This is a genomic window from Leucobacter faecis (assembly GCF_054456635.2).
Genome location: NZ_JBTJEP020000003.1, coordinates 115,344 through 171,721, shown reverse-complemented (window position 1 = coordinate 171,721; position 56,378 = coordinate 115,344). Strand labels below are relative to the sequence as shown.

Below are 56,378 nucleotides of genomic sequence, written 5' to 3'. Positions count from 1 at the left end.
CCGAGAAGCACGTCAGGCCCTGCTCGAAGACCAGTTTCTGCCCAACTGGCTACTCGCGCGCTTTCGCGACCGTGCGCATGAGTATGACCGCGACAACAGGTTCTGCGCCGAAGACATCGAAGATCTTCGCTCGCAGGGCTACCTCACGTGCCTCGTGCCAGCCGAGTTTGGTGGCCCAGAGCTCAGTTTGGCCGAGGTATCTCGCTTGCAGCAGCGACTCGCGACCGCCGCCCCCGCGACGGCGCTCGCCGTCAACATGCACCTGATGTGCACGGGCGTGGTGCGCGTGATGCGTGAGCGCGGTGATCGCTCGCTCGATTATGTACTCGAAGAAGCGATGGCGGGCGAAATCTTTGCGTTTGGAATCAGTGAACCCGCAAACGATTGGGTGCTGCAGGGCGCACGCACGCGCGCCGATCCCCAGGGCGACGGCGGGTATCTCTTCACGGGCACGAAAATTTTCACGTCGCTGTCGCCGGTGTGGACCAGGCTCATCGTGCACGGACTTGATGCGTCTGACCCGAGTAACGAGCAGCTCGTCTACGGTTTCGTCGAGCGGCCCGCGCGTGCGCTGCGACCGGCCCCCGAGGGCGTCCGCGGCCTGTACGAGATCAGCACACACGACGACACGGTCGTGGTTGGTGACGAGTGGGACGTGCTTGGTATGCGGGCCTCGCACAGCCGCACCACTCGGCTGAACGGGGCGCTCGTGCGACGCGAGCGCGTCGCACGCACGTTGGCGCCCGGGCGCACGCCCGACCTGCTCGTGTTTGCGATTACGAGCTGTTTTCAGCTGCTCGTTGGCTCGGTATATGCGGGTGTTGCCTGGCGGGCGCTCGAGCTCGGGGCCGAGGGGCTGCACCTGCGGCGCTCGGAGAGGGCCGGCACGTCGCTTGCCGAGAACCCCGAGTCACGCACCCGGTTGGCAGACGCGCACCGTGCATACCTGGCGGTTCCCGCCCAATTGGAGGTGTGTGCACGTGACCTCGACGAGCTAAGCGATCACGGTGCCCGCTGGCCGCTGCTGCTGGTCGCGGCGCGTATCGCCGCGGGCGAGGCGGCCAGGCAGTGTGCCGAGGTCGGGCTGATGTGCACGGGAGGATCCGGATTCGGCAATCGCAACGAGATGAGCCGCGTTTACCGCGACGCGACCGCGAGCCTGTTTCACCCGCCGAGCGCTGACTCGGTACGGCCGATGTTTGCCGCTGCCCTGCTCGATGAAGGTTGAGGGGAAAGGGACCGAGGACGCCATTGTCAACGGTCACCCACGACCATAGCGGGCTGCCACGCAGAAAGCTAGGCTTGCTAGATCCGCCCCGATGCTGCTAGCTGCGGCGTGAGCCAGGCAGCGTTGCGAGCGTGCCGAGTAGAGAATTCGGTACAAGCGTCTCGTTGGCGCTGCCCGCGCGCACGATGTCGGCGATGCGGTGGCCGACCTCGGACGTGTTCATTCCCATGCCCGGGCCCGCCAGTGCTTCCATACCGCCGATGACCTCGACGGTGGCGGCCTCGACGGCACGCGCTGCCTCGCCCTCGCCCAGGTGGCCGAGCATCAGCGCGAGCGACAGGATCGCGCCTGCAGGGTTCGCGGCTCCCGTGCCCGCGATGTCGGGCGCCGAGCCGTGAATCGCCTCGAACATGCTGGGAGCGGAACCATCGAGATTCAGGTTGGCGCTCGTCGCGACACCGAGGCCGCCCTGGATCACGGCGCCGAGGTCGGTAATGATGTCACCGAACAGGTTGTCGGTGACGACCACGTCGAATTGCTCGGGCGTGAGTGGCAGGTGGAAGCACATGGCGTCGACGTGCACGTAGTCGGTCTCGACTTCGGGGTAGCGGGCGCCGACCTCGGCAACGACCTGCTGCCACAGCTGACCCGCCGCGACGAGAATGTTCGTCTTGTGACACAGTGTCAGTTTCTTGCGGCGGCCGACCGCGAGCCGAAAAGCGAAGTCGACGACGCGCTCGATGCCGGCGTAGGTATTGAGCGACTCCTGCATAGCGACAGCGTTCGTGGTGCCGCCGTGCACGGTCGAGCCGCGGCCAACGTAGGCGCCCTCGGTGTTCTCGCGCACGATCACGATCTCACAGCGCTCGGGGGTAAGCCCGGCGATCGGGGAGGGGACGCCCGGGTAAAGCCGAACGGGGCGCACGTTCGCGGCCTGGGCAAAGCGCTGACGCATCTCGAGAATGAAGCCGCGCTCGAGGATGCCCGGAGTGACGCGGGGGTCACCCATTGACCCGAAGAGTACGGCGTCGGCGCCACGCAGGTCAGCCTCGACTGCGTCAAACAGCTCGCCGGTAGCGAGGTAGTGGTTGGCACCCGCGGCCACCTCGTTGCGGGTGGTCGTGAACCCGAACTGAGCCTCGGCCGCGTCGAGAACGTCGAGCGCACCCTGAATGACCTCGGGGCCGATCCCGTCGCCCGGGAGAACTGCGATGGTGTAGGTGGTGCTCATTGGGCGAATCCTTTCGCAGGCGCAAGGGGGCGCGGATTGGTCGAGACTGTTGGAAAATTTCCCTGTGGTCATCTATGTTAGATGGTAAGACCACTCAGTGGGGAGAATCACACCATGTCACACGCGCACCGTCTACTCGCGCCCCTGCTCGCACCCGCGCGCTCGCTCCCGATTGGTGACGCCTGGCGCACCCTCGAAGCGACGAGCGATATCCTGTTCCCGTTTGACGGCAGCGTCGTCGCACAGGCTCCCGTGTCGAGCGCAGATGACTCCCGCGACGCCATGGAAGCGGCCGAGGCCGTGCGCAAAGAAGTCGCCGCCCTCACCGCTGCTGAGCGCCGATCGATCATCGTCGCGATCCACGACCGCGTGCGCGAGGAGGCCCAGCGTCTCGAAGATCTGCTCGTGCTCGAAACCGGTAAGCCCCGCGCAGACTGCCGCGTCGAGGTGAACCGCACGATCGTGACACTCCAGGCCACGGCAGAGGAGGTCTCGCACGTGCACGGCGAGACCGTGCCGCTTGACGTGCAAGAGCAGGGACGCGGCATGATCGGCTACTATACGCGCAAGCCCGTGGGCGTCGTCGTTGGTATCGCAGGCTTCAACTACCCCATGCTGCTCGCGACGCACAAGCTCGCGCCCGCGCTCGCCGCGGGCTGCCCGGTCATCATTAAGCCCGCGCCCAACACCCCGCTCGCGACTCTCGAACTCGTCGCGATCACCCGCGAGGCGCTCGAATCCCACGGTGTCTCGGCGGCGGCGGTGCAGCTCGTCAATGGTGGACCTGAGGTCGGCGAGGTGCTCGTACGCGACCCGCGCGCCCAGGTTGTGTCGTTCACCGGATCCGCCAAGATCGGCCATCTCATCGCCCAGCAGGCGGCCCCCCGCAAGGCCGTGCTCGAGCTCGGCTCGAACACCGGCTTCATCGTCGCGGCCGATGCCCACCTCGAAGCCGCGGTCGACGCTGTGCTGCGCGGCGGCTTCTATGCCAACGGACAAGCCTGCATCTCGGTGCAGCGCGTCGTGCTCGAACGCTCCATCGCCGAGGCCTTCACTGCACGCCTCGTCGAACGCATCGCCGAGATCGTCGTCGGCGATCCGCGCAACATCGAAACCAACGTCGCGCCCGTGATCAATGAGGCCTCTGGGATCCGGATCCGCGCCATGATCGACCGCGCCCTGGCCGCGGGCGCCACACTGCTTACCGAGGGGCCGGGAGAAGGCGAACCCGCCAACATGCGCCCCGTGGTGCTGGGGGACGTACCCGCTGACGTCGACGTGTGGTGCGAGGAGATCTTCGGCCCCGTGGTGTGCCTCACCGTAGTCGATTCGGTGGACGAAGCGATCGACCTCGTGAATAACTCACGCTACGGCCTGCAGGCCGCGATCTACACGGCGTCGCTTGAGGCCGCGTTCGACGCGATCGACCGGCTCGAAGTGGGCGGCGTCGTGGTCAACGAGATTCCCGGTTTCCGCTCCGACATCATGCCTTACGGCGGCGTGAAGGATTCGGGTATCGGCCGCGAGGGCCCCCGCTTCGCGATCGAGGAGTTCACGGTGACGCGCATGGCGATGATCCGGCCCCGCGCCCGCGGTTAACGCGCCTGGCCTCTGTCATCCTGCGCGAGCTTGCGAGTCGCAGGATCCACCCCTTTCCCAGTATCTCTAGGAGACCCGCATGAACGCCGTAGCACCCATCGACTACACCCAGCTCTTTCGCCTCGACAACCGCACCGTCGTGGTGATCGGTGCTGGCAGCGGTATTGGCCGCGAGTCGGCCCAGGCTCTCGCGGCCCAGGGCGCGCACGTGGTTATCGCCGACTACTCGCTCGCTGCCGCCGAGGCGACGACCGCGCTCATTCAGGGCACCGGTGGATCGGCCGAAGCATACGAGATGAACGTGCTTGACGACGCGGCCATCGACGATGCGGTGGAGCGCTTTGGACACGCCTCGTCGCTCGTGTTCACGGCGGCAACCAACGTGCGCAAACGCATGGAGGACTACACGCTGGACGAGTTTGACCGCGTCGTGAACCTCAACCTGCGGGCGTCGTTCCAGCTGATCCGCAAGTTTGGCGCCTGCTTCGCGGCCAACGGCGGTGGATCGATCATTGGCTTCGCGTCGATTCGCGCGCAGGTCGTTGAGCCAGGCCAGGGCGTCTACGCGGCGACCAAGGCGGGCCTCGTGCAGCTCGCGAAAACCGGTGCGGCCGAGTACGGTGCCGCGGGGGTGCGCGTCAACGTTGTCGCCCCGGGCGTCGTGGAGACCCCGCTGACCGCGCAGATCACTGCGAACCCCGAGTGGTACGGGGCCTACGCATCGAAGAGTGCGCTAGGCCGCTGGTCGCGCCCCGATGAGCTCGCGGGTGCCGTCGTGTTCCTCGCGTCAGACGCGTCGACTTTTGTGACGGGCACCACGCTCACCGTCGATGGCGGTTGGACCGCCATCGACGGCCGTTTCACGCCGCCCGCGAGCTAGCGCGACAGCGCAGAAGGGGGTTCAGGCAGACGCGCTTGACCCCCCTCTGCGTTCGAAGACCTACGGCAGGTGCGACCAATCGACGGTCGCCTCAGCGCCGCGCACCGTCTCAAACCAGGCGGCCACGCGTAGCAGCGTGTCGTCGGTGCCAATGCGCGATGCGATCTGCAACCCGATCGTGCGGCCGTCGCTCTGAATCCCGGCGCCTACAGACACCGCGGGTTGTCCCGACATGTTGTAGGGCACGGTGAACGAGATGTGTCCCATCGTCACGAGGGGGTCGGTGAGCGGCATCGGATCCTCGGCGGCGAACGCGGCGACGGGGGTCACCGGCGATAGTACGAGGTCGAACGGGTCAGTCGCAGCGCGGGTGAGGCGCGCCATCTCGTCCATCATCGAGCGGCCGCGCACGGTCTCGGCCGCCGTGAAACCGGCCCCGGCTCCGCACCATTCGGCAATGAACGGCAGCACGACCGCTCGCTCCGTCTCGCTGAGTAGTTCGTAGTCCGCCCACGAGCGGCTGCGCCAGTAGTTGACGATGCCGTCGAGCACCTCGGGCCCAATAAACTGTGCGAGCGGCACGACCTGGGCCCCGGCCTCGGCGAAGAGGGCCGCCGCGCGCTCGATCGCGGCGCGGGTCTCGGTCTCAACTGCAATGCCGGATCCGGCATCGAGCTGAACAGCCACCCGCATGCCCGCGGGCGACAGCGGCTCGGTCGACCAGTTCATCTCGGTGTAGGGTCGCGTGAGATAGTCACGCGCGTCGGGCTGCGCGATGATCGACATCAGCCTGATTGCGTCGGCCGCGGTGCGGGTCAGCGGGCCCGCAGCGCGACCGGTGTAGGGCACGTCGAGGGGCACGAGCCCTTCGCTTGGTTTCAGTGCGGTGAGCCCCTGCCAAGACCCGGGGAGCCGGATTGACCCGCCGATGTCGGTGCCAATGTGAAACGGGCCGTAACCCGCGGCCGCCGCGGTGCCTGCGCCGGCGCTCGAACCGCCCGAGGTGTGAGCAGGGTTGAGGCCGCCGCGAGTGATGCCATGCAGACTCGAGACGCCCGACGAGAGCATGCCCCAGTCGGGCATTGTGGTCGATCCGATGATGATCGCACCAGCCTCAACCAGCCGGTCAGTTGTGGGGGCGTTGCGCTCCGATACCGGAGGATTGGGGATTGCGGTACCCGAGGGCTTTGGACACCCCGCCCGGGCGATGTTTTCCTTCACAGTGACGGGCACCCCGTCGACCTCGCTCAGCTGGGTGCCCGCCGCCCAACGCTGGGTAGAGGCCGCTGCGTCGGCACGTACCTGCGCTGCGTCAAACAGGTAGAGGGCGTTGAGCTCGTGCTCTCGCGCCTCGATGCGGGCGATGACGTCCTCGGCGACCGCGCTCGGCGAGAACGTGCCAGCCGCGTACCCGGCCGCGAGCGCGGCGGCGTCGAGGTCTGCGAGGCGGGGCGGGGCGGCGGTGGTCATGTGCGCTTCTTTCTACTGAGGTCTACCTTGAATACTTGTCATTCTGCGGAGGCTTATCCCTGGTCATTCTGCGCGAGCCTGCGAATCGCAGAATCCAAGTGGTGAGCGTGGATCCTGCAAGTCGCAAGCTCCCGCAGGATGACGGGGGTGTTAGGCCCGGGCAGGCCTAGAACGCGGTCGCGAGCTCCTGGCGCAGCGTTAGCGACGAGTCGATGAGGCGCTTCGTGTATGGGTGCTGTGGGGTGCGGTACACCGTCTCGGTGTAGCCCGCCTCCACGATCTCGCCCGACTGCATGACGACCACCTGGTCGCACAGGTGTCGCACGACGTTGAGGTCGTGCGACACGAACACGAGCGTGAGCCCGTACTCGTCCACCAAATCGGCGAGCAGGTTGAGCACCTGAGCGCGCACCGACACGTCGAGCGCGCTCACGGGCTCATCGGCGACGACAACGCGGGGGCGGCAGATGAGCGCGCGGGCGATCGAGATGCGCTGGCGCTGGCCGCCCGAGAACTGGTGCGGAAACCGCGTCGCGGCCGACGGCTCGAGGCCCACGGCGACGAGCATCTCGGCGACCATGCGCTTGCGATCGGCGGTCGTCTCGTTGCGACCGCGCACCAGCAGCGGCTCCGAGATGATCTGCTCGACCGTCATGCGCGGATCGAGCGAGCCCATCGGATCCTGGAACACGATCTGCAGGTTCTGGCGCAGCTCGCGCAGCTGGGCTTCCTTCGCCCCCGCGACCTCGTTACCCGCGACGACCGCGCTGCCCGAGGTGGGCTGGTCGAGTCCCGCAAGAATGCGCAGCAGCGTCGACTTGCCCGAGCCAGACTCGCCCACGACGCCCAGGCGCCCGCCCTCGGGTACCTCGAACGAGATGCCCTTGAGGGCGTGTACCTTGGGCGCCGGTTTGAACATGCTCGTCTTGCCGCGCGAGTACGTGCGCACGAGGTCGGTCACGCGCATCACGGGGGCGGTAGAGTTCCCGGTCGCTGAGCTGGCCGGGGTGGCGCTGGCGTCGGCAGGGCCGGTCTCAGCGGCACGTGCCAGACCCGGATCCTGGCCCGTAGCGTGCTGAGCGTCCAAAGCCGCCTGCGCCTCGCCCGCGGTGGGCGGCACGTAGTCCTGGGCCGTCGCGACGGTGAACAATCGCCCGTCTCGATCGGTCGCGTCGAGGTCGGATGCCGCGAGGAGACCCCGAGTGTAGGCGTGCTGGGGCCGGGTAAAGACTTCCTCGGTCGTGCCCTCCTCGACGATCACACCCTGGTTCATGACGAGCACGCGGGTGCACATGTTCGCGACGACCGCGAGGTCGTGAGTGATGAACAGCAGCCCCGTGCCGCGCTCGCGTACGAGCTCGAGGATCAGATCGAGCACCTGGCGTTGCACCGTGACATCGAGCGCGGTGGTTGGCTCGTCGCAGAGCAGGAGCCCGGGGTCGTTGGCGAGCGCCATCGCGAGCATGACGCGCTGACGCTGGCCACCCGACAGCTCGTGCGGGTACGCCTTCGCGGCCTCGGCCGGGCTCGGCAGCTTCACCGCGTCGAGCATTTCAATGGCGCGGCGGGAGGCGTCGGCCTTCGAAGAAGCGAGCTTGTGCAGCAGCATGATCTCGGCGACCTGGTCGCCCGCCCGCATCAACGGGTTGAGGGCGGTCAACGGCTCCTGAAACACCATCGCCATGTCGTTGCCGCGCAACTGCATGAGGTCCTTCTCAGGCGCTTCAAGCAGGTTGCCCTGGTACCCGTCGATCTCGACCGAGCCGTCGGCCGTGACGCCCGCGGGCAGCAGGCCGAGCAGCGCGGTCGTCGTCATGGACTTGCCCGATCCGGATTCGCCGATCAGGCCGATCCGCTCGCCCCGTCGCATGTGTAGCGAGAAATCGCTCACGAGCGTGCGGTGCGGCGTGCGCACGTTGAGGTGGTCGACCTTTAGGAGCAGGTCGTCAGCAGAAGTGCGTGCGGTCATTAGCTACGGCTCCCGTTCAGCTTGGGGTCGAAGCGGTCGCGCAGACCGTCCCCGAGGAGGTTGAAGCCCATTACGGCGATCGCGATCGCGAGGCCCGGCCACACGGCGAGCATAGGCTCGGTGCCGAGGAACTGCTGCGACTCCTGCAGCATGCGTCCCCAGGACGGGGTGGGCGGGGGCGTGCCGAGGCCTAGGAAGCTCAGACCAGCCTCCGCGAGGACTGCGAGCGCAAACGACACTGAGGACTGCACGACCACGATGCCGATGATGTTGGGCAGCACGTGGCGCAGCGCGATCCGGAATCGCGATTGGCTCGCGGCCCGGGCCGCGAGAATATATTCGGTGCTCATGACCTGCAGGGTGCCGGATCGCGCCACGCGAGCGAAGCCAGGAATGGTGGCGATGCCGATCGCGACCATCGCGGTGAGCGTTGAGGCACCGAACACCGCCGAGAACATGATGGCCAGCAGCAGCGCGGGGAACGCGAGCGCGATGTCGGAGGTGCGCATGATGACCTCTTCGATCCAACCACCGCGAATGCCGGCGAGGATGCCGAGCGGGGTGCCGATGAGGATCGCGATGCCGACCGAGATGACGCCGACGAAGAGCGTGATGCGTGCGCCGTACAGCATTGCCGAGAACACGTCGCGGCCGTACTTGTCGGTGCCCATGAGGTGCGCGAAGCTCGAACCCTCGAGGCGCGCGGCGGGGTCTGCCTGCACGGGATCGTAGGGGGTCCAGATGAATGACAGGACCGCTGCTGCCGCGACGAGCCCGATCAGTACGATGCCGATGATGAGGGTCGCCGAGAGTTTCTGGCGACCCGGGCCGTCGGCGTCCTTGCGGCGTCCGGTCGAGGCACCCCCGGGCGCCTGGATTGCGGTCGTGCGTGGGGCCTGGACCGGGGGAATGGGAACCTGCTGGGTGCTCATGGTTAGGCGCTCCTTCGCAGACGCGGGTCGACGATCGTGTACAGCAGATCGACGATGAGATTGAGGATCAGCGTGATGGCGACGAGCACGATTACGACCGACTGCACGGTGAGCAGGTCGCGGTTGCCAACGGCATCAAGCAGCATGGATCCGAGGCCGGGAATCACGAAGACACGCTCGATGACCACGGCGCCGATAATGAGTGCGGCGATCTGCACTCCGGTGACGGTGATGACGGGAATCGCGGCGTTGCGCAGCCCGTGCTTGACGAGCGCACCTGACTTTGACAGGCCCTTGGCGCGGGCGGTGCGAAGGTAGTCCTCGCTCATCACCTCGAGCACGGCGGAACGCACGTAGCGTGTAAGAATCGCGCCCTGCACTGACGCGAGGGCAACGACGGGAAGAATGAGGCGGCGAATGAAGTCACCGAAGTCCTCGGACGGTGCCGTCCAGCCGTTCGCGGGGAGCCAACCGAGGCCCACGGCGAAGACCATGACGAGCAAGATACCGGCGAGGAAGCCGGGAATCGCAACGCCCAGCTGTGAGCCGACGCCGATGAGCGCGCCCGAAAAGTTGCGGTGCCTCACGGCGGCCCACGTTCCGAGCGGGATCGAGATGAGGAGCGCGACGGCCATCGCGGTAAGCACGAGGATCAGGCTGACCTGCAGCCGGTCGATGACCATGGGACTGATGTCCTGGCGTGTCAGGTATGAGGTACCGAAGTCGCCGCGCAGCAGACCGCCGAACCACTCGAAGTACTGCGCGAAGAGTGAACGGTCGGTGCCGAACTCCTTGCGGGTCTGCTCAAGCAGCTCGGGGGTCGCGTTCACGCCGAGCGCGATCTGTGCCGGGTCGCCCGGAATCAGTCGCATGAAGAGGAACACGACGACCGTGGCGACAAGGAATGTCACCGCGAACCTCGCGAGGTTAATCAGAATCCGTATGGCCATGGGTTCCTCTGTGGTGGGGCCGCGCTGGGCGGGAGCGGTGGTGCGTGGTGCGTGCGGGGGGTCTCGCGGTGGTGCAGCTGGGGCAGCGGCGAAGCCGCTGCCCCAGCGATCCGGAGCTTACTTCCAGCTCAGGTCAGTGAGATCCAGCGCCTCGATGATGGCGTTCTCGGGGAGGCCCTCGAGATTGGCCTTCGCGACGACGATGTTCGGGAAGAGGAACAGCACGCCGCTGGCGGCATCTTCGACGATCTGGCGCGAGACCTGCTTCATGCCGTCCACGTATCCGGCTTCGTCGGCCGCGTCGGCCTGCTTTGCGATGGGCGCGATCTTGGAGTTGTCGTACCCGATGTAGTAGTTCGGGTCGTTGAACACGGTGAGCATGTCACGCGCCTCAACGGCCAGAACGGTGGTCATCTGGTAGTCATGCTTGGTGAAGACCTCATCGAGCCAGACGGCGGGGAACTCAGCGGACTTGATGTTGGCCGTGATGCCGACGTCCTTGAGCTGCGACACGACGATCTCGCTGACGGCCTGCGCGTAGGGGCGCGTGGGCACGGTGTACGAGATCTCGAGGTTCTCCTGGCCGGCCTCCTTGAGGAGCTTCTTGGCCTTCTCAGGGTCGTATGGGTAGACGTCGTTCAGATCCTCGTAGTACGGATCAGTGGGCGTCGCGAAGGTCGCGACGAGTGAGCCGTAGCCGTTCCACGCGGTGTCAATGATTGCCTGCTTGTCGAGCGCGTAGAGCACCGCTTGGCGCACGCGCACGTCATCAAACGGGGCGGCCTGGTTGTTCATCGACAGCGACACCTCGCCGCTCGAGGTGCCCTCGATCACCTTGAACTTGTCATCGGATTCGAACGCAGTGAGTAGCTCGGGGGCCTGCAGATTGACGATCGCGTCGACGTCGCCGGTCTGCAGCGCGTTGGTGGTGGCTGTTGCGTCGGCGAAGTACTTGAGCGTGACGCTCTCGACGCCGGGAGCTTCGCCCCAGTAGTCGTCGCGGGTGTCGAGCACGATGCTCTCATTGGGAACCCACGACTCGACAGTGTAGGGGCCGGTGCCAATGGGGGCGTTGGCAAGGTCGTCGACCCCGTCGGGTGAGAACATCGCGCCGACCGGGGTCGCGAGGCTGAAGAGCCAGGCGTTCGAGGGGGTACTGAGGGTGACCTTCACTTCGGTGTCCGATACGACCTCGACGCTGTCGACGACATCCATCTTGGCCTTGAGGCTCGAGACCCAGTCGCTCTTGACTCGGTCGAAGCTGAACTTCACGTCTTCTGCGGTGAAGGGATCACCGTTTGAGAAGGTGACACCCTCCTGCAGTGTGAACGTGTAGGTCTTGCCGTCGGGGCTAATGGTCCACTCCGTAGCGAGCGACGGGACGATCTCGCCCGCGTCGTTAAGCTGCACGAGGCCCTCGTACACGTTCGACATCATCGCCTGTGGGATCGCGGATCCGGCGGTCGTGGTGAAGTCGAGGTTCGTGGGCGGGCCGGTGAGCGCGATCGTCGCGCTCGTGGGCGTGTCGCCGCTGTTGCCTGAGCCACCCGAACTGCTGGCGCCTGCAGAGCAGCCTGCGAGGCCGAGTGCTGCGGTGACTGCGATCGTTGCGGTCAGCAGGAGGGGATTCTTACGACGCATCATTGCTTCCTTATTGGTCTGTGGGTCTCTGAGGGAGAAACGCCTGTGCACGTTGCGGGCGGCGGTGCCTGCTCGCCTCCTCGGGGCCGTCATGTGTGGTGACTGCCGATACTCAACCGCAGAGATTGTTGATCCCTGGATCTGATCAAGCGTATTGCCGAGGTGGCTCTTCAGTGTTCTCAGTGGTGGCTTCGTGCACATGAAGATTTGAACCAGGATACATGGTAAGACCACTTAACGTCACGCTAGTATCGGGAACAATCAGATCACGCCCCACAGAAACGAGCTCAGGTTGACCACGCCCCACAGCTTTGCCCCGGCGGTGCCCGTGCATACGTACGAGCGCATTGTCGACCAGATTGAGCAGGCGATCGTGTCGGGAGAGATTCCGGTTGGCTCGCAGCTGGCGAGTGAGCGTGACCTCATGGTGCAGTTCGGCGTGAGCCGGCCGACCGTGCGCGAGGCGCTGCGCATTCTGCAGAGCATGGGGCTGCTTGAGTCGCGCCCGGGCACCCGTGGCGGGCCCGTCGTCCTCTCGCCCTCATCCAAGGCGCTGTCGCGCTCCTTTCGGGCCATGATCGGCACCGACGCTCTCGATATCGCCGACCTTATGGAGTACCGCGTCGTGCTCGAGGGCACCGCGAGCAAGCTGGCCGCGCTGCGCCACGACGATGCCTCACTCGCGCGCCTGCGCACCGCGATCGAGCGCATGGAGCGTGAAGCCGAGGGCAACGCCGACAGCTTCGCCGACGCAGACCTCGAGTTTCACGAGGCGATCTGGGCCGCGAGCGGCAACGAGGTGCTGCGCATGAGCGGCCAGGCCGTGTCGGGCGCGCTGCGCGGCATCATGCAGCGCGACGCCGAGGGCGATCACCACGACAACCGCGTCAAGCTCGCCTCTGCGAAGATTGACCGCGGGCTGTTCGAAGCGATCGCGAGCCGCGACGCCACACTCGCCAGCCGGATCGCGCGGCGTGCGGTCGCCGACCGCTTCGCCCCGCTGCTCGGGGACGAGGGGCGCCGCGCGCTCGAGGCACTCGCGGAGTAGGGATGCAGCGCAGCCACGGGCACCGACGCCCGGGCGCACGGCTTACCTTTGTGGCCGTGCGAATACCGCGAGCGCCGCGCACGCGGCCGCTACGGCGATGGCAAACACCGTTACGGCCGGGGTCAGGCCCAGCTCTTCGGCGAGCAACCCGAGCCCGATGACGGGAAGCGCGCTGCCGAGATAAGTAACCGTATAGATCGCGTTGACCGTAGAGGCGTGGCGTTCGGGCTCGACTGCGGCGGTCGCCGCAGTGAACGCCGCCTGGAACGCGATGCCCTGCCCTATGCCGGCCAGCGTGCTCGCCGCGACCAGAAGCACGCCACTGTGGAGCGGGCCCGCGGCGGCCACCCCGACGAGTGCAGCGGCGAGGGCGATGAGCCCCACGCGTACCAGCCACTCACCACGCAGCGGGACGAGCTGGGTGAGGGCGGAAGCGGCGAGCGTGACCGCGGCGAGGAGCCCAATGCCGAGGCGCGAGTCGGCGCCCGCAATGCTCGCAAAATGTGTGGGGGCGAGCGAGAGGCAAAAACCAAAGACGGTGAAACTCAGGAATCCGGTTGCAGTCGCGGTTCGGAACGTGCGGAGGGAACGTGAGCTTGGGGTCAGCTGGGGGAGGTGGCCAGGTGCTTCGGGGAAGTGTTCGGGGGCGTCCGCGAGCGCAAGGGTTGGCGTGGCCATGCGTGGCACGCACTCCCGGTGCGGCGCGACCAGCAGGATCACGGGCACGAGCACCACTAGGGCCGCCGCCACCACGAGATAGGGCAGCACGAGCGGGTCGGTGAGAAACCCGATGGCAGGCGACTCCGGCGAGTCAGCCGTCGACGTGCTGGAAGATCCTGCGCCGGCGAAGGACAGCGCCCCGCCCAGAATGGGCCCGACCGCCACTCCGCCAGAGGTGGCCAACAGGGTGACGCGGCCCACAAGTGCGGGGCGATCGGGTGAGAGGGCGCGCAGGGCACCTGATCCGGTGCCGGTGGCGCACGCGATCGCCACGCCCTGTACCGCCCGCGCGACGCAGAACCAGCCGAGCGTCGGTGCGAACGCGAGCCCGGCTGTCGCGAGCGCCGCGGTGGCGACGCTCGCGAGCAGCACTGTGCGTCGGTTCGCGGTATCAGTGAGGCGCCGCGACGCCACCAGACCCGCGATGAGCGCCAACACATAGCTCGAGAACGCGAGGGCGGTGCCGAGCGACGACATGCGCAGCTTGACCTCGAGTAGCGAAAACAGCGGGGTGCTGAGATTGGCGCTCACGAGTAGCACGAAGAGAGTGGCCGCAGTCACGAGCATGCGGGAGCGGGGCCGGATCGGCGTGCGGGGGAGTGTCGGTGGGTCGGATCGAGTGGATGATCGGTGGAACGCGGGGGTGGTGCGCAAGTTAAGATCTCCTTCGCGGACGCCGGGGTGAGGCGGCCGTGCATGCTTGCGGGGTGCTGCGAGCTGTGCGGTATGCCTCAGGGATGTCTGTGGCACAGGAAAAGTACATCGGGTTCGCGCGTATTGAGCAAGTGGTAGGTTGCAGATTGATCAATATGATCAATGTCGGTAATCTCGAATCATCAGAAGGTGGTCAAAATGAGCGATCTAGATGCAACCGACCGCAAAATCCTCGCCGCGCTCGACGATGACGGCCGGATGCCAACTGCCATGATCGCAATGCGCCTCGGGCTAGCTCGTGGCACTGTGCAAGCGCGACTCGAGAAGATGCGCGAATCGGGGGTCCTCCGTTTGCACAGTTCCCGGGTGAAACCGGCGGCGCTCGGTCGTCCTGTCGCGGCGAGTGTGCAGGTAGAACTGGACCAGCATCAGATCGCTGCGGCGATTGCGGCGCTGGCGAGCATTCCTGAAGTGCTCGAGTGCTTTGCGCCCGCGGGTAACACAGACCTGTTGCTGCGGGTGGTAGCGAAAGACCCCGACGACCTGTATCGGGTGAGCGAAGAAATTCGGCTATGCCCCGGTATCAACCGCACATCAACGAGCTTGTTTCTTCGAGAAGTGATCGCATACCGAGTAACTGGATTGCTTGCAGAAAGTCAGTAGATAGTTGGTTCTTTCTGAGCGTGAGCGGAGTTGCCTGAGGTAACTCAAACCCATCGGGTGCTAGCGTAGCGAGGGTTGTACATGCATTTCGACGTCCTATGGGGAGGCCACCACATGCGCAGAGAAACCCGAGCAAGATTCAGGCGGGGTGTTGCCGTGCTCGGCGTCTGCGCGTTCATTGCTGGCATGGCGGTCACGCAGCAGGTGCAGGCGCCCGCCGCCCAGGCAATTGAGCTCGACCTTCCCACCTGGGAAGACGTTGAAGCGGCCAAGAAGAACCAGAAGCTCGCAGACAAAAAGGTCAAAGAGATCGAGGCGCTCATCGCCGAGGGTGAGAAAGAGCTCGATCGCCGCCGCAACATGCATGCCACGACGATCGAGGAGCTTCGCGACGCTGAGGTAGCTCTCGCGGAGGCCTCAGACAAGGCCAACACCCTCAATGAAGAGGCCGAGGCGAGCCGTGTCGAAGCAAAAGAGGCGGCGGATCGTGCGGGCGTGATCGTTGCGCAAATGTACCGCTCGGGCGGTGTTGACCGCAGTATGGAACTCTTCCTCGACTCAGATGGCAGCACCGCAGACGCGCTTCTCGAGCGCATGGCCTCGATGTCGAAGGCGACTGAGCGTAACTCGCAGGTTTCAGAGGCAGCCGAGCAGGCAGCCAACAACGCCGACTCCCTCGGTAAGCAAGCGAAGACTGCTGAGGCTCTGCGTGAAGAACTACGGCTCGACAAGCAAGAAAAAGAGAACGCTGCGGCCATCGCCGTAACGTCGCAGGGTGAGCTCGTCGCAGAACAAGAGCTGCAGCAACGCGACCTCGAAACGAAACTCGAGGCGCTCAAGGACACCACGTCGAAGACGATCGACGGTTACAAAGAGCGGCTGCAAAAAGAGGCAGAAGAGCGCGAGCGCATACGCAAGGAGGCCGAAGAGGCCGAGCGCCGCCGCCAGGCCGAAGAAGAAGAGCGTAGGCGCCAAGAACAAGAAAACAACAACACTGGCACCCCGCCGCCCACGTCGCCGCCGCCGCCCACCGGGCCGCCGACTACACCGCCCAGCACGTCGAATGGTTGGGTGTACCCAACCTCGAATTACTGGGTTTCAGAGGGCTACCGCAGCCCCGGGCGTTGGAACCACACTGGCATCGACCTCGCTACGGGATGTGGCACACCCATCGTGTCGGCAGCGCCGGGCTACGTACGCCTCGCCTACTGGGATAGTGGAGGCGGCGGCAACATGGTCACCGTCGACCACACGAACGGCTGGCAGACGCGCTACGCGCACATGATTAGCTGGGCGATTGTGGCGCCGGGTCAGTGGGTCGACGCAGGCCAAACGGTCGGGTACGTTGGCACGACCGGCGCGAGCACCGGCTGCCATCTGCACTTTGAGATGATTCCGGGGCAGCACGACGGTTGGTACGGGTTCGTGAACCCCGCCGATTACATCGCGTTCTGGTAGAACGCACGCAAAAGGCGCCGAGAGAGCTGCTCTCTCGGCGCCTTTTGCGTGCCCCAGGGGCCGAAGTGCGCGTTACTCCTGAGCTGCGAGGCGCTCCTGTGCCTCGACGATCAGCTGCTCGGCGTCTGCCGCCGAGCCCCACGCGTCAACCTTGACCCACTTGCCGGGCTCGAGGTCCTTGTAACGCTCGAAGAAGTGCTCGATCTCCTTGCGGGTGTACTCGGGAATGTCTGCAACATCCTGGATGTGGCTCCAACGGGGATCCTTCACCTGCACAGCTACGACCTTGTCGTCGCCACCAGCCTCGTCGCTCATCTTGAGCACGCCGACGGGGCGCACCTTGACTCCTACGCCGGGGAATACGGGGTAGTCGAGCAGCACGAGCACGTCGAGCGGGTCGCCGTCTTCGCCGAGGGTCTCCTCGAAGAAGCCGTAGTCGGCGGGGTACACGAACCCGGTGTAGAGCACGCGGTCGAGGTAGACGCGCCCCGTCTCGTGGTCGATCTCGTACTTGTTGCGGCTCCCCTTAGGGATCTCGATGACGGCGTCGAACGCTGCGGTCATTGGCTGCTCCTTGCGTAAATGATTGCGAGATAATGCTGAGCCCAGAGTACCCGAAGCGGGCCAGGGAGGCTGGCCGCCCGCAGGTGTAATAGCTTGCGCCCGTTTAAAACCGTGTTCCGGATCATGCGCAGCGACGACCAGCGATAGCGTAGACGGCATGACCGAGCAGGCGCGACCACCTCAACCGTTGCCCAATGGGCGGCCTGGAGCACGCACGTTCGGACCCGAGACGATGGCGACGCGGCGTGCCGTGCGGCGGGCGCTCGCACCGCTGGCCGGGCAGCACCGGCGGGCGGGCGGCGGGCCCGACGAGTGGCCGCTTGTGCTGGTTGGGCTCTCGGGCGGGGCAGATTCGCTGGCGCTCGCCCTGGCCGTAGCCTACGAAGCACCCCGCGCCGCCCTGCGTGCGGGGGCTGTGATCGTGGACCACGGACTCCAGGTGGGCTCGGCTGAAGTTGCACGGACGGCCGCAGCGCAGGCACGGGCCATGGGGCTTGATCCGGTGCTGATCGAGCGCGTGAATATTGCCGCCGATGCCGCCGGAGGCCCAGAATCAGCCGCGCGCAGTATGCGCTACGCGGCGTTTACGCGCGTGGCAGAGGACGTGGGCGCCAGCAGCGTGCTGCTAGCGCACACGCACGACGACCAAGCGGAACAGGTGCTTTTGGGACTGGTGCGCGGCAGCGGGCTACGCAGCCTCGCGGGGATGCCGGTGTCACGCCCGCTTGCGCGGCCCGTCGTACACACGGAGGCGGGGTCAGGCGGTTCAGGCTCAGCGGTGTCGCGCTACCTCCTACGTCCGTTCTTGCTAGCGGCCGAGGATGGCGCTACTCCTATCACCCGCAGTGTGACCGAGGCGGCCTGCGCAGACCAAGGTGTTGAGTACTGGCGCGATCCGCACAACAGTGACGCGAGCTTCGCGCGCGTGCGGGTGCGCGAACGGGTGCTGCCGCTGCTTGAGGCAGAACTCGGGCCGGGCATCGCCGACGCGCTCGTGCGCACCGCCCAGCTAGCGCGCCAGGATGCAGACGCCCTCGACGCGATCGCCGCTGGGCAGGTGCGCGCCTTGCTGGCTAATGCTGGTGCTGGTGCTGCCGAGGTTGACGACGCAGACCTGCTTGCTGTTTCGGCGTTCGATTTGAGTCTGCTCGATGGGCCCGTGCTGCAACGCGTGGTGCGGGGGCTTGCGCGCGCAAGATTTGGAGTTTCGCTCGAGCGAGTTCACACGCTCGCTGTGGTGAGCCTCGTTACGGCCTGGACCGGGCAGGGAACAATCAGCGTTCCCGGCATTGCGGTCACGCGCAGGGCTGGCATGCTTTACTTTCAGCGCCAAACCACCTCCCCAAGGCGCGCCTAGCGAATTGCGGGCCGGGCCAGCTGCACACAAACAGGAGATCTGCGCTCGTGCAGGATCAAATCCGCGTTTTAGTCCTGCACGAGCGCAGATCTCCTGCACGAGCGAGTCGCAGCATCCACCCCCGCAATCTCGCCTGTAGGAATTACCCAGCGTGCAAAACCAGGTCGGCGGTAAACTACAGCGCATGGACGTTGAACACCTGGGTGACGATCTCACCGAAGTACTGCACACCGAGGCCGAGCTACACGCGCGGCTCGCCGAGATGGCGCGCGAGATCGAGGCAGACTACGCCGACGGCCCGCCCCCGCTTCTCGTGGGCGTGCTCAAGGGTGCGGTCATGGTGATGGCCGACCTCGCACGCGAGCTGCGCTTCCACGCGCAGATGGACTGGATGGCCGTCTCGTCGTATGGCGCGGGCACCAAGTCGAGCGGTGTCGTCAAGATTCTTAAGGATCTCGACGCCGACATTTCTGGCCGCGATGTGCTGATCGTTGAAGACATCATCGACTCGGGGCTCACCCTGTCGTGGCTGAAGGAAAACCTCGAAAGCCGTGGCGCGAAGTCGGTGCGCATCTGCACGATGCTGCGCAAGCCGAAGGCGCTCAAAGTGGACGTCGATGTTGCGTACGTCGGCTTCGATATTCCCGTCGAGTTTGTGGTCGGTTACGGCCTCGACTATGCAGAGGATTACCGCAACTTGCGCGACGTAGCGATTCTCGCGCCGCACGTTTACAGCAAGTAGCACGAACGCGGGGGCGGCCTTGCGCCGAGAGCGTACATCCGCCCCCGCGGCAGTACGGTGTCAGCGGTATTAGCTACGCTTACACCTGCACCCCGCGTACCCGAAAGGCGCTGACTTGGCAGAGAATTCACCGAAGAGCCCACCTAAGAAGAACAAGCTGCTGCGCGGCCCGCTGGTCTATTTGATCTTGGCGCCGCTCATCGTGCTGCTGGGGTGGTCGCTGCTTTCGGGCGGTAACGTGCGCGAGGTACCCACCGAACAGGGCCTCGAAATGCTCGCTGCGGGCGACGTGAAGAAGGCCGAGATCGTTGACGGCGATCAGCGCGTCAACCTTGAACTCACCAAGGCAGACAAGAAGACCGGTGCAACCGAGGTCTACTTCTACTACGTCACGCCCCGCGGTCCCGACATCGTGAAGGCCGTCGACGACGCCAAGATCAAGGACGGCTTCACCGACCAGGTGCCCCAGCCCAATCCTGTGTGGTCGCTCGTCGGGTTCATGCTGCCGCTGCTTCTCATCGGTCTGCTGATCTGGTGGATGCTGTCGTCGATGCAGGGCGGCGGCCGCGGCGTCATGCAGTTCGGCAAGAATAAGGCCAAGCTCGTGTCGAAGGAGACCCCCAAGGTCACGTTCGCAGACGTCGCCGGCGCAGATGAAGCGGTCGAAGAGCTGCACGAAATCAAAGACTTTCTGCAAGACGCGTCGCGGTTTCAGGCCGTCGGCGCACGCATTCCCAAGGGAGTGTTGCTGTATGGCCCTCCCGGCACGGGTAAGACGCTGCTTGCACGAGCGGTGGCGGGCGAGGCTGGCGTGCCGTTCTACTCGATCTCGGGCTCAGACTTTGTCGAGATGTTCGTGGGCGTCGGTGCAAGCCGCGTGCGCGACCTCTTCAAAGAGGCCAAAGCAAACGCCCCCGCCATCATCTTCATCGATGAGATCGACGCTGTCGGCCAGCGCCGCGGCCAGGGGATGGGTGGTGGCCACGACGAACGTGAGCAGACCCTCAACCAGCTGCTCGTTGAGATGGACGGCTTCGACCCCAAGACCAACGTGATCATGATCGCGGCGACGAACCGCCCCGACATGCTTGACCCAGCCCTGCTACGCCCGGGCCGTTTCGACCGACAGGTGGGCGTCGACGCTCCCGATATGCCGGGCCGCCTCAAGATTCTGCAGGTGCACGCCAAGGGCAAGCCGCTATCGAAGAACGTCGACCTTGAGGTTGTCGCGCGCAAGACGCCCGGCTTCTCGGGCGCAGACCTCGCGAATGTGCTCAATGAGGCCGCGCTGCTTACCGCGCGCTCGAACGCTCAGCTCATCGACAACCGTGCCCTCGACGAGGCCATCGACCGCTCGATCGCTGGCCCGCAGCGTCGCACCCGCGTCATGAAAGACCGCGAGCGCCTCATTACCGCCTACCACGAGGGCGGGCACGCACTCGTGGCGGCAGGCCTCAACCACACCGACCCCGTGACCAAGATCACGATCCTGCCGCGCGGTCGTGCGCTGGGCTACACGATGGTGATTCCACTCGAAGACAAATACTCGGTGTCGCGCAATGAGCTGCAAGATCAGCTCGCCTATGCGCTCGGCGGCCGCGTTGCCGAAGAGCTCGTGTTTCACGACCCCACCACTGGCGCCGGTAACGACATCGAGAAGGCGACGAGCACAGCGCGCAAGATGGTCACCGAGTACGGTATGTCGTCGTCGGTGGGGCCGGTGAAACTGGGCGAAGCGCAGCCCGGTGCGTTCATGGGTGAGTTCGGCCAGAGCCGTGACTACTCCGAGGGCCTCGCCGTCACCATCGACGCCGAGGTGCGCGCCCTGCTCGAGCAGGCGCACAACGAGGCGTACGAGGTGCTCGTGCAAAACCGCGACATTCTTGACAACCTTGCGCACGAGCTGCTCGAGAAAGAAACGCTCGACCACAACCAGATTGCCGAGATCTTCCAAGGCGTGCAGAAGCTCGCGCCGCGTCCCATCTGGCTGTCTCACGACGACCGACCCGTGTCGACGAGGCCTCCCATCGAGGTGCCCGCCAACGTGCGCACCGACGGCCCCGCTGTCGACCTGTCGGCTCTCGACACGAAAAATGGTGACCAACAAGATCCTGAGGCACCCGTAGCTTCCGAAACAACGGAGAACTAGGCGTGGCACCCATCGAAGTGATGGGCGTGCTCAACGTCACGCCTGATTCATTTAGTGACGGCGGCAAATACGTCGACGTTGAGACGGCCGTGCGGCGCGGTGAACAGCTCATCTCGCAGGGTGCGACCTTCGTCGATGTCGGCGGTGAGTCAACGCGGCCGGGCGCAGAACCCGTGAGCGAAGACGAAGAGGCCGCACGGGTGCTACCCGTGATTCGGGCGCTCGTCGAACGCGGCATTCCCGTCTCGATCGATACGATTCACGCTTCGACGGCCGAGGCCGCTGCTAGTGCGGGGGCCGCGTACATCAACGACGTGTCGGGCGGCACCCACGACCCGCGCATGTGTGCTGTAGCGGCGCTCGCCAGCCAGGGGCACGGCACCAAGTTCATCATCGGACACTGGCGCGGTATTCCAGACCTGGCGCACCACCGCTCTGAGTACACCAACGTCGTCACTGAGGTGCGCGACGCGCTTGCCGGGCTCGCTGGCAAGGCGATTCGCGCGGGCGTCGATCCGGCCCACGTGATCATCGACCCGGGTCTCGGGTTCGACAAGACCGACGCGCAGTGCTGGCAGTTGCTCGCGCAACTGCCAGAGCTTGCTGCGACAGGTTACCCCGTGCTCGTCGGTGCATCGCGCAAGCGCATGCTGGGTGAGATGCTGGGGGGACTCCCCGGCGCGGTGACCGCCCATATCGACGCCTGCGAGACCCACGAGCGCGATCTCGCTACCTCTGTGGTGAGTGCCTTTGCGGCGCGCGCGGGCGCATGGGGGGTGCGCGTACACGACGTCGCGGGAACGACTCAGGCCCTCGCGGTCGAGGCTGCGTGGCGCGCCGCGAGCGTCGCGGCGGTGCACCCCGCGGGGGGAGCTGGCCAGGCAACAGCCGGGCTGCGCGACCGCATCACGCTCACGGGTCTTGAGGTGTTCGCGCACCACGGCGTGTTCGACTTCGAACGCGAGAACGGTCAGAAGTTCTTGATTGACGCAGAAATCGCGGTCAACCTGCACCAGGCCGCGGCGGGCGACGCGCTCGGTGAAACGGTGCACTACGGTGAACTCGCCGATGCCATCGTCGAAGCGGTGAAGCGTGATCCCGTCGATCTGATCGAGACGGTGGCCGAGCGGATCGCCGACGTCGCCCTGTCATTTCCGGGCGTGCGCGAGGCCCGCATCACGGTCAATAAACCCGATGCACCCATCAGCCACCCGTTCGAGAACGTATCTGTGACGGTCGTGCGATGATCGCCCAGCTCGCCCCCGTGCTCATCGCGTTTGGCGCCAACCTCGGCGACCGCGGTGAGACGATCGACGCGGCGGCACGCGCACTCGCGTCTACCGACGGCATCTCTGGCGTCAAGCTGTCACCGCTGCGCGAGACGATCGCGGTGACGCTTGAGGGCCCAGATCCCAGCGCGCCCCGCTACCTCAACGCGGTCGCCCGCGCGACCACGACCCTCGGCCCGCACGAGCTGCTCGACGTGATGCAGCGCATCGAGCACGAGCAGGGCCGCGTGCGCGACGTGCGCTGGGGTGCACGCACGCTCGACCTCGACCTGATTCTCTACGCGGGCCGCGTCATCAAGGATGAACGCCTCGAGGTGCCGCACCCGCGCGCCCACGAGCGCGACTTCGTGCTCTCTCCCTGGCTCGCGCTCGAACCGGGCGCGGTGCTTATGGGCCACGGCCGGGTCGCCGATCTGCTCGCGCGCATAGGCGATACGACGCAGCCGCTCTCGGCGGGTTTTGATCCGGATCATGGCTAATCACCCGAGCCCACAGCACCAGCCGTTCGCGCCGCTGATCGTGGCGGGCGCGGGGCTTGTCGCCGCGCTGCTCGTGCAGTGGGGGCTCGCCCGCAGCGGGCAGTCGCCGCTCGTGCCCCCATACAGTGTCGCGATTGCCCTCGTGGCGATCGCGGCCGTGCTCATCGTGTTTGGGCTACGCATTAAGCGAGCCGTCGCGAGCGAGAAACGCGCGGTCGACCCGTTTCTCGCGGTGCGCGTGCTGGTCGCCGCGCGAGCGGGCGCCCTGGTGGGAGGCGCGTTTGGTGGGTTTGGTGCAGGCCTGGTGCTGTCGCTTGTGGGGCGTAGCGTGCCGGCACCCGCGACGGTCTGGTTGCCGATGGCCGCTGTTGGAGGCGCGGGTCTCGCCCTGCTCGTGTGCGGTTTGATTGTTGAGCGCTGGTGCCGGGTACCACCGGGCGACGGTGACGAGACACGCGCGAGCGACGACGGTGAGACCGGGCCAGAGTCTCAGGCGGCCTACCGTCGCCCGTAAGCTGGTGCGGTGATGAATGAAGAACACCACGTAACCCGCGACAATTGGACCCGCGTATCGACCAAGTACGCCTGGGCTGACCTGGCTATCAACCTGCTACTCGTAGTCGCCGTTGCGATCGTGTTCACAGTAGTGCTGCTGAACGCGGGCGACGAAGCCCCGCTGCCCGTGTTGATCGGCCTGCCCGTGGGCATTGTCGCCCTGTTCGTGAACGCACTGCTCGCGTTTCGGCGCGTGCGGGCGATTGGCTACATTCTGCGCGAAGACGACCTGCTGTTTCGCCGCGGGATCATGTTCGAGCGCATAGTGGCGGTGCCCTACGGCCGGCTGCAACTCGTCGACGTGACACGCGGCCCGCTGCTGCGTGCGCTCGGTCTATCGACCCTCAAGTTTGTGACTGCGTCGGCTGCCACTGGTGTGCAGCTACCGGGTCTCGCAGCCGATGACGCAGAGGAACTGCGTGACAAGCTTGTCGCGCTCGCCGAGATTCGGCGGTCTGGCCTGTGACCGGCGCAGAAACTGAGACCGCATGGCGGCGCATGCACCCGTTCTCGCCGCTTCTGCGCGGCGGGCTCGCGCTGCTCGTCATCGCGGGCATCATCATCGGCAACTTTCGCGACCGCATCATCGACATTTTTGTCGGTGAGAAGTTGTGGAACAGCGATGAATACAACGAGATCCCCTCGGGGGCGCAAGACCCACTCGGGTTCATCGCCGAGCGAGGGCTTGTGCTCGTCGCGATGGGGGTCGCGCTCGCGATCATAGCTTTGATCATCTTCTTCTCGTGGATTGGCTGGCGGTTTTCGACCTATCGGGTCACAGGCGACGCCGTTGAAGCACGCAAGGGCGTCGTGTTTCGTAGCCACCGGCGGGCTCCGCTCGAGCGCATTCAGAGCGTCAACCTGCAGCGGCCGCTGCTCGCGCGGGCACTGGGGCTCACCAAGATCGAGATCGTGACGGCGGGTCAGGGCGGCAAAGTTGAACTCGCCTACCTGAGCTTTCAAGATGCGAAGGCGGTGCGTGAAGACATTCTCGGTCGGGCGGCGGCAAAGCGTGGCGGCGCGCAGGTTCAAGATGAACACGCCGCCGAGGCGAATCAGCCGCTTGAACAAGCGATCGAACAGGCAGCTGAACAGCCCGCCGACCAGTCCGCCGACCAGTCCGCCGACCAGCCGGCCACGGGGGCACCCTCGGTAGCTCCCGCGCAAGCTCCCGCGCAAGCTCACGCGCAAGCTCCCGCGCAAGCTCCCGCCCAGTTCGGCAGCGCAGCGTTCGACGCGGCACTTGTGGCGAGGGCCAACGATTTCGTCGACTTCGACATCGACCCGAAGGCGGTCACCGAGAATACGCTCGTGCGCGTGCCCGTGGGCCGGCTTGTCGGGAGCATCGCGCTGAGCTGGGAAGCGGTGTCGCTCGTGGCAGTCGCGACCGCGTTGATCGTTGGCGCCGCCACAATCGAACCGGTTATGGCGTTTGGCCTCTTTCCCATGGTGATCATCACCGCGAGTATCATCATCAGCCAGTTCAACAAGGGCTTCAACTTCACGCTGTCGCGCGGGCACGACACGATTCGCACCGGCGCGGGCCTCACCTCGACGGTGACCGAGACGATCCCGTTTGGCCGTATTCACGCGGTCGAAGCGAGGCAGCCGCTGCTGTGGCGGAGGCTGGGGTGGTGGAAGGTACGCGTCACGACGGCGGGGCACTCGGTGTCGCAGGGCGGGCAGAACGCTGCACAAAATGTGGTGCTGCCCGTGGGATCGATCGATGACGTGCTGCGCGTGTTCGCGACGCTGCTGCCGGGCATCGGCGAAGACCCGCGTGAGCTCGAAGAGCTGCGTGAGGGCCTCGTCGGCCAGGGCGAGGGCTACCTGGGGGCGGGCCCGCGCGCCGGGTGGGTGCTCTGGTTTGGCCGCCGCCGCTCGGGCGTCACGATCGGAGACGCCCAGGCACCGCACGCGACGCTGCGTATTCGCCGCGGATTCTTGACCCGCTCACTGGGTGTGATGCCCGTGCTGCGGGCGCAGTCAGTGCTCTTCCACCGGCCGCTCGTGCACCGCATGCTCGGGCTCGCGACACTGCAGGCGCACACGGTGCTCGGCCCCGTGCTGATGCAGGTGCGCGGTGTCGAGCTGCAGGCCGCCCGCGCGATGTTTGACGAGTTCGCCGCGTGCGTGCTGCGCGTGCAAAACTCAGAGGCGCGAGAAATTGCCGAGGCGCGTGCGAGTAGCCAGCCCGCCCAAACAGCTCCGTCGCCCGAGCCTCCAGTAACCCACCATCAGGAGTCACACGATGTCAACGGTGAGTGAATCACGTCTCGGCGTCGGAGTCGTGGGCGCGGGGCGTGTCGGCCCCGTGCTGGCACGTGCCCTCGCGGGCGCGGGTCACGCGATCACCGGCATCAGCGCGATTAGCGCCGAGAGCCGCGAACGGGCCGACGTGATGCTGCCGGGCGTGCCCGTGCTCGAGGTCGCAGAGGTGGTGCGCCGCTCTGAGCTTGTGCTGTTCGCGATTCCGGGCGACGAACTGCCCGCGCTCGTGTCGGGGCTCACTGCGACCGGCGCGTGGCAGCCCGGCCAGCTCGTCATTCATACGAGCCCCGAGCACGGTTACGGCGTGTTTGCGCCCGCAATGGCGGCGGGCGTGATTCCGCTTGCGCTGCACCCCGCGCTCAAGTTCACGGGCACGAGCCTTGATCTCACGCGGCTCGCGGGCGCCTCGATCGCCGTCACGGCCCCCGCCCCGGTGCTGCCCATAGGCCTGGCGCTCGCGGTCGAAATGGGCGCCGAGCCCGTCGCGATCGCCGAGGCCGACCGTGCGGCCTACGCCGACGCGGTCACCGCGGCCGGCGATCTCGTCGGCGCGGTCGTGCGCCAGGGCCTCGACGCGCTGCGCGAGATCCGGGTCGAAGACCCCGCGCTGCTGCTTGGGGGTCTCGTGCGCGCGGCGCTCGAAGAAGCGCTCGCAACAGGATCCGGATCATCGCCAGACGCCGGGGGCGCCCCCGGCACGGGGCTCGAAGCGCCCTAACCCAGCCAGGCTCGCGTAGGATGGATCGGTATGCCGATCCGCCTGGATCTGGCGAGCCACGAACCGGAGGAACCCGCCCCAATGAGCGATCAGCCCGCATCCAGCACTCCCGCGACGAGCGAAGAGGACGTCTTCGAACAGAAGCGCGTGCGCATGGAGAAGCGCGAGAAGCTTAACGCCGGGGGAGACCTCGGCGGAGGCGCGTACCCCGTCGCGGTGCCCGTCACCACCACTATTCCCGCGGTGCGCGCCGAGTGGGGCCACCTCGAAGAGACCCCCGACACCGCTTCGGGTGCGACCGTCGGCATCGCCGGCCGCATTGTGTTTCAGCGCAACACGGGCAAGCTGTGCTTCGCGTCACTGCAGGCGGGCGATGGCACGCGCATTCAGGCGATGGTGAGCCTCGCCGAGGTGGGCGAAGAAGCGCTCGCCAAGTTTAAGGAGCTCGTCGACCTGGGTGACCACGTCTTCGTGGCCGGTGAAGTGATTTCGAGCCGCCGCGGCGAGCTGTCGATCATGGTGACCGAGTGGCAGATGGCGTCGAAGGCGCTCGCGCCGCTGCCCAATATGTACTCAGAGCTGAACGAAGAGATGCGCGTGCGCCATCGCTACCTCGACCTGATCCAGCGTGAGCAGGCGCGCATCAACGTGGTGACGCGTGCGCGCACGATGGCGAGCCTGCGCAAGACGTTTGCTGAGCGCGACTACCTCGAGGTCGAAACGCCGATGCTGCAGACTATGCACGGTGGAGCCTCGGCGCGCCCGTTCATCACGCACTCGAACGCTTTCGACACCGAGCTGTTCTTGCGCATCGCACCCGAGCTCTACCTCAAGCGCGCCGTCGTTGGCGGGCTCGAGCGCGTGTTTGAAATCAACCGCAACTTTCGCAATGAGGGCGCAGACTCGACTCACAGCCCCGAGTTCGCGATGCTCGAGGCGTACGAAACGTACACCGACTACAACGGCATCGCAGACCTGACGCAGGAGCTGATTCAGAACGCGGCGCTCGCGGCGAACGTGGGAAGCGAGCGTGAGGGTACGCACGTCGTGAAGTGGGCCGACGGCACGCTCTTCGACCTGGGCGGTAACTGGGCTCGGATCTCGATGTACGGCACGCTGTCTGAAGCCTGCGGCCGTGAGGTCACCCCCGAGACTTCGGTCGAGGACCTGCTCGCGATCGCCGACGCCGAGGGTGTTGAGGTGCACCTGCCCAACCACGGCAAGCTGGTCGAAGAGCTGTGGGAGCACTTCGTGAAGGACGGGCTCACCGCGCCGACCTTCGTCATGGATTTTCCGGTCGAGACGAGCCCGCTGACTCGTCACCACCGCTCGATCGCGGGTGTCGTTGAGAAGTGGGACCTCTACATTCGCGGCTTCGAGCTGGCGACGGGCTACTCCGAGCTCGTCGATCCCGTCGTGCAACGTGAGCGGTTCACGCAGCAGGCAGCTGAGGGTGCACGCGGTGACGACGAGGCGATGGGCGTTGACGAGGACTTCCTACGTGCGCTCGAGCACGCCATGCCGCCCGCGGGCGGCATGGGCATGGGCATGGATCGCCTGCTGATGGCGCTCACGGGCCTGGGAATTCGCGAGACGATCTTGTTTCCGCTCGTAAAGTAGGTTCCCGCGGGGTGTGCCCCGGGTAAAACTTTATCGCCGCGGGCCGTCAGTTGACGGCCCGCGGCGAATTCTATTTGTAGCCCGCTACTTGCGGTTCCAGGCAAGGGCAGCGAGAGCGAGCGCCGCCACCATGAGTCCGAAGTCGCGCAGCGCTACATCGAGGTAGCCGCCTACGCTCACGAGGCTGATGATGATGCCGGCCAGCCAGACCGCCACGAGCAGACCGCCAAACCTGGGCAGAAACGCCACCACCAGGCCGGCCACAATCTCGATTGCGCCGATGATCAGCATTGCCGTGTGCGCATCGCCGGGAATGATGTTGTCCATCCATGGAGCCAGGTAGCGCTCCCAGTCATCGGTGAGCACGCGCACAAACTTGTCGAGGCCAAAGAGGATTGGCGCGACGGTGAACACCGTACGCAGCATGAAGAATGCGAGCCGGTTGCCGTCAGCGAGTAGCGACGCTTGGGCGCCTCGCTGTGCTTCTGCGCGCGTCTTGGCCTGTGCGTTGGAGTGGTGAGTCATGATGAGTCCTTTGCCAAATTTGTTAAAGATGTTTTTACTTACGATAGATCCAGTTTTGCTCTAGTGTCAACTTTCTTATCCGATAGAATGGTTGGTATTGGGTCTACCATGTAGGCGAGAGGAGCAATGATGTTCTCACTGGGGTTTCTGATCATGTCGCTGGTGCTATTGCTCGTGCGGGCTATGCTCGCCGTGGCGTTTGCGCGCGAGGCGCTCTTGAAGTTGAAGGACGTGCCCAAGTTTGCGAAGAACGACGGGCTGCCCGTGCCTCTCGCGTGGGTAGTTGTGGTGGCCGAGTCGGCCGCGGCGCTCTCGTTCGCAACTGGTGTGCTCGCAGCGTGGGCCGCGCTGGGGGTCATGCTGCTGATGCTCGGCACCACGGCACTGCACGTGTTTAAGTGGCGCAGCAAGTATTGGGCGCAGCAGGGTGGCCCCGAGTATGACCTGTTGCTGCTCACGCTTGCGGCGGTGATTGCAGCGTTTGGGCCGGGTTTAATGGCGGTGCCGCTACCCTTCTGACCTGGGCCAACGGAGGCGCACTCGTTCAGGAAGTGCCGGGCTGGCGCGGGTACAGTGGCAGGTATGGATAACTGGTGGATGAACGCTGTCTGGTCGCTTACCCCGACCGTGCTAATCGGGCTTTTCTTCTGGCTCGTGCTGCGGCTCATCATTCGTGCCGACCGCACAGAGCGACGCGTGTACCAGCAGATCGAAGACGAAGAGCGGGCCAAGGCCGGGCTGCCGCTGCGTAACGAGAAATAGTGCGTTGCCGGTAATCGACTAGAACTTTCCCATCTGGCACTAAGGTGAATACGACGGTGTGTTTACTTAGTGCTAAGGGGAATGGTCGATGAGTTTCAACTGGTCTGAGCTGAACTGGCCGGTTGCGTGGACCTTTACGGTTCTTGTCGTCGACAACCTGATTCGTATCACGGCGCTCTTTATTGTGCCGCGCAACCGGCGCCCGACTTCGGGTATGGCATGGCTGATGGCTATCTTTTTCATGCCAGTGCCCGGCTTACTGCTGTTTTTGATCATCGGCAGCAAGCGGTTGCCCAAGAAGCGTGAGCAAAAACAAGAGGCGATTAATCACTTCGTGAAGCAGATTGCAGACCGCGAGGAGCAGGGTCTCGTGTGGTCGGGGGAGCCGCTGCAACCCGGTCTCGAGAGCGTTGAACGGCTGGGGCGCTCCCTCGGCGCGCAGCCGATGCTGCAGGGCAATAGTGCCTCGATCTGCATTGACTACGAAGAAAGTCTCGCCCGCATGGCTGCCGCGATTCGCGAAGCGCAGGCCTACGTGCACGTCGAGTTCTATATTTTCGTGCTCGACGACACGACCGCCGACGTGTTCGCGGCGCTACGCGAAGTGGCCGCGCGCGGTGTCAAGGTGCGTGTGCTCGCCGATCATATCTCGGCCGTGCGCAACCCCGGTATGAAGCGCACGGCTAAAGCACTCGACGACATGGGCGCCGATTGGGCGTACATGCTGCCCGTGCGCCCGTGGCGCGGTGAGTACCAGCGCCCGGACCTGCGCAACCACCGCAAGCTCATCGTGGTCGATGGCAAGGTGGGCTTTATGGGATCGCAAAACCTCGTCGATTCGAGTTACAACAAACCGGCGAACCGGCGTCGCGGCCTGCACTGGAAAGACCTGATGGTGCGTGTGGAAGGCCCGATCGTGTTGGGCCTTGAAGCGGTCTTTCAGGGGGACTGGTACCTCGAGACCGACGAGTACCTGACTCACCTTACCGATAACCCGCTCGAACTCGAAACTCCTGGCAACCTCGAGTGCCAGATCGTGCCGAGCGGCCCGGGCTACGCTGGTGAAAACAACCTGCAGGTGTTTGTCGCCCTCATGTACACGGCTCAGAACCGCATTAGTATCACGAGCCCATACTTTGTGCCCGACGGGTCGATCATGAACGCGGTGCGTGCGGCGACCGCCCGCGGTGTTGACGTCGAACTGTTCGTGTCAGAAACCGGCGACCAGGCTGTGGTGTACCACGCGCAGCGGTCGTATTATGAAGAGCTGCTGCGGGCGGGGGTGCGCATCTGGATGTTCAGGCCGCCGTACATTCTGCACTCGAAGCACTTCACCGTCGACGACGCTGTGGCCGTCGTCGGCTCCTCCAATATGGATCAGCGCTCATTTGGGCTGAACATGGAGATCTCGATGGTGGTGCACGGCGAGAGCTTTGTGCGCGACCTCGACGAGGTCAACGACTACTACCGCGCGAACGCCCGCGAGCTCACCCTCGAAGAGTGGTCGAAGCAGCCGCTGCGCTGGCAACTGATGGACGGGCTGGCGCGGCTCACCTCAGCGCTGCAGTAATTGCAGTAGACGCCGTAGCTGCAGCAGACGCCGCACAAGCGGCGGCTTGTTCGAATCGTTCAACGCTCAACCCGGCCGGGCCGCGCGAGAGGAGCCACACCTCGCCGTTCAAAATTCGGGGCACCTCGGCACCCGACACTGCCATTAGGCCTACGCGCAGCATTGCGCCGTGGGCGACGACAATCGATCCGGGAGCCTCGGAGAGCACGCGCTCGAAGGCGGCGGCAGCGCGCGCCGCCACCGCATCAAGTGGCTCGGCGCCTGTAATGTCGACGAGCCCGGGCCAGCGCTCCTTGGCCTCGTCGACGCCTACCCCCTCGGCAGCGCCAAAATCTCGCTCCCAGAATCCGTGATCTCGCTGCGGCGCAGCAAGGCTTAGGCCGTTCGCGAGAATCTCGGCGGTCTCAAAGGCGCGCGCAAGCGGCGAGGATCGTACGCCGGCCCATGTGCCTGCAGCGGCGAGCGATGCGGCCGTGACACGGGCCTGCGCGCGGCCCGTGTCGTTGAGCGCAATATCGGTGCGGCCCTGAATGCGGCGCTCAAGGTTCCAGTCGGTCTCGCCGTGGCGCACGAGCGCGATCGAGTCTTGAATGAGCAGGTTCATGAGAAGTAAGCGTAGTGAATGATTATGGTTGGCGGCGTAGAGCGCTATAAACATTGCCTATGCGCATTTCTGGTGCATAGGCAATGAGTGTCATTCTGAGCGTTGCCACGGGTGTCGCTCTGGAGTGTTGCCACCGGGTGTCGCTCTTGAGTGTTGCTACCGGGTGTCGCTCTTGAGTGTTGCTACCGGGTGTCCCTTTTGGCCATTATTAAAGGAACTGCTCTGCTGAGGGCACAGCTGTCCCCTCGAGCTCAGTTTTGCCGTCTGACGCGGGTCAGATTCGGTGATGCAGGGGTGCGCGCTGCGCGCGGCAGGGATTGCCACTTGTCGGGTGGCACGGGTGCCGGTGGTCTGCTCTTGCCCGGCAGAAACGCTACTGAGGGTGTGACTGAAGGGGCGGTCGAGGGCGTGTCTGTGTCTGTGTCTGTGTCTGTGTCTGTGTCTGTGTCTGTGCTTGTGTCTGTGTCCGTGTTTGTCTTTGTCGGCACGATTGTGAGCTGTGCCCAAGCAAGTTGCCGGGCCGCTCTGGGTGCTAGGTCGGTAACGTCGCCGTCTCTTGAGTGGAGCTTGAACGGGCCCTTGCCGTCGCGAGTGATGCGCCACCCTCCGGCGTGGAGTTGCATGTGGTGAAAACGGCAGAGCAAGGCGCCACGGTCAATATCGGTGCGGCCGCCATCACGGTCCCATTCGTCGATGTGGTGTGCCTCGCAGTATGAGGCGGGCCGGTCGCAGCCGGTCCAGATGCAGCCGCCGTCACGTAGCGACAGGGCGATGCGCTGCTCTGAAGAGTATGACCGTTTGGTGCGGCCCAGGTTTAGGGGGTTGCCCGCGCGGTCGACAGTCACCGGCACGACGCCAGTGTTGCACACCATGCGGTTCGCGACATCGACGGGCACGGCGGCGTTCTCGTCTTCAAAGAACGCCCGGCCAGGCCAGGTTGCCCCGGTCTCGGGGTCTGGCGCGTCGACGACGTGTACGACCCGCACGCCAGCTTGTCTCACCCCGAAGACCTGCTCGACGGTGGCGAGGGTGCCCGCGTGCATGACGTCGATTAAGAGATCGTGGGTGAGTTGGTTGTTGCTGCGGGGGTCGTCACGCAGTTCTCGTGCGGTTTCTTTGTCTTCATCGCTGACAAAGCGGGGCCCGCCTCGCCGGGGTCGCATTGCGCCGTTAATCATGGAGCGTACCCACGCGGCTGATTCGTCATCGAAGGTGAACGACCCGTGGTGCACCCCGTGCGCGTCGACCCACATGCGAAACGAGCGGCCCTCGTAGCGGGTCATGAACCGCTGCTGGGCCCCGTCGGGGTCGAGCAGGTCGCGCACGGTGCGGGCGGCCCCGGCAAGCTCTTCAACGGTGCGGCGGGTGGCTTCAAGGCTGAGTTGCTCGGCCGCGAGCCGCCATGCTTCGACCGCGGCATGGTTGGTGGCTTGTGTGATTGCTGCTTCTGCTTCTGCTTCTGCTTCTGCCTCTGCCTCTGCCTCTGCCGCTGCTTCTGCCTCTGCGGCCGCGTCTAAGCCGGCGTCTTCAGGGCCGGTGTTTTCAACAGCAATGCTGGGCGAGCCTTCGTGCTCGCCGGTGCTGACCGGTGGTTCGCCGAGCCCCCTGCGGATCGCATCATGCTGCTCAGTCGTGAGCGTACCCTCTAGAAGAGCGGCGCGAAGGGGTGCGTGCCAGGGGAGAGGCGGTGCGGTGATAACTCCTGAAGCGTCAGCGCCCGCACCCGCGCCCGAACCCGCGCCCGCACCAGCGTCAGAACCAGCGTCAACGCCCGGCTCGGATTGATCGAGGCCGGCATCCACCGGCCCATCTGCAAACAGTGACTCACCGACGCGCACCTCGCGTGCGGCCTGAGCGCGCGAGGCCCCGGTGATCTGTTGCACCAGGGACACGGGGCTGCGGTGACCGCGTGACTGCGCGAGCCCCGAGTGGCCAGCCTCGCGCGTGGAGCGCTGCGCGACGACACCCGACGCGGCGACGCGCACCCGGTCTGCCGTCTGCGCGAGCCTGGCTGCCGCGTCGAGCACCGCCATCACGTCTGTGTCAGAGAGGGCAGCGATGGTGTCGGGCAGCACCGCGGTCTCGGGCACCTCACCAAGCAGCCGGCGTAGCTCCGCCTGCTGCTGTGCGAGTGAGGTGAAAAGTTCCATGTCTCTATAGTCCACGCAGCCACCGACATTGGCGCAAGGAAAACCCCTGGTCAGGTTTAAGTAGCACAACATGAGTGTCACGAAACGGTAACAAAAGGTTCTGGTTATGGGGTTGTATAGGTGGTCAACGATGTCGCCTACTGCTTGATCACGAGCAGCTCGCCCACCTCGCATCCGAGCACCTCGCAGATCGCGGTGAGCGTTGAAAACCTGATCGCTTTCGCGCGATCGTTCTTCAGTACCGAGAGGTTCACAATGCTCACCCCCACGCGCTCACTGAGCTCAGTGAGAGTCATCTGTCGCTCGGCGAGCAGCTCATCCAAGCGGCACCGGATCGCGTGCCCCTCCTCGGGGGGCACTAGACGAGCCCCTCAGCGTCGTGCTGCACGCGGATCGCGCGGCGCAGGGCGACATCAATGAGACCGAAGGAACAAGCGGTGAAGAGCACAATCCAATACCAGGCCCACCACTCGGCTCCGCCCGACACCCGCGACTGCACCGCCAGCGCTCCTTCAATTCCGTTGGCCGCGAGGTTCCAGCAGGCCCAAGCAGCGAGGCCTCCCGCAAAGATGGCCCACGTGATCGCGCGCAATGCATGGCTCGTCGATAGTGTGAAGAACCTGCCCTGCTGAAACAGCCAGGCGATGCGCACCACTGACGCGACGGTTACGAGGCCAGCGAGAGCGAGCAGCACGATGCTGGCACCTAGGCAGAACGTCGAGACGGTGTTGAGGTTTGGCACGACGACCTGCAGCTGCGTGACCGTACCTGTGACGTCGGCGACAGGCGCTGTTGCTGCAGCGTCTGCGGTGGCGTCGAGTAGCCCCGCTGCCGCACCCGGCTGCGGTTCAACGGGCAGGTTCCACACGACACCGTTTGGCGTGAATACCGTACGAAATTGCATCACCGCGAGGGTGATGATCGCGGCACTCGCGGCGACACCGAGCGCCAAGATCGCGACGGCGTCGGCCCGAACTTTACGGGCGCTCGGTTCCTTGGGCAAGGGGATGTTCATACGAGTCCTTCCGTGTCGCGTTGCATGCGCTCACCGACGGCAAACGCGGTGACGACGATGCTGATAGCAAACCCTGCGACGAGAAACGGGGTGGGTGAGACCACAAAGAGTGCGACCTCGGTATTCTCGCCCGTGAGGGCAAAGAGCGCATCGTTCGCGGCGATGCTACCGAACACGGGAGCCAAGGCGAATCCCACGAGTCCGGTCAACCCCGCGGCCACGACGCTGCGAGTTTGCGTGCGTCCAAACACCTGCCCGCGCAAGATTTTGAACGCGAGAATCGTGAGGCACCCGATGACCGTCGCTACGGTGAGCAGTGTGATGAGCGGTTCGAGTACTGCTGGGCCGATGGCGGCGGGTGACAGTGAAGGCACCGTGATGAATGCGGCATCGAACTGTGCCTCTACATGGCTGCCCGCTTCGCCCATCGAGACGCTTGCGGGGGTGCTCATGAACTGGGCCAGCAGCGTGATGGGGCCGCCCGCCAAGATCTCCCAGATGCGGCGAATCGATGCGACGGCGGTGAGGGCCAAGATCAACGCGCCCAGCGCGATGAAGATGACGATCCCTGCGCGGTCTGCCCGTCGCGGGCGTTGTTCGTTGGCATCCATGGTGGGCTTCCTCCCAGGGGAGCTGTCACTGCCGCGACAGCTCCTTATCGATTATCGTTATTATCGGTAATCGATAACTTACGGCGTTGTGGGGTGCGCTGTCAACCCGTCGTTACGCCCAGCACGAACACGCCCCCGTAGGGGAGCTGCACCCCGTAGCCTGGACTCATCGGTTGGCGCCGCACCGACGACGCGACCCCAGCCCGAGGAGGAGACAGATGTTCGAGAGATTCACCGATCGCGCTCGCCGCGTGGTTGTGCTCGCCCAAGAAGAGGCGAAGATGCTCAACCACAACTACATCGGCACGGAGCACATTCTGCTCGGCCTCATCCATGAGGGTGAGGGCGTCGCTGCAAAGGCGCTCGAGCAGCTCGATATTTCGCTGGATGCCGTGCGCGCGCAGGTAACCGACATTATCGGCACGGGCCAGCAGCCCCCCGCGGGCCACATCCCGTTCACGCCCCGCGCCAAGAAGGTGCTCGAGCTGAGCCTGCGCGAGGCGCTGCAGCTCGGCCACAACTACATTGGCACCGAGCATATTTTGCTCGGCCTGATTCGCGAGGGCGAAGGCGTTGCCGCCCAGGTGCTCGTGAAGCTCGGCGCAGACCTGAACCGCGTGCGCCAGACGGTCATCCAGCTGCTGTCGGGCTACCAGGCCGGCAAGGAAAGCGCGACCGTTGGGGCTCCCGAACAGCAAGGCGAGTCAAAGGGCTCGCAGGTGCTCGATAACTTCGGCACGAACCTCACGCAGGCTGCCCGTGACGGCAAGCTTGACCCGGTCATCGGCCGCGAGAAAGAGGTCGAGCGGGTTATGCAGATCCTCTCGCGCCGCTCGAAGAACAACCCCGTGCTGATCGGCGAGCCCGGCGTCGGTAAGACCGCCGTGGTCGAGGGTCTCGCCCAGGCGATCGTGCGCGGCGAAGTGCCCGAGACGCTCAAGGACAAGCAGGTCTACATGCTTGACCTCGGCTCGATGATCGCCGGTAGCCGCTACCGCGGTGACTTTGAGGAACGACTCAAGAAGGTCACCAAGGAGATTCGCAACCGCGGCGACATCATCATCTTCATCGATGAGATCCACACGCTCGTGGGTGCCGGTGCGGCCGAGGGTGCAATCGACGCCGCCAACATTCTGAAGCCCATGCTGGCGCGTGGCGAGCTGCAGACCATCGGCGCGACCACGCTCGACGAGTACCGCAAGCACTTCGAGAAGGACGCCGCGCTCGAGCGCCGCTTCCAGCCGATCCAGGTCGCAGAGCCGTCCATTCCGCACTCGATCAACATTCTGAAGGGTCTGCGCGACCGCTACGAGGCGCACCACAAGGTGTCGATCACCGACGGCGCGATTGTCGCCGCGGTGAACCTGGCCGCGCGTTACGTGCAAGACCGCTTCTTGCCCGACAAGGCGATCGACCTGATCGACGAGGCCGGCGCACGCTTGCGCCTGTCAATCTTGTCGAGCCCGCCCGAGCTTCGCGAATTCGACGAGAAGATCGCGGTTGTGCGCGCTGACAAAGAGAAGGCAATCGAAGATCAAGACTTCGAGCTCGCCGCGGGTAAGCGCGACGAAGAAAAGCAGCTGATCGCCGAGCGCCTGCGGCTCGAGAAGCAGTGGCGCTCGGGCGACGTTGTCACCAAGGCGGAGGTCGACGAGGGGCTGATCGCCGAGGTGCTCGCACAGGCCACCGGCATCCCCGTCTTCAAGCTCACCGAAGAAGAGACGAGCCGCCTCCGGTTTATGGAGGAGGCGCTGCACCAGCGCGTCATCGGTCAGAACGAGGCCATCTCGGCCCTCGCCAAGACGATCCGGCGCCAGCGTGCAGGGCTCAAGGACCCCAAGCGTCCCTCGGGCTCATTCATTTTCGCTGGCCCCACCGGCGTCGGCAAGACCGAGCTTGCGAAGGCACTGGCCGAGTTCTTGTTCGACGACGAGGACGCGCTGATCTCGCTCGACATGTCGGAGTACGGCGAGAAGCACACCGTTTCGCGCCTCTTCGGTGCTCCTCCCGGGTTCGTCGGCTTCGAAGAGGGCGGCCAGCTCACCGAGCGCGTGCGCCGCAAGCCCTTCTCTGTCGTGCTTTTTGACGAGATCGAGAAGGCGCACCCCGACATCTTCAACTCGCTGCTGCAGGTGCTCGAAGAGGGGCGTCTCACCGACGGCCAGGGTCGCGTCGTCGACTTCAAGAACACCGTCATCATCATGACCACGAACCTCGGTTCGTCGGCCATCGCCGGTGGCCCGGTGGGCTTCCAGATCGAGGGTGACCTGTCGATCGGCTACGAGTCAATGAAGGGCAAGGTCAACGAAGAGCTGAAGAAGCACTTCAAGCCCGAGTTCTTGAACCGTGTCGACGACACGATCGTGTTCCCGCAGCTGTCCAGGGACGAGATCCTGCAGATCGTCGACCTGTTCGTCAAGCAGCTCAAGGACCGCCTGCTCGACCGCGATATGCGCATCGAGGTCACGCAGGTCGCCCGCGAGCGTCTGTCTGAGCTGGGCTACGATCCGGCGCTGGGGGCGAGGCCGCTGCGCCGCGCGATCCAGCGTGAGATCGAAGACATGCTGTCAGAGAAGATCCTGGGCGCCGAGCTCCTGGCGGGCGACCTCGTGAAGGTCGACTTCGTAGACGGCAAGTTTACCTTCACGACCGATCGTGACCAAGAGAAGGCGCACGGCGAGACGTCGGCGACGTCGGCCGCGAGCATTGCTTCGTCGGCGGGCACGCCCGGCACTGTCGAGCAGTAACGTACGCGCCAACGCCGAAGGCCCCGCAGCATACCGCTGCGGGGCCTTCGGCGTTTGGTGCGGCGCGAGCCGCCGGCACCGCTCCACTAGACTCGAAACCATGATTGATGCTGGCGAAGTCTTCATCCGCACCGCGCGCACGGCCGACGTGCCGCGCATGGTTGAACTGATGGAGCCGCTCGTCAACCGACGAATCTTGTTGGGCAAAGACCTCGTTGAGCTCTACGGCGCGGTGCCCGAGTTTCTGGTGGCCTGCGCGCCCGGCGGCGATGTGATCGGTTACGGTGCCGTGCATGTGATGTGGGATCAGCTGGGCGAGGTGCGCACGCTGGGCGTATCGCAGGACTGGCTCGGTCGCGGAATCGGCCACAAACTCCTCACCGCCCTCGAGTCGCGCGCACGTGATCTGGGCCTAACCCAGCTGTTCTGCCTCACGTTTGAGACCAACTTCTTTACGAGCCACGGGTTCGAAGACGTCGGCGAAAACGGCGAGCTGGTCGAGGCTGAGGTCTATGCCGAGCTGCTGCGCTCAACCGATGAGGGCGTGGCAGAGTTTCTCGACCTCGCGCGCGTCAAGCCAAACACGCTAGGCAACACACGCATGCTCAAGCGCCTCGAACCCTAACGCAAAGGAAGTGCGCACCATGTCGACCTTTCGTGACCCCGTAGGCCCGAAACCCGCGGGCGTATATGTGCGCCGCCGGCTCATCGTGCTCGCGGGGCTCATCGCGTTCATCGCGGTGGTCATCTTGCTAGTGCTGCGGCCCGGTTCGAGCGGCCGCGAGCAGGGCGCGGCCGATGTTGAACTGCCGACCGATCTTGCTGCGCAGACCGCGCCGGCGCCCGACCCCAAAGAGGGCGATATTCCCGCGTGCCAGGCCGGTCAACTACAGGTCACACCGGGCACCGATCAGACGGACTATGCTGCGGGTGAGTTGCCCCAGCTCTTCATGAGCATCGTCAACGCGGGCGGCGAGGCGTGCAGCGCCGATCTGGGCACCGGCGGCATGGAGTTCACCATCTCGAGCGGCAGTGACGAAGTCTGGCGCTCGATCGACTGCCAGGACGACGCGGCCTCGCTGCCTGTGATTCTCGATCCGGATCAGGCCGTGCAGACCGAGCCGCTGAAGTGGGATCGCACCAGGTCGAGCGCCGAGACGTGCGGTATTACACGCGATGCGGTGGGCGGTGACGGGGCGTCGTACCACCTGCGCGTGTCCGTAGCGGGCGTCGAGGGGACAGGTACGGCACAGTTCTTGCTGTACTAGGCGGTGCGCCGCGGCGGTCGTGGCACCGCAGTCACCCCTGGAGTTCTTCGAGTTTGAGCGCGAACCACAACTCGGCGCGATCGTCGGCGTCTGCAAGCGATCGGCCCGTGATTCGTTCGATGCGGGTGAGCCTGTCACGCAGCGTGTTGCGGTGAATGCCGAGAGCTGTGGCGGCGGGCCCACGCCCGCCATCGTGCTCAAACACGGCGGTGAGCGTGGCGCGCAGTTGTGCCCGTTCTGCGGCGCTCAACTCGGTCTCGGGGTTACTGCCGTCGGGCGCGGCAACGCTGGCCCCGCTCACGACGTCTGCAGGCGTAACCGGTTCGTTCGATAGCGGCCCGAGTACCTGGCGCCCGAGCGCTCGTGCTGCCCCCGCCTGGGTGAGGCCCACGAGTGCTTCGAAGAGCGGCGCATCGCGATCAGCCCACACCACCACGGGGACCCTGGGCGCCCGGTACAGCGGCGCGGTGGGCGAGAGCGCGCGCAGCCGACCCTGCGCTGAGCGCCTGCTTACCGGGGCATCAGTGGCGGGCACCGAACGGCCGACTGCGGCATCGAGCCCGTGGCTGGCGGCCGCCGCGAGCGCGGCTGCGACCGCGTCTTCGGTGTCGCTGCACACCTGCCAGGCAAGGCCTATCCCGGGAGCGGGCGCGGGGCCACGATCCGGCGCGACGAGCCGATCGAGGCCGCTTCTGGGCCGCTTGCGCCACGCCGCGACGTCTTCGGCCCCGCCCTGCACCGCGATGACCCGCAAGCGGGCGGGGGCCGCAGGCTGGCGTGTAGAAGTGGAAGCCAGAATCTCGATCGCTTCTGGGCCGTGGCGGCCCTCGAGCAGCCCGAGCGCGAGGCGCTCCCAGCGCTCACGCTCGCGCAGCTCATCTGCGCGGCCACCATGCAGGCCCAGACCGAGCACCATTGACCCCGCGGCAATGATGGCGTTGCCCTCGGGGGAGAGCGGCGCATTACCAGCGACGCCGAGTCGCAGGGTGGCATCTCGGTCGAGGTCGATGTAATCGATCTTGCCGTGCTGCGCGGCGAATCCTGCGGTGCTCGCGACGAGCGTGCCATCAGTGGTGACGAGCGCCAGATGTCTGCCCGTGGCCTGGGCCATGACCGCGAGCACCTCGGCCGGATCCTGGTCCCCTCGGGCGCCGTCGAGCAAGCGCTGCTGCACCTGCAGCGCGCCGCGTGCAGCCCGCAGCTCGTCGGCGCGCAACAGGCCTGCGGCAGCCTTGCTGATCGCAACAAATGGGGTGGGCAGCGGAATTTCGAACAGGGCGACCCGGTACTGGGTGGCAGCCTGAATGAGCTCGCGGGGTACGCGATCGTGATTGACGCCGATGCCAAAACCGATTGCCGCGATGCGTGCGCGGTTCAGGCTCGCTACAAAATCGCGCCACCTCGGGTCGCCCGCGGTGAACGCGAGCCCGGTCGTGAGCAGCACCTCGCCGCCCTCGAGATACTTGCCCAGATCGAGCAACTCGGTTGTTGAGACCCAACTGATCTCGGGATCCCCCGGGCCGGCCTTGATGAGGCGCAGCCCCAGATCGGGCAGGTCGAGCAGCTGCGAAAGAAGAGCCATAGTGTCATTCTTGCACGACGGCGATATCGAGTGTTGTGCAAACCTGCTCTGTGGCGCAGCTGGGCGTGTGCCTAGACTGGTGGGCGGAACAGCAGCGGGCAGCGAAAGGTTTTGTGGCGATGGTGAACACGGCGGCAGGCAATCGGGGCAGCGCGGGCGACCGGGGCGAGGCAGGCGGTGCGCTCGCCGGTATTCGGGTGGCTGACTTCTCTCGTGTCCTCGCAGGCCCGCACGCCACGATGATTCTGGCAGACCTCGGGGCCGACGTTATCAAGATCGAAAGCCCCGAAGGAGACGGCACGCGCCAGTGGAGCCCGCCGACGAACGCTATTGGTCAGAGCACCTACTTCGCGGGTGTGAATCGCGGTAAGCGCTCGGTTGTGTGCGACCTGCGCACTGAGGCAGGCGTCGCACGAGCCAAGGAGCTCGCGGTCACCGCCGACGTCGTTATTGAGAACTTCAAGCCCGGCAGCATGGATCGGTTTGGGCTCGGATACGCAAGCATCGCGGCCGAGAACCCCGGTGTTGTGTTCTGTTCGATCTCGGGTTTTGGTGACGAAGCGGGCAAAGACCTGCCCGGTTATGACCTGCTAGTGCAGGCCGTGGGCGGGCTGATGAGTATTACCGGCCAGGCCAACTCAGACGGTGGTGAGCCCACCAAAGTGGGCGTAGCGCTCGTCGATATTCTCACCGGGCTCAACTCGGTGATTGGCATCCAGGCTGCGCTGCGCGCGCGAGACACCGAGGGTTCCGCATCGTACGGGGTGGGTCAGCACGTCAAGGTCACCCTGCTGGGGTCGCTGCTGTCGGCGCTCGCCAACCAGGCCTCCTCGACCCTCGAAACGGGTGTCTCACCCGCTCGCATGGGCAACGCCCACCCCTCGATTTCACCGTACGAAACCTTCCACGCCGCCGACCAAGCGCTCGCCCTCGCGGTGGGCACCGACGGGCAGTTCACACGGCTGTGTGAGGTGATCGCGGCGCCCGAGCTCGCGGCTGATGCACAGTTTGCGAACAACCCCGCGCGCGTCGCGCATCGCGCTGCCCTGCGCGAAGCCCTCGAGGCACGGCTCGCGACCAAGCCCGCGCAAGAGTGGATCGACGCGTTCACCGCCGCCAACATTCCGGCAGGCCGTGTCAACACGATTGGCCAGGCCTTCGAACTGGCCGAATCGCTCGGCCTCGGCACGATCGCCCACACCGAGGCCACCGCGCCCGACGGCTCGGCCCAAACGCTCAGCTCGGTCGCGCTGCCCATCTCGCTGTCGGGCACCCCCGCCCGGTACCAGGCGCCACCACCCAACGTGGGTGAGCACCAAGACGCGACCTGGCGCTCAAACATTTAAACATTTCGTCCCGCTACTAAAGTAAGGAACACCCATGACCACCATTGATCAGCTCTTCAACGTCGCAGACTATGTCACCGAGGAGGAGCGCGAGTGGCAGTTGAAGGCGCGCGAGTTCGCCCAGGCCCGCATCAAGCCGATCATCGATGATGCGTTTGAAGCGCGCCGCCTGCCCGTCGAGCTGCTGCCCGAGGTGGGCGAGTTTGGTGCGTACGGCATGTACATGGACGGGTACGGGCTCAAGGGTGCGTCGTCGGTGGCCTACGGTCTCGTGGCGATGGAGTTCGAAGCCGTCGACTCGGGGTTTCGCACCGCGCTATCGGTGCAGGGCTCGCTCGCGATGGGCGCGATCTACAAGTTTGGTTCTGAGGAACAGAAGCAGCGTTGGCTGCCCGCGATGGGCCGCGGCGAAGCGATCGGCTTCTTCGGTCTCACCGAGCCCCAGGGCGGCTCTGACCCCAACACTATGATCACGACCGCGCGCCGCGATGGCGACTCGTGGGTGCTCAATGGCAAGAAGCGCTGGATCGGGCTCGCGACGATCGCGCAGGTCGGTGTGATCTGGGCGAAGGACGAAGAAGGCATCGTGCGTGGCTTCGTTGTGCCGACCGACACCCCCGGCTTCGAGGCGCGCGCCATCGAGAACAAGCTATCGATGCGCGCGTCCCTGCAGTGCGAGATCGAGCTCACTGAGATGCGCCTGCCGCTCGACGCAATTCTGCCCGGATCAAAGGGGCTCTCGTCACCGTTCAAGTGCCTCAACGAGGCCCGCTACGGCATCGCGTGGGGCGTCATGGGGGCCGCGCGTTCATGCCTCGAGGCTGCCGTCGAGCGGTCGCAGACTCGCCAGGTGTTTGGCTCACCGATCGGCGGCAAGCAGTTGATTCAGGGGCAGCTCGCCGACATGTTCCTCGAATACCAGAAGGGGCTGCTGCTCGCGCTGCACCTCGGCCGGCTAAAGGATGCGGGCACCCTGCCGCACGCGCAGATATCGGTGGGCAAGCTCAACAACGTGCGCGAGGCCATCAAGATCGCGGGCACCTGCCGAGCGATCCTCGGCGGAGATGGCATCACCAGCGACTTTCCGGTGATGCGCCACATGGCGAACCTCGAGTCGGTGCGCACCTATGAGGGCACCGACGAGGTGCACCAGCTCGTCATTGGCCGCGAGCTTACGGGGATTGCCGCGTTCTAGTCGGGAGCACGGAACTTGGCACGCCGGGGGCTTTCTCCTGGATGCAAAATATGCGCGACTACTTCCGTCTAAGACTCAGTCTTAAGCGGAGTTCGTCGCGCATATTTTGTTCGTGTCGCACGCTGGCATGACCGAGAGGGAGAAGGCCGCCGCGTTTTCCTTTGATATGGTTCTATTAGAACTAATTGAGGGGGTGCACGGTGCTGATCCGGATCGACGAGGCGAGCGAGCGGCCCATCTACGCGCAGATCGCCGACTCCGTGCGTGGTGACATGCTGGCCGGGCGCATTGCGCCGGGGGCGGTGCTGCCCCCCGCGCGCGAGGTGGCGACCGGGCTGGGCGCGAATGTGCACACGGTGCTGCGCGCATACCAACTGTTGCGTGATGAGGGCCTCGTCGACCTGAAGCGGCGCCGGGGCGCCGTCGTCACCGAGACAGCCGCCCACATCATGTCGCTCAGCGGCGAGATCGACGCGCTCGTCGCCCGGGCCAGCGCTCTCGGGGTGACCGCCGAGGCACTCGCGGCGATGGTGGCGGTGCGGGCGTCGAACACCCGGCCCGAGCTTTAAGCACCCGCCACAGGCATCCACGGAGGACCAACGCATGCACGACGACCGCAACGAGCACGACGACCCCAACGCGCACGACGCGCACGACGCGCACGACGCGCACGGCGCGCACGACGCGCACGGCGACGCTGACACTGCTCAAGACCCATACGTGGGTGCCACCGCACCAGAGCTCGTGGGGTTGACCGCTGAGCAGTTACGGGACCTGGCGCGCGCTCAGCGGGCAGCCGTGTGGGCGGGCCTCGTGGCGCCACTCGCACTGGTGCCCGCGTACGCCGCCGTGCTCATCACCTGGCTGCCGCGGCTGCCCGCCCCGATCGCCACGCACTGGTCGGGGGGCGGGCATCCCGATGGCTTTAGCGGCCACACCGAGTTCATCCTCTTCACGGTGGGCATGAGCACGGGCATGGCGCTGCTCATGGGGTGCATCGCGAGGTTTGGCCCGGGCAAGGGCGAGATCGCAGTGTGGTCGGGCATGAACCGGTTTATGGCCGCCTTCTCGCTCACCATGAGCAGCAGCATGGGGCTCATGGGCGTGCTCATCGCGTGGCGTCAGCTTGGGCTCAGCGATGCGCAAGACGCCGGCGGAGTCGGCGGTATCGTCGCAGCGGCCTTTGGCGTGGGGATCGTGCTCGGCGCGGTGGCGTTCGTGCTGCAGCCGGGGGTGCACATTGCAGGGGCTGCAAAGCGTGCCGCACAGCCCTTGCCGCTCGCACCTACCGAGCGCGCCGTGTGGGTGGCACAGGCGCGCCCGTCAAAAATGTTTGTGACCGTGATCGGGGTCACCGTACTGGTGATGCTTGTGAGCACCGCGGCCTCCGCCGCGAGCGCGCTTGCAAACGCCGGGGAGTCAGGCGCAAGCGTCGCGTTCTGGAGTATGGCGGGCACCACTGTGTTGATCATTGCGCTCTTCGCGATGACATCCTCGTTTCGCGTGCGAATCGACGAGCACGGCCTCGTCGCAAGGTCAGCGATCGGTTGGCCCGTGTTTCGGGTGCCCGCTGCAGATATAGATAGCGCGGTCGCCACGCACATTTCACCCATGGCCGAGTTTGGTGGTTGGGGGTTGCGCTGGGCACCGGGCAGATTTGGCATCGTGATGCGTGCGGGGGAGGGGATCGTGATCACCCGCAAAGACGGCCGCGTTTTTGCCGTCACCATTGATGACGCCGCCACCGGCGCTGGGCTACTCGAAGCGGTGGCCCAGCGATGACCAATCCAGTGATGACCAAGCCAGCGCCGCACGGCGCCGCCCGAGTCACACCCTCACGCGTGCCCTGGGGTGCTGTCGCGCTGTTCACCGTGCTCGCTTACGGTCTCGCGTGGCTCGTCGCCGTGCCGCTGTGGCGCAGCGACCTCGAATCACTGAGCGGTCAACTGCTTGTCGTCCTGCTTGCGCCGGTGATGATGCTGACCCCGGCTATAGCAGCCCTTGTCGTGGTGTTTCTCGCCCGCACGCCGCGGCGTGACCGGGCCCGGCTGCTCGGGCTGTGGCCGCTGCGGCCCGCGAAGCGTACCGTCTGGATCACGGTGGCTGCGCTGTTTGGCACGCTCGCGCTGGGTTTCGCAAGCGTCGCGATCGCCGCGCTTGCGGGTTGGGTCACGCTCGATCTCGCCGAATTTTCGGGCTTCGCGGCGCTCAATGAGGCGGCGCTCAGCTCAGCCAATCTGCCAGGCGGAGCCGATGCTGCAAGGCTGCCTGACCCGGCCGTGCTCATTGCGGTGCAGCTCGCGCTGCTGCCGATCGCAGCGATCCTGCCGAACTCCCTCTTCGCGCTCGGCGAAGAACTTGGGTGGCGCGGTTGGCTGCTGCCGATGCTGCGGCCGCTCGGCACCTGGCCTGCGCTCGCCCTGAGCGGTGCCATCTGGGGCGTGTGGCATGCACCGCTCACACTGCTCGGCCACAACTACGGCCTGCTCGACTGGCGCGGCGTCGGCTTGATGACCATCAACTGCGTGATCTGGGGTGCGCTGCTGGGCTGGCTCAGACTGCGCACCGCATCGGTGTGGCCCGCGACCGTCGCGCACGGGGCGCTCAACGCGGTCGCGGGCGTCACGCTACTGTTCACCGCGGCGGGCACCGAGGTTCGACCCGAGCTCGCGAGCATCGTGGGCGTGGCCGGCTGGATCGCCGTCACGATCGTGCTTGCGGTGCTGTTCGTGACGGGCCAGTTTAGGCGCCAGCCGGATCTCGGGCCTACGCGCCCGCGCAGTACCTAGTCTTCCTCGCCAAACCACCAGGTGGGAATGAGAGCGGTGAGGGACTTCAGCAGAACCTCACGGTCGCATTTGCCCTCGCGCACCCACATGTGGAGCGCGCCCACGAGTCCCGCACCGCAGTAGCATGCGATGACCTCGGGGTCGAATTCGGGGGATGCACTGTTCTTTGGAACGTAGTCTGCGAGGTGTAGGCGAATGGTGTCGCTGAAGTGCGCTGAGAGAACCGAGGGCACCGCACCGTCGTCGGGATCAGCGAAGCTCAGCTCATACAGCTTGCGGTGCTCGTCAATATGGTCCAGTACAAAATTGACGCCAGAAATCAGGTCAAATCGAACATCGCTTGTTGGCTCTTCGAAGCGCGCGAGGAACGCCTCACGCGAACGGTCAAGCTCGCTGGTGAGGGCTTCGCGCAGCGCTTCTGCGGGGCTGGCATAGTGTTTGTAGAACGTCACACGGTTGATCTCTGCTGCGGCAGCAAGTTCAGACACCGTAATTTCGGTGACGGGTTTCTGCGAGGCCAGGTCGAGGATCGCGGCACGCAGCGATGCGCGGGTGCGAACAATTCTTGCGTCGGTCATGCCACCACAATAGCCGTGAAGAGCAGCTTCGCAAGGCTACAAGTGTACGAAGCCAGGTGAAAAGCCAGGTTACTATTGTCGCGTGAGAGCGCCGATGCGCTCGTGCGCGGCGGGGTATCGCTGCTGTAGAGCCGCGCGCTCGCCCAGTTCGAAACCGTTCCAATCGAACGGGGGCGACATGGTGGTGCCGATGAGGCTCCATGATCCGGTCGAGCTTGATCCCTGCATCACCCCCGGTGCGACGACGAGCTGCGGTCGCTGCCCGGCGGCCGGGTCAGGTCCGAGCACGGGCTCCTCCACACGGCCGTCGGGGTGCAGCAGCAGCAGCTGGAGCGGCGCACCGGCGTACCAGTGATACACCTCGACCGAGCCGAGCGCGTGAAGCGCCGAGAAATCGGGGTCGGCGAGGAGGTAGTAGATCGCGCTCGAGTGTTCGTCGAGGTGCATTTGGCGAAAAAGCCCGCCCTCGTGCTCGAGTGGCTCGAGCCCGAGCAGGTTGATCCACGCTTCTGCCTCGGGCGGCAGTGCGCTGGGCGTGGCTGATGCCGCGGTCACGCGAGTGCCGCCTCACGGGGCTTACGAAACCTGCGGCTCGTGAAGATCAACACGAGCAGGGTGACGACATAGGGTGCCGCGTCGGTGAGCTGCGGCGGGAGGCCGAAGATCTGCAACCTAAAGCCGAGCGCATCGGCAAACCCAAAGAGCACGGCGGCGCCCAGTACGCCGACGGGGTGAGCGCGTGCAAGCATCACCGCGACGACAGCGATCCAGCCGCGGCCCGCCGACATGTTCTCCGAGAACAGCACGACGTTACCGAGCGCAAGTTGAGCGCCGCCCAAACCGGCGAGAGCGCCCGATGCGACGACGGCACCGAGTTGGTAGCGCTCGGGCTTCACCCCGAGCGTGGCGGCCGCGAGCGGGCGCTCACCGACGCCGCGCAGTCGCATGCCGATCGGCATGCGAAACAGCATCACCCATAACGCCGGTACGAGCAGCAGCGCCAAGTAACCGAGCGGGGTCAGCGAGAACAGTGCTCCCAGCACCGGAATCTCTGAGAGGAACGGGATCTTCCAGGTCGGAATGCCCGCGATGCCGGGGTCCTGAAACACGCCCTGCACATCGAAAATGGCGACGATCAAGAAGCTTGTCACGCCGACGGCGAGAATGTTCATGGCGATGGCGATCACGATGGGGTCACCCTTGCGATAGACCGCGCCGTAGCCCAGAATCACTGCGAACAGCGCACCCGCCACCATCGCGGCGAGCACGCCGAGCACCCAGTTGTGGGTGAAGAATGATGCGGCGACACCGCAGAACGCGCCGATCAAGATCATGCCTTCGAGGCCGATGTTGAAGATGCCGGCGCGCTCGGCGATCATGCCGCCGAGGGCTGCGAGCAAGATCGGAATCAGGGCGCTTAAGATCGTCGTGACGAGATCCTCATTAAACATGTCGAGGAAGTTCATCGTGCGGACTCCTTCGAGGCGGGGGCCGAGTTCGTGGCCTCGGTGGTGAGTGCCACCGGCTGTTCGGTGCTGGGCGGTTCGCGATCCGGATCTAAGGGGGCGGGCGCAGCTGCGGCATCGCCCCGCTTCTTGCGCAGCTTGGGCAAGCTAACGCGGAACGCGAGCAGGATGATGACGAGCGCCTGAATCACGGCGGCGATTTGGGGAGAGAGGCCGAGCTCGCGGCCCATCGCGTCGCTGCCGACCATGATGGCGGCGAAGAAGAGACCTGCGATGGCGGTGCCGACCGGGCGGTACAGCGCGAGCAGGGTGACGAGCAGCGCTGTCCACGCGTAGTTGGTCTGCACAATGTAGCCCTCGAGCAGCCGAGTTGAAGGCGCGCCGATCACGAGCATCAGGCCAAACATGCCTGCAATTCCGCCCGAGAGCGCCATGGTGCGTGTGACGAGTGGGGCGGGCTTCACACCCGAGTAGCGTGCAAATTCGGCGTTCTGGCCACTCACGCCCGACTCGAACCCGAAGCGGGTGCGCTTGTTCATGAAGATGACACCGGCGAGCACTACGAGCAGTATGACGAGTGACCAGTTGACGCTCGTCAGCACCGAGGTGATCGGGTTCGTGGGGCCGAGCGTGTTACGCAGTGTCTCAGCGAACGATGAGTCACGCGGTACAAGCATCGACAGCTGCACCTCGGGGCGCACCTGCTCGCTCGCGATGAGCTCGGAGTCGGGTTCGTCGAGCTTGAACCGAATCAGCCACGACGAGAAAAATCGTGCGGGGTAGTTCAAAAGCAGCGACGACAGCAAGATGGGCACGCCGAGCCGGTTTTCGAGTACGGCCGCGAGCATACCCCAGGCGGCGCCCGCCGCGATGGCGGTGATGAACGCGAGTGGCACGATGAGCAGGGCGGGGCCGGGCACGTAGATAGCGACGATACCGCCCGCGAGCGCGCCAAGGCCTGCCTGGCCCTCGGTGCCCAGGTTGAGCACGCCAGCACGGAAAGCGATGGCGAGCGCAAGACCGATGCCGATGATGGGAATCGCGCGCGCGACGGTGTTGGCGAGGCCGGGGCCCGAACCAAACGACCCCTGCAGCATGGCGACGTAGCCGCTCAGCGGGTCAACGCCCGCGATAAGCATGAAGCAGGCGCCCACGAGCAGCGCGAGCAGCACTGAGATAGGAATGGGGCCGGCGCACCAACGGCCGATCCGGGTGAGCTGTTTCATCGTGCGTCTCCGTTCGCGATGGCCCCGGGCCTGTGCCGTTCTTCGGGTTCGTGGCCCGCCATGTAGAGGCCCAGGAGAGCCTCGGTAGCGTCTTCCTTGGGCAGCTCGGCGGTAATCCGGCCCTCAAACATGACGAGAATGCGTGAGGAGAGCGACATGATCTCACTGAGCTCAGCCGAGATCAGGAGCAGCGCGCCACCCGCATCGCGGTACTCGCACAGCTCGCGGTGAATGGACTCGATCGCGCCGACGTCGACGCCGCGGGTGGGCTGCTCGGCGATCAGTAGTGGGGAGCCATAGTCGAGCTCGCGCGCCACCACGACCTTCTGTAGGTTACCGCCCGACAGGGTGCCCACGGGGGTGGCGGGGGTGGCGATTTTCACGCCAAATCGTTTGATGAGTCGCTGCGCGTGCTCGAGCATGGCGGCTCGTGAGAGGAGACCGCGCTGCAGAATGGGCGGGGTACGGTGGTGACCGAGCGCCAGGTTATCGATGGCGCTCGCGGTGCCCGCGCTACCCACACCGTGCCTGTCTTCGGGCACATAAGCGATGCCAGCATCGCGGCGCTGCGCGATTGAACGGCGCGAAAGGTCTTGCTCCTTGAGTGTGACAGAGCCAGCGTTGGTTGGGCGCATACCGATAATCGCCTCTGCGAGCTCAACCTGGCCGTTACCCGCGACACCCGCAATACCGACGACCTCGCCCGCACGCACCCGCAGTGATGCGCGGTCAACATTGGGGCGGTCGTGCGGTGAGCTCTGCACGGTGACACCCTGCACATCGAGCACGGTCTCGCCGGGCGTGAGCGCTGGCGGTGGCGTCGACAGGTCAACGTCACGGCCGGTCATGTGGCGTGTGATCTCGGCGGGGGAGCTGTCGGCGGTGACGAGCTGGGCCACATTGCGGCCGTCGCGCAAAACGGTGACGCGATCTGAGATCGCCATCACCTCGTTCAGCTTGTGCGTGATGAGAATAATCGTGCGGCCGTCGGCTTTGAGGGCACGCAGCACGTCAAAGAGTTTCTCGGTCTCCTGCGGCGTGAGCACCGCGGTGGGCTCATCGAGAATTAGCACGCGGGCCTCGCGGTAGAGCGCCTTCACGATCTCGACGCGCTGCAGCACGCCGACGGGAACCGAGTCGACGCGGGCGGTGGGATCGAGGGCTAAGCCGTATCGGTCTGCGATCTCGCGCACGCGCTCATTCGCCGCCTTGCGGTCGATGAGCCCGCGCTTCGTGGGTTCGCTGCGAAACACCACGTTCTCGGCGATCGTGAGCGAGGGGAAAAGCTTAAATGACTGAAACACCATGCCGATGCCAGCGTCGATGGCTCCCTGCGGCGACGCGAAGTGCACTTTCTCACCGCGCACATAAATTTCACCTTCGTCGGGCTGGTACACGCCCGCGAGCTGCGACATGAGGATCGACTTGCCAGCACCGTTCTCACCCATGAGAGCGTGGATCTCGCCGGTTTCGACTTCGAAGTTGACGTTGTCGTCGGCGAGTACGCCGGGGAAACGTTTGGTGATGCCGCGCATCGAGATCTCGGCGGTCATCCGCGCTCCTTCGGGGTGGGGTGAGTGGTGGGTGAAAGCTGCGGCGCGCAAGACTTAGCGCGCCGCAGCTTCAGCGGGTTACGCGAGCGGGTCGGTGACCTTCACCTTGCCAGCAACGATGTCGTCGCGCAGCTGGGTGACCTGTTCGAGCACCTCGGGGTTGTCCATGACGGTGCACTGCGAGTCAGCAGCGCCCTCGTCGAGGCTGACGATCGTCATGCCCTCTTCTTTGAGCCCGAACGAAGTGGTGGCGTCCTTCGAAGTCACACCGTCCATGATCTCACCGACGACGGTCTCGACGACGCGGTTGACCGACTTCACGGTGCCATCCACGACGAAACCGGGGGCCATGCCGCACTGGTTCGCGTCAACGCCGTATGCCGAGAAACCCTTCTCTGCAGCGGCCTCCATGATGCCGCCGTTGGCGGCGGCGCCCACGGCGAAGACCTGGTCAACGCCGGTGCCAGCGTAAGCGATGGCCTGTTCCTTCGCGCGAGCGGTGTCTGCGAAGGGGTTCTCGCCGCCAATGACCTGCGGTGAGGCAACATCGACCTTGTCGTTGGACGCCTCGGCACCCTCACTGAACCCAGCGGTGTACTTCTGGAGCAGCGGGTTGTCGACCGAGATGATCGAGCCCACCTTGTTCGCCTCAGTCAGGAGGCCAGCCTCGTAGCCGAGTAGGTATGAGGGCTCCTGCTCACGGAACGTGGCCTGGTAGAGGTTCTCGGGAGCGTTATCGCTGGCAGCGTCGATCAGCACAAACTTCTGCTGCGGGTTCGCCTCTGCGAGCTCCTGGGCCATGTCAACAAACTGGAAGCCGAGCATCACGACGACCTCGGGGGCCTGCGAGATTGCTGCTTCGAGGTTGGTGCGACGAGTCGCTTCATCCTTCGACTCGAAGGTCTTCGAGGTGCCATCAAACTGCTCGGCCACCGACTCGATACCGACCTTGCCCGACTTCAGAAACTCGTTCTGGCCGATCGGGTCGCTCGTGATGTAGATGAACTTGGGGCCCGAAGCATCGCTCGCACCGGTGTCGCCGCCACCCGCGCACGAGGTGAGCAGCAGGGCGCCAGCAGCAGCCCCGGCGACGAGCGCCGCACGCGTGCGGCTCTTGGTGAAGAACATGGGTATTCCTTTCGAGAATAACTGGGGGAATAACAGTGGGAATAAAGTGAAGCTTATGAGCGCAGGGCGCCGAGGGGAACAGTGAGAGGTGATTCACCCTTGCCCGGCATGATGATCCGGCGTTCGGTGACGATCGCCGTAATGAGATCGTGCGGGGTGACATCGAACGCGGGGTTCACCGTGTTCGTGCCCTCGGGGGCGGTGCGTGTGCCGCCGAAACCGCACACCTCAGCCGAGCCGCGATCTTCGATCTCGATGTCAGCGCCAGTTGCGGTCTGCATGTCGATCGTTGACTCGGGGGCGACAACAATGAAGGGCACACCCGCGTGCTTCGCTGCGAGAGCGAGCGAGAACGAGCCAATCTTGTTGGCTGAATCACCGTCGGCCGCGATGCGGTCGGCGCCGATGAAGACTGCGTCTGCGATTCCGCGCGAGAGCAAGAACGGGCCGGCCGAGTCGATGATGAGCCTAAACGGCGCCTCCATGCGCGTAAGCTCCCACGCCGTAAGACGGGCACCCTGCAAGAGCGGCCTGGTCTCGAGAGGCAGGGCCTCCTCGAGCGACCCCTGCTCGAGCAGCGTCTGAATCACGCCGAGCGCGGTGCCGCGCTCAACGGTAGCAAGGCTGCCCGTGTTACAGATCGTCATGACGCGCACGCGATCTTTGCCCGTGAGCTCACGGGTCAGGTCGGCGCCGTAGAGTCCCATCGAGACGCAGGCCGCAATGTCTTCGTCGCGAATAGCGCAGGCCTCGGCGAGCACGGCCGACGGGCCGTCCTCAAGTTTCGTGAGCGCGCGGTCAACACCCCATGACAGGTTCACGGCCGTGGGGCGGGCCTCGCGCAGAATCGCGGCCTGGCGGCGCACTTCAGTGGTGTCGAACTCCTCGTCACCGTTCTCGGCGGCGACGCTCTGCGCGATGAGGGCCACACCGAACGCGCCAGCCACGCCGAGCGCGGGGGCACCGCGCACCGCAAGCCGCTGAATGTCGTCAATGAGGGCGGGCAACTCGGTAACACGCAGCACCTGCACAGAGTGGGGCAGCAGCGTCTGGTCGATCAGCTCGATGGCTCCGTCGACCCAGTCGATCGTGCGCAAGAGGGCTCCTTAATTGTCTTGCCGTGGCAAGGCGCAAGACGCCCCCCGGCACCGATGTCGCAACACTCAAGGGTACCTGACTGTGTGCGTTCGATAAAGCTGGTGTTCCCAGGGTGAAGAAAATCTACAACTGAGGCGCACATTCTGCGCCGTCACACAGGGTTCACCGACTGGTCCTCTGCTGTTCAGGGCACGCCGTGCGCGCCGCTTCCGGGAGCCGGGCGTAGGCGCGTACGGTGAGGGTATCGGGCACCGCCCGATCGAGGAGGCCGGAGCCTTCGGCGTCACGGCCGCCTCGCCCCGCGGGTATTCCTGTAGGAGATGACGATGATGACGCACTCTCTTGAGCGCACCTACGTGCTCGACACCTCGGTCTTGCTGAGTGACCCCCAAGCGCTGTTTCGATTTGCGGAGCACGCCGTGGTGCTGCCGGTGGTGGTGCTCGTTGAGCTTGAGCACAAGCGGCAAGATCTCGAGCTGGGCTATTTCGCCAGGCGGGCACTGCGCAGCCTTGACGCGTTGCGTGCACAGCACGAGCGGCTCGACCGCCCCGTACCGGTGGGCGACGCGGGCGGCACACTGCGAGTCGAACTCAACCACAGCAGCCTGGACGCCCTGCCAAGCGGCATGCGCTTGGGCGACAACGATACCCGCATACTCGCGGTCGCCCAGAACCTCGCGCTCGAGGGGGCGAACGTCACCGTCGTTTCGAAAGATCTGCCGATGCGGCTGAAGGCATCGGCGCTCGGGCTCGGCGCAGAAGAGTACCGCGCAGAGCTCGCCCGCGACGACGCCTACTCCGGCGCGGCCACCATCAATCTTGACGAAGAAGAAATGCGGCTCCTGTGGGAGGCCGAACGCGTCGACGACGTCGATGCGGCGCGCGGCCTGCCGTACGGCACCGGCCTGATTCTGCACTCACCGCGCGGCTCGGCACTCGGCCGCATCGACGGCGACGGCTCACTGCACCTTGTACGCGGCGACCTCGAGGTGTTCGGGGTGACCGGACGCAGCGCCGAACAGCGCCTCGCGATCGACCTACTGCTCGACACCGGGGTCGGCATCGTGTCGCTCGGTGGAAACGCTGGCACGGGCAAGTCAGCCCTCGCGCTCGCTGCTGGGCTCGAGGCGGTGCTCGAGCGGCGCCAACACCGCAAAGTGATGGTGTTTCGGCCGCTGTATGCCGTGGGTGGGCAAGACCTTGGATACCTGCCGGGCGACCGTGAAGAGAAGATGAACCCGTGGGCGCAAGCCGTGTTCGACACCCTCGGCTCGATCGTGTCAGAGAACGTGCTTGACGAGGTGATGGCGCGCGGGCTCGTCGAGGTGCTGCCGCTCACCCACATTCGTGGCCGCTCACTGCACGACGCGTTCGTGATCGTCGACGAGGCGCAGTCGCTCGAGCGCGGCGTGCTGCTCACCATGCTCTCGCGCATCGGGCAGAACTCGCGCGTCGTGCTCACCCACGATGTCGCGCAGCGCGACAATCTGCGGGTGGGCCGCTACGACGGCATCGCGGCCGTGATCGAGAAACTGAAGGGTCACAGGCTCTTCGGGCACGTGACCCTCACGCGCTCCGAACGCAGCGACATTGCGGCGCTCGTCACCGAGCTGCTTGACTAGCTCGCCCGCAGGGTCCGGATCCGGCGCCGCATGATGCAGCGGAGCGCCGGGCCCGGCACCGCGCGTTAGCCCGCGATACACCTGTTAGTTACCTGGCGGCCGCGGCGCCGACACCCGCGACTGGTGAGGTAGAGGAGGCCCGTCAGACGCGGGCGCATCCTCGACAAGAAGGACACACATGACCTCCCAGTCATCCACCGGCGTGCAGCCGGGGCGGGCGCCGCGCGCTCGTCGCAGCACAGTGGCGCTCGCCGTCACCGCCCTCATGGGCGCGGGCCTCGCGCTGCCTACAATCGTGCCCACGGCCGCGCTCGCAAATGCGCCGGAAGCATCGCAGCCAGAGGTGCCCTCGGAGGCGCTCGTTGAGACGGGCAGCACGTGGAAGTACCTTGACGACAACACCGACCCGGCGGGCGGCGACGCCAACCTGCGGGTGTGGACGACCCCCGGTTATGACGACAGCGCGTGGGCGAGTGCCGCGAGCGGCTTCGGCGTGAAGAAGAACGAACTCGCGCAGGTGGGCAGCCACATGCCCAAGACGAAACTTAACCACTACATTGACGGAGTGGGCGCTCCGACGATCCCCACCTACTTCTTTCGCACCACGTTCGATCTCGAGCAGGGCGTAGCCGAGCAGGTGGCGTCACTCACGGGCGAAGTGATTTACGACGACGCCCTCGTGGTGTGGGTCAACGGCGAAAAGGTCGCGAGCTTCGTGGACGGGCGCATCACCGGCACGACAAACAACGAATACGCGGGGGAGGGCAACGGGTCACCCCTCACGAGCGGGTTCTCGGCCGACTCCGACGTGCTGCGAGACGGCACGAACACCGTCGCCGTCGCGCTGTATCAAGATCGCGAGTCGTCGTCTGACGCGTACTTTGACATGTCGAGCCTCACGCTCACCGAGGCTGCCGCGCCGGGAGAGGTCGTTGACGCTCCGCCCACGCGCGTGATTCTCACCCCGACCGAGACTCCGTCGGTTTCGCAGTCGTTCTCGTGGCTCGCGGGCGATGCCTCACACACGAGCGGCCAGGTCGAGATCGGCGCCGTCGGGGCAGACGGCGTAGCGGGTGCGTCACGCGTCGTCGATGCGTACGCCGCGGGCGTCGTTGGCAGCAACCCCAACCAGCACTTCTCTGCCACGGTAGACGGGCTCACCCCCGCCACTGACTACCGCTACCGCGTAGGGCTCGAGGGCAGCTGGAGTGACTGGTACGAGTTCACGACCGAGAACCCTGCGGCAACCGACTTTCAGTTCATTTACTACGGTGACGCACAGATCGGCCTCGACACCACGTGGCCCGAGGTTGTGAAGCAGGCCGAGCAGCGGGCCCCCGAGTCGATCGGCTCGGT

The 56,378-nt window shown here is 65.4% G+C and carries 51 protein-coding genes (2 of these 51 cut by a window edge); 29 read left to right on the top strand and 22 right to left on the bottom strand.

All coding sequences use genetic code 11. From position 1 onward, the window contains the following. A protein-coding gene (locus tag ACXR2T_RS03795; RefSeq protein WP_458837939.1) for an acyl-CoA dehydrogenase family protein crosses the window boundary here: on the top strand, window positions 1-1,228 show its 3' portion. Its footprint begins 38 nt before the window's first position; 1,228 of the gene's 1,266 nt are visible here — the last part of the coding sequence; the start codon falls outside the window, past its left edge; it ends in the stop codon at window positions 1,226-1,228. A gap of 97 nt (window positions 1,229-1,325) precedes the next feature. Here the strand turns inward: ACXR2T_RS03795 and ACXR2T_RS03790 are convergent, their stop codons facing one another. Next, window positions 1,326-2,459 carry a 3-isopropylmalate dehydrogenase gene (locus ACXR2T_RS03790; protein WP_458813790.1) on the bottom strand — a complete coding sequence of 378 codons (1,134 nt, stop codon included), beginning with the start codon at window positions 2,457-2,459 and terminating at the stop codon, window positions 1,326-1,328. Between the two features lie 114 nt (window positions 2,460-2,573). Here ACXR2T_RS03790 and ACXR2T_RS03785 point away from each other — a divergent pair, with 114 nt between their 5' ends. Together ACXR2T_RS03785 and ACXR2T_RS03780 are read left to right on the top strand one after the other, a co-directional pair. After that, window positions 2,574-4,058 carry an aldehyde dehydrogenase family protein gene (locus ACXR2T_RS03785; RefSeq protein ID WP_458813788.1) on the top strand — a complete coding sequence of 495 codons (1,485 nt, stop codon included), beginning with the start codon at window positions 2,574-2,576 and terminating at the stop codon, window positions 4,056-4,058. A gap of 79 nt (window positions 4,059-4,137) precedes the next feature. Next, window positions 4,138-4,938 (top strand): SDR family NAD(P)-dependent oxidoreductase, encoded by an 801-nt coding sequence (locus ACXR2T_RS03780; protein ID WP_458813786.1) that lies wholly within the window; start codon window positions 4,138-4,140, stop codon window positions 4,936-4,938. Window positions 4,939-4,998: 60 nt separating this feature from the next. Here the strand turns inward: ACXR2T_RS03780 and ACXR2T_RS03775 are convergent, their stop codons facing one another. From ACXR2T_RS03775 to ACXR2T_RS03755, 5 genes are all read right to left on the bottom strand, one after another. Then, window positions 4,999-6,408, bottom strand: coding sequence for an amidase (locus ACXR2T_RS03775; protein ID WP_458813784.1), 1,410 nt, complete (start codon window positions 6,406-6,408; stop codon window positions 4,999-5,001). 166 nt (window positions 6,409-6,574) lie between these two features. Then, window positions 6,575-8,377 (bottom strand): dipeptide ABC transporter ATP-binding protein, encoded by a 1,803-nt coding sequence (locus ACXR2T_RS03770; protein WP_458813782.1) that lies wholly within the window; start codon window positions 8,375-8,377, stop codon window positions 6,575-6,577. After that, complete coding sequence (locus tag ACXR2T_RS03765; protein ID WP_458813780.1) at window positions 8,377-9,309, bottom strand: ABC transporter permease; 933 nt, start codon at window positions 9,307-9,309, stop codon at window positions 8,377-8,379. The genes ACXR2T_RS03770 and ACXR2T_RS03765 overlap by 1 nt, the downstream gene beginning before the upstream one ends. Before the next feature lie 2 nt (window positions 9,310-9,311). Next, complete coding sequence (locus ACXR2T_RS03760) at window positions 9,312-10,259, bottom strand: ABC transporter permease (RefSeq protein ID WP_458813778.1); 948 nt, start codon at window positions 10,257-10,259, stop codon at window positions 9,312-9,314. Between the two features lie 117 nt (window positions 10,260-10,376). Then, entirely contained in the window at window positions 10,377-11,903 is a 1,527-nt protein-coding gene (locus tag ACXR2T_RS03755) for an ABC transporter substrate-binding protein (RefSeq protein ID WP_458813776.1), read from the bottom strand. A gap of 289 nt (window positions 11,904-12,192) precedes the next feature. Here ACXR2T_RS03755 and ACXR2T_RS03750 point away from each other — a divergent pair, with 289 nt between their 5' ends. Further along, window positions 12,193-12,948: a FadR/GntR family transcriptional regulator gene (locus tag ACXR2T_RS03750; RefSeq protein ID WP_458813774.1), complete on the top strand. Its 756-nt coding sequence runs from the start codon at window positions 12,193-12,195 to the stop codon at window positions 12,946-12,948. A gap of 42 nt (window positions 12,949-12,990) precedes the next feature. Here the strand turns inward: ACXR2T_RS03750 and ACXR2T_RS03745 are convergent, their stop codons facing one another. Then, window positions 12,991-14,322, bottom strand: a complete 1,332-nt coding sequence (locus ACXR2T_RS03745; protein ID WP_458813772.1) for an MFS transporter — start codon at window positions 14,320-14,322, stop codon at window positions 12,991-12,993. A 198-nt stretch (window positions 14,323-14,520) separates the two neighbouring features. On the opposite strand from ACXR2T_RS03745, the gene ACXR2T_RS03740 reads away from it, so the two are divergent. Both ACXR2T_RS03740 and ACXR2T_RS03735 read left to right on the top strand, forming a co-directional pair. Then, complete coding sequence (locus ACXR2T_RS03740; RefSeq protein ID WP_458813770.1) at window positions 14,521-14,985, top strand: Lrp/AsnC family transcriptional regulator; 465 nt, start codon at window positions 14,521-14,523, stop codon at window positions 14,983-14,985. Window positions 14,986-15,099: 114 nt separating this feature from the next. After that, window positions 15,100-16,443 (top strand): peptidoglycan DD-metalloendopeptidase family protein, encoded by a 1,344-nt coding sequence (locus ACXR2T_RS03735; protein WP_458813768.1) that lies wholly within the window; start codon window positions 15,100-15,102, stop codon window positions 16,441-16,443. A 72-nt stretch (window positions 16,444-16,515) separates the two neighbouring features. On the opposite strand, the gene ppa is transcribed toward ACXR2T_RS03735, so the two are convergent. Beyond that, a complete protein-coding gene (ppa, locus tag ACXR2T_RS03730) occupies window positions 16,516-17,007 on the bottom strand; it encodes an inorganic diphosphatase (protein WP_458813766.1) in 492 nt (163 codons plus the stop codon). A 157-nt stretch (window positions 17,008-17,164) separates the two neighbouring features. Here ppa and tilS point away from each other — a divergent pair, with 157 nt between their 5' ends. The 10 genes from tilS to lysS all read left to right on the top strand — a co-directional run bounded on the left by tilS (window position 17,165) and on the right by lysS (window position 28,187). Then, entirely contained in the window at window positions 17,165-18,364 is a 1,200-nt protein-coding gene (gene tilS / locus ACXR2T_RS03725) for a tRNA lysidine(34) synthetase TilS (RefSeq protein ID WP_458813764.1), read from the top strand. A gap of 184 nt (window positions 18,365-18,548) precedes the next feature. Continuing rightward, the gene (hpt, locus tag ACXR2T_RS03720; protein ID WP_458813762.1) at window positions 18,549-19,106 is read left to right on the top strand and encodes a hypoxanthine phosphoribosyltransferase; all 558 of its coding nucleotides are present in this window, start codon (window positions 18,549-18,551) and stop codon (window positions 19,104-19,106) included. A gap of 115 nt (window positions 19,107-19,221) precedes the next feature. Further along, entirely contained in the window at window positions 19,222-21,255 is a 2,034-nt protein-coding gene (gene ftsH, locus ACXR2T_RS03715) for an ATP-dependent zinc metalloprotease FtsH (RefSeq protein WP_458813760.1), read from the top strand. Between the two features lie 2 nt (window positions 21,256-21,257). Further along, window positions 21,258-22,502 (top strand): dihydropteroate synthase, encoded by a 1,245-nt coding sequence (gene folP, locus ACXR2T_RS03710; RefSeq protein WP_458837938.1) that lies wholly within the window; start codon window positions 21,258-21,260, stop codon window positions 22,500-22,502. Next, window positions 22,499-23,023 carry a 2-amino-4-hydroxy-6-hydroxymethyldihydropteridine diphosphokinase gene (gene folK, locus ACXR2T_RS03705; RefSeq protein WP_458837937.1) on the top strand — a complete coding sequence of 175 codons (525 nt, stop codon included), beginning with the start codon at window positions 22,499-22,501 and terminating at the stop codon, window positions 23,021-23,023. The genes folP and folK overlap by 4 nt, the downstream gene beginning before the upstream one ends. Further along, window positions 23,016-23,537, top strand: coding sequence for a DUF3180 domain-containing protein (locus ACXR2T_RS03700; RefSeq protein WP_458837936.1), 522 nt, complete (start codon window positions 23,016-23,018; stop codon window positions 23,535-23,537). The genes folK and ACXR2T_RS03700 overlap by 8 nt, the downstream gene beginning before the upstream one ends. A 12-nt stretch (window positions 23,538-23,549) precedes the next feature. Further along, a complete protein-coding gene (locus ACXR2T_RS03695; protein WP_458813982.1) occupies window positions 23,550-24,044 on the top strand; it encodes a PH domain-containing protein in 495 nt (164 codons plus the stop codon). Continuing rightward, entirely contained in the window at window positions 24,041-25,846 is a 1,806-nt protein-coding gene (locus tag ACXR2T_RS03690; RefSeq protein WP_458837935.1) for a PH domain-containing protein, read from the top strand. Before ACXR2T_RS03695 ends, ACXR2T_RS03690 begins: the two co-directional genes overlap by 4 nt. Beyond that, on the top strand, window positions 25,830-26,567 hold the full coding sequence (locus ACXR2T_RS03685) for a DUF2520 domain-containing protein (RefSeq protein ID WP_458813750.1): 738 nt from the start codon (window positions 25,830-25,832) through the stop codon (window positions 26,565-26,567). The genes ACXR2T_RS03690 and ACXR2T_RS03685 overlap by 17 nt, the downstream gene beginning before the upstream one ends. Window positions 26,568-26,648: 81 nt before the next feature. Continuing rightward, the gene (gene lysS, locus ACXR2T_RS03680; protein WP_458813748.1) at window positions 26,649-28,187 is read left to right on the top strand and encodes a lysine--tRNA ligase; all 1,539 of its coding nucleotides are present in this window, start codon (window positions 26,649-26,651) and stop codon (window positions 28,185-28,187) included. An 84-nt stretch (window positions 28,188-28,271) separates the two neighbouring features. On the opposite strand, the gene ACXR2T_RS03675 is transcribed toward lysS, so the two are convergent. Continuing rightward, the gene (locus ACXR2T_RS03675; RefSeq protein ID WP_458813742.1) at window positions 28,272-28,712 is read right to left on the bottom strand and encodes a hypothetical protein; all 441 of its coding nucleotides are present in this window, start codon (window positions 28,710-28,712) and stop codon (window positions 28,272-28,274) included. A 126-nt stretch (window positions 28,713-28,838) separates the two neighbouring features. On the opposite strand from ACXR2T_RS03675, the gene ACXR2T_RS03670 reads away from it, so the two are divergent. From ACXR2T_RS03670 to cls, 3 genes are all read left to right on the top strand, one after another. Further along, a complete protein-coding gene (locus ACXR2T_RS03670; protein WP_458813740.1) occupies window positions 28,839-29,231 on the top strand; it encodes a DoxX family membrane protein in 393 nt (130 codons plus the stop codon). Between the two features lie 63 nt (window positions 29,232-29,294). Beyond that, window positions 29,295-29,474, top strand: coding sequence for a hypothetical protein (locus ACXR2T_RS03665; RefSeq protein ID WP_458813738.1), 180 nt, complete (start codon window positions 29,295-29,297; stop codon window positions 29,472-29,474). 88 nt (window positions 29,475-29,562) lie between these two features. Then, window positions 29,563-31,044: a cardiolipin synthase gene (gene cls, locus ACXR2T_RS03660; protein WP_458813736.1), complete on the top strand. Its 1,482-nt coding sequence runs from the start codon at window positions 29,563-29,565 to the stop codon at window positions 31,042-31,044. On the opposite strand, the gene ACXR2T_RS03655 is transcribed toward cls, so the two are convergent. From ACXR2T_RS03655 to ACXR2T_RS03635, 5 genes are all read right to left on the bottom strand, one after another. Further along, window positions 31,025-31,648, bottom strand: coding sequence for a histidine phosphatase family protein (locus ACXR2T_RS03655; protein WP_458813734.1), 624 nt, complete (start codon window positions 31,646-31,648; stop codon window positions 31,025-31,027). The genes cls and ACXR2T_RS03655 overlap by 20 nt on opposite strands. A gap of 251 nt (window positions 31,649-31,899) precedes the next feature. Then, window positions 31,900-33,798, bottom strand: coding sequence for an HNH endonuclease signature motif containing protein (locus ACXR2T_RS03650; RefSeq protein ID WP_458837933.1), 1,899 nt, complete (start codon window positions 33,796-33,798; stop codon window positions 31,900-31,902). A gap of 137 nt (window positions 33,799-33,935) precedes the next feature. Beyond that, entirely contained in the window at window positions 33,936-34,157 is a 222-nt protein-coding gene (locus ACXR2T_RS03645) for a helix-turn-helix domain-containing protein (protein WP_458813730.1), read from the bottom strand. Next, window positions 34,157-34,813, bottom strand: coding sequence for a hypothetical protein (locus ACXR2T_RS03640; protein ID WP_458813728.1), 657 nt, complete (start codon window positions 34,811-34,813; stop codon window positions 34,157-34,159). The genes ACXR2T_RS03645 and ACXR2T_RS03640 overlap by 1 nt, the downstream gene beginning before the upstream one ends. After that, the gene (locus tag ACXR2T_RS03635) at window positions 34,810-35,424 is read right to left on the bottom strand and encodes a hypothetical protein (protein WP_458837932.1); all 615 of its coding nucleotides are present in this window, start codon (window positions 35,422-35,424) and stop codon (window positions 34,810-34,812) included. Before ACXR2T_RS03635 ends, ACXR2T_RS03640 begins: the two co-directional genes overlap by 4 nt. A 218-nt stretch (window positions 35,425-35,642) precedes the next feature. Between ACXR2T_RS03635 and ACXR2T_RS03630 the strand changes: the two genes are divergently transcribed. From ACXR2T_RS03630 to ACXR2T_RS03620, 3 genes are all read left to right on the top strand, one after another. Further along, window positions 35,643-38,171, top strand: a complete 2,529-nt coding sequence (locus tag ACXR2T_RS03630) for an ATP-dependent Clp protease ATP-binding subunit (RefSeq protein ID WP_458813724.1) — start codon at window positions 35,643-35,645, stop codon at window positions 38,169-38,171. Between the two features lie 100 nt (window positions 38,172-38,271). After that, on the top strand, window positions 38,272-38,796 hold the full coding sequence (locus tag ACXR2T_RS03625; RefSeq protein ID WP_458813722.1) for an amino-acid N-acetyltransferase: 525 nt from the start codon (window positions 38,272-38,274) through the stop codon (window positions 38,794-38,796). Window positions 38,797-38,815: 19 nt separating this feature from the next. Beyond that, the gene (locus tag ACXR2T_RS03620; RefSeq protein ID WP_458813720.1) at window positions 38,816-39,439 is read left to right on the top strand and encodes a hypothetical protein; all 624 of its coding nucleotides are present in this window, start codon (window positions 38,816-38,818) and stop codon (window positions 39,437-39,439) included. A gap of 31 nt (window positions 39,440-39,470) precedes the next feature. Here the strand turns inward: ACXR2T_RS03620 and ACXR2T_RS03615 are convergent, their stop codons facing one another. Then, the gene (locus tag ACXR2T_RS03615; RefSeq protein ID WP_458813718.1) at window positions 39,471-41,021 is read right to left on the bottom strand and encodes a PucR family transcriptional regulator; all 1,551 of its coding nucleotides are present in this window, start codon (window positions 41,019-41,021) and stop codon (window positions 39,471-39,473) included. 119 nt (window positions 41,022-41,140) lie between these two features. Here ACXR2T_RS03615 and ACXR2T_RS03610 point away from each other — a divergent pair, with 119 nt between their 5' ends. From ACXR2T_RS03610 to ACXR2T_RS03590, 5 genes are all read left to right on the top strand, one after another. Beyond that, a complete protein-coding gene (locus ACXR2T_RS03610) occupies window positions 41,141-42,367 on the top strand; it encodes a CaiB/BaiF CoA transferase family protein (protein WP_458813716.1) in 1,227 nt (408 codons plus the stop codon). A 34-nt stretch (window positions 42,368-42,401) separates the two neighbouring features. Further along, window positions 42,402-43,562 (top strand): acyl-CoA dehydrogenase family protein, encoded by a 1,161-nt coding sequence (locus tag ACXR2T_RS03605; protein ID WP_458813714.1) that lies wholly within the window; start codon window positions 42,402-42,404, stop codon window positions 43,560-43,562. 200 nt (window positions 43,563-43,762) lie between these two features. Next, a complete protein-coding gene (locus ACXR2T_RS03600) occupies window positions 43,763-44,131 on the top strand; it encodes a GntR family transcriptional regulator (protein WP_458813712.1) in 369 nt (122 codons plus the stop codon). Between the two features lie 34 nt (window positions 44,132-44,165). Continuing rightward, a complete protein-coding gene (locus ACXR2T_RS03595) occupies window positions 44,166-45,344 on the top strand; it encodes a DUF1648 domain-containing protein (RefSeq protein ID WP_458813710.1) in 1,179 nt (392 codons plus the stop codon). Window positions 45,345-45,355: 11 nt separating this feature from the next. After that, window positions 45,356-46,351, top strand: a complete 996-nt coding sequence (locus tag ACXR2T_RS03590; RefSeq protein WP_458813708.1) for a CPBP family intramembrane glutamic endopeptidase — start codon at window positions 45,356-45,358, stop codon at window positions 46,349-46,351. On the opposite strand, the gene ACXR2T_RS03585 is transcribed toward ACXR2T_RS03590, so the two are convergent. From ACXR2T_RS03585 to mtnA, 7 genes are all read right to left on the bottom strand, one after another. After that, window positions 46,348-46,929 (bottom strand): TetR/AcrR family transcriptional regulator, encoded by a 582-nt coding sequence (locus ACXR2T_RS03585; RefSeq protein ID WP_458813706.1) that lies wholly within the window; start codon window positions 46,927-46,929, stop codon window positions 46,348-46,350. The genes ACXR2T_RS03590 and ACXR2T_RS03585 overlap by 4 nt on opposite strands. Window positions 46,930-47,001: 72 nt before the next feature. Beyond that, window positions 47,002-47,484, bottom strand: coding sequence for a cupin domain-containing protein (locus ACXR2T_RS03580; protein WP_458813704.1), 483 nt, complete (start codon window positions 47,482-47,484; stop codon window positions 47,002-47,004). Continuing rightward, on the bottom strand, window positions 47,481-48,395 hold the full coding sequence (locus ACXR2T_RS03575) for an ABC transporter permease (protein WP_458813702.1): 915 nt from the start codon (window positions 48,393-48,395) through the stop codon (window positions 47,481-47,483). The genes ACXR2T_RS03580 and ACXR2T_RS03575 overlap by 4 nt, the downstream gene beginning before the upstream one ends. Continuing rightward, a complete protein-coding gene (locus ACXR2T_RS03570) occupies window positions 48,392-49,621 on the bottom strand; it encodes an ABC transporter permease (RefSeq protein ID WP_458813700.1) in 1,230 nt (409 codons plus the stop codon). Before ACXR2T_RS03570 ends, ACXR2T_RS03575 begins: the two co-directional genes overlap by 4 nt. Next, window positions 49,618-51,174 carry an ABC transporter ATP-binding protein gene (locus tag ACXR2T_RS03565; protein WP_458813698.1) on the bottom strand — a complete coding sequence of 519 codons (1,557 nt, stop codon included), beginning with the start codon at window positions 51,172-51,174 and terminating at the stop codon, window positions 49,618-49,620. Before ACXR2T_RS03565 ends, ACXR2T_RS03570 begins: the two co-directional genes overlap by 4 nt. Before the next feature lie 78 nt (window positions 51,175-51,252). Beyond that, window positions 51,253-52,302, bottom strand: a complete 1,050-nt coding sequence (locus ACXR2T_RS03560; protein ID WP_458813696.1) for a BMP family ABC transporter substrate-binding protein — start codon at window positions 52,300-52,302, stop codon at window positions 51,253-51,255. A gap of 53 nt (window positions 52,303-52,355) precedes the next feature. Continuing rightward, window positions 52,356-53,399 carry an S-methyl-5-thioribose-1-phosphate isomerase gene (mtnA, locus tag ACXR2T_RS03555; RefSeq protein ID WP_458813694.1) on the bottom strand — a complete coding sequence of 348 codons (1,044 nt, stop codon included), beginning with the start codon at window positions 53,397-53,399 and terminating at the stop codon, window positions 52,356-52,358. A gap of 327 nt (window positions 53,400-53,726) precedes the next feature. Between mtnA and phoH2 the strand changes: the two genes are divergently transcribed. Both phoH2 and ACXR2T_RS03545 read left to right on the top strand, forming a co-directional pair. After that, the gene (phoH2, locus tag ACXR2T_RS03550; protein ID WP_458813692.1) at window positions 53,727-55,022 is read left to right on the top strand and encodes an RNA 5'-3' helicase PhoH2; all 1,296 of its coding nucleotides are present in this window, start codon (window positions 53,727-53,729) and stop codon (window positions 55,020-55,022) included. 178 nt (window positions 55,023-55,200) lie between these two features. Beyond that, window positions 55,201-56,378, top strand: the start of a protein-coding gene (locus tag ACXR2T_RS03545) for a purple acid phosphatase family protein (RefSeq protein WP_458813690.1). The gene runs 1,567 nt beyond the window's last position; the window shows 1,178 of its 2,745 coding nt (coding positions 1-1,178); it begins with the start codon at window positions 55,201-55,203; the stop codon falls past the right edge of the window.

Excerpts from the sequence above, each read along its gene's own strand:
- ACXR2T_RS03790 (WP_458813790.1), bottom strand. The coding sequence starts at position 2,459 with ATGAGCACCACCTACACCATCGCAGTTCTCCCGGGCGACGGGATCGGC.
- ACXR2T_RS03785 (WP_458813788.1), top strand. The coding sequence starts at position 2,574 with ATGTCACACGCGCACCGTCTACTCGCGCCCCTGCTCGCACCCGCGCGC.
- ACXR2T_RS03780 (WP_458813786.1), top strand. The coding sequence starts at position 4,138 with ATGAACGCCGTAGCACCCATCGACTACACCCAGCTCTTTCGCCTCGAC.
- ACXR2T_RS03775 (WP_458813784.1), bottom strand. The coding sequence starts at position 6,408 with ATGACCACCGCCGCCCCGCCCCGCCTCGCAGACCTCGACGCCGCCGCG.
- ACXR2T_RS03770 (WP_458813782.1), bottom strand. The coding sequence starts at position 8,377 with ATGACCGCACGCACTTCTGCTGACGACCTGCTCCTAAAGGTCGACCAC.
- ACXR2T_RS03765 (WP_458813780.1), bottom strand. The coding sequence starts at position 9,309 with ATGAGCACCCAGCAGGTTCCCATTCCCCCGGTCCAGGCCCCACGCACG.
- ACXR2T_RS03760 (WP_458813778.1), bottom strand. The coding sequence starts at position 10,259 with ATGGCCATACGGATTCTGATTAACCTCGCGAGGTTCGCGGTGACATTC.
- ACXR2T_RS03755 (WP_458813776.1), bottom strand. The coding sequence starts at position 11,903 with ATGATGCGTCGTAAGAATCCCCTCCTGCTGACCGCAACGATCGCAGTC.
- ACXR2T_RS03740 (WP_458813770.1), top strand. The coding sequence starts at position 14,521 with ATGAGCGATCTAGATGCAACCGACCGCAAAATCCTCGCCGCGCTCGAC.
- ACXR2T_RS03735 (WP_458813768.1), top strand. The coding sequence starts at position 15,100 with ATGCGCAGAGAAACCCGAGCAAGATTCAGGCGGGGTGTTGCCGTGCTC.
- ppa (WP_458813766.1), bottom strand. The coding sequence starts at position 17,007 with ATGACCGCAGCGTTCGACGCCGTCATCGAGATCCCTAAGGGGAGCCGC.
- tilS (WP_458813764.1), top strand. The coding sequence starts at position 17,165 with ATGACCGAGCAGGCGCGACCACCTCAACCGTTGCCCAATGGGCGGCCT.
- hpt (WP_458813762.1), top strand. The coding sequence starts at position 18,549 with ATGGACGTTGAACACCTGGGTGACGATCTCACCGAAGTACTGCACACC.
- folK (WP_458837937.1), top strand. The coding sequence starts at position 22,499 with ATGATCGCCCAGCTCGCCCCCGTGCTCATCGCGTTTGGCGCCAACCTC.
- ACXR2T_RS03700 (WP_458837936.1), top strand. The coding sequence starts at position 23,016 with ATGGCTAATCACCCGAGCCCACAGCACCAGCCGTTCGCGCCGCTGATC.
- ACXR2T_RS03695 (WP_458813982.1), top strand. The coding sequence starts at position 23,550 with ATGAATGAAGAACACCACGTAACCCGCGACAATTGGACCCGCGTATCG.
- ACXR2T_RS03685 (WP_458813750.1), top strand. The coding sequence starts at position 25,830 with ATGTCAACGGTGAGTGAATCACGTCTCGGCGTCGGAGTCGTGGGCGCG.
- lysS (WP_458813748.1), top strand. The coding sequence starts at position 26,649 with ATGAGCGATCAGCCCGCATCCAGCACTCCCGCGACGAGCGAAGAGGAC.
- ACXR2T_RS03675 (WP_458813742.1), bottom strand. The coding sequence starts at position 28,712 with ATGACTCACCACTCCAACGCACAGGCCAAGACGCGCGCAGAAGCACAG.
- ACXR2T_RS03670 (WP_458813740.1), top strand. The coding sequence starts at position 28,839 with ATGATGTTCTCACTGGGGTTTCTGATCATGTCGCTGGTGCTATTGCTC.
- ACXR2T_RS03665 (WP_458813738.1), top strand. The coding sequence starts at position 29,295 with ATGGATAACTGGTGGATGAACGCTGTCTGGTCGCTTACCCCGACCGTG.
- cls (WP_458813736.1), top strand. The coding sequence starts at position 29,563 with ATGAGTTTCAACTGGTCTGAGCTGAACTGGCCGGTTGCGTGGACCTTT.
- ACXR2T_RS03655 (WP_458813734.1), bottom strand. The coding sequence starts at position 31,648 with ATGAACCTGCTCATTCAAGACTCGATCGCGCTCGTGCGCCACGGCGAG.
- ACXR2T_RS03650 (WP_458837933.1), bottom strand. The coding sequence starts at position 33,798 with ATGGAACTTTTCACCTCACTCGCACAGCAGCAGGCGGAGCTACGCCGG.
- ACXR2T_RS03640 (WP_458813728.1), bottom strand. The coding sequence starts at position 34,813 with ATGAACATCCCCTTGCCCAAGGAACCGAGCGCCCGTAAAGTTCGGGCC.
- ACXR2T_RS03635 (WP_458837932.1), bottom strand. The coding sequence starts at position 35,424 with ATGGATGCCAACGAACAACGCCCGCGACGGGCAGACCGCGCAGGGATC.
- ACXR2T_RS03630 (WP_458813724.1), top strand. The coding sequence starts at position 35,643 with ATGTTCGAGAGATTCACCGATCGCGCTCGCCGCGTGGTTGTGCTCGCC.
- ACXR2T_RS03625 (WP_458813722.1), top strand. The coding sequence starts at position 38,272 with ATGATTGATGCTGGCGAAGTCTTCATCCGCACCGCGCGCACGGCCGAC.
- ACXR2T_RS03620 (WP_458813720.1), top strand. The coding sequence starts at position 38,816 with ATGTCGACCTTTCGTGACCCCGTAGGCCCGAAACCCGCGGGCGTATAT.
- ACXR2T_RS03615 (WP_458813718.1), bottom strand. The coding sequence starts at position 41,021 with ATGGCTCTTCTTTCGCAGCTGCTCGACCTGCCCGATCTGGGGCTGCGC.
- ACXR2T_RS03610 (WP_458813716.1), top strand. The coding sequence starts at position 41,141 with ATGGTGAACACGGCGGCAGGCAATCGGGGCAGCGCGGGCGACCGGGGC.
- ACXR2T_RS03605 (WP_458813714.1), top strand. The coding sequence starts at position 42,402 with ATGACCACCATTGATCAGCTCTTCAACGTCGCAGACTATGTCACCGAG.
- ACXR2T_RS03595 (WP_458813710.1), top strand. The coding sequence starts at position 44,166 with ATGCACGACGACCGCAACGAGCACGACGACCCCAACGCGCACGACGCG.
- ACXR2T_RS03590 (WP_458813708.1), top strand. The coding sequence starts at position 45,356 with ATGACCAAGCCAGCGCCGCACGGCGCCGCCCGAGTCACACCCTCACGC.
- ACXR2T_RS03585 (WP_458813706.1), bottom strand. The coding sequence starts at position 46,929 with ATGACCGACGCAAGAATTGTTCGCACCCGCGCATCGCTGCGTGCCGCG.
- ACXR2T_RS03575 (WP_458813702.1), bottom strand. The coding sequence starts at position 48,395 with ATGAACTTCCTCGACATGTTTAATGAGGATCTCGTCACGACGATCTTA.
- ACXR2T_RS03570 (WP_458813700.1), bottom strand. The coding sequence starts at position 49,621 with ATGAAACAGCTCACCCGGATCGGCCGTTGGTGCGCCGGCCCCATTCCT.
- ACXR2T_RS03565 (WP_458813698.1), bottom strand. The coding sequence starts at position 51,174 with ATGACCGCCGAGATCTCGATGCGCGGCATCACCAAACGTTTCCCCGGC.
- ACXR2T_RS03560 (WP_458813696.1), bottom strand. The coding sequence starts at position 52,302 with ATGTTCTTCACCAAGAGCCGCACGCGTGCGGCGCTCGTCGCCGGGGCT.
- phoH2 (WP_458813692.1), top strand. The coding sequence starts at position 53,727 with ATGATGACGCACTCTCTTGAGCGCACCTACGTGCTCGACACCTCGGTC.